63 protein-coding genes, 4 tRNA genes and 2 pseudogenes (1 of these 69 running past the window's edge) are annotated in these 56060 nt (G+C 44.0%); 54 read left to right on the top strand and 15 right to left on the bottom strand.

What is annotated here, in order from left to right; all coding sequences use genetic code 11:
* From FTU91_RS01470 to FTU91_RS01440, 7 genes are all read left to right on the top strand, one after another.
* Positions 1–1645, top strand: partial view of a DEAD/DEAH box helicase gene (locus tag FTU91_RS01470; RefSeq protein ID WP_180080507.1) — the 3' portion only. It extends 218 nt beyond the left edge of the window; only the last 1645 of its 1863 coding nucleotides appear in the window; its start codon lies beyond the left edge, outside the window; its stop codon occupies positions 1643–1645.
* Between the two features lie 388 nt (positions 1646–2033).
* Positions 2034–2852, top strand: coding sequence for an ABC transporter ATP-binding protein (locus FTU91_RS01465; protein WP_086195794.1), 819 nt, complete (start codon positions 2034–2036; stop codon positions 2850–2852).
* Positions 2849–3628, top strand: coding sequence for a lipid asymmetry maintenance ABC transporter permease subunit MlaE (gene mlaE, locus FTU91_RS01460; RefSeq protein ID WP_166168689.1), 780 nt, complete (start codon positions 2849–2851; stop codon positions 3626–3628). The genes FTU91_RS01465 and mlaE overlap by 4 nt, the downstream gene beginning before the upstream one ends.
* The gene (locus FTU91_RS01455) at positions 3628–4299 is read left to right on the top strand and encodes an outer membrane lipid asymmetry maintenance protein MlaD (RefSeq protein ID WP_086195792.1); all 672 of its coding nucleotides are present in this window, start codon (positions 3628–3630) and stop codon (positions 4297–4299) included. The genes mlaE and FTU91_RS01455 overlap by 1 nt, the downstream gene beginning before the upstream one ends.
* A gap of 18 nt (positions 4300–4317) precedes the next feature.
* Positions 4318–4944 (top strand): phospholipid-binding protein MlaC, encoded by a 627-nt coding sequence (locus tag FTU91_RS01450; protein WP_086195791.1) that lies wholly within the window; start codon positions 4318–4320, stop codon positions 4942–4944.
* 16 nt (positions 4945–4960) lie between these two features.
* Complete coding sequence (locus FTU91_RS01445; protein ID WP_086195790.1) at positions 4961–5251, top strand: lipid asymmetry maintenance protein MlaB; 291 nt, start codon at positions 4961–4963, stop codon at positions 5249–5251.
* Between the two features lie 117 nt (positions 5252–5368).
* Positions 5369–6549 (top strand): IS3 family transposase gene (locus FTU91_RS01440; RefSeq protein ID WP_180080614.1). Its coding sequence is split into 2 segments (ribosomal slippage): positions 5369–5624 and positions 5624–6549, totalling 1182 coding nucleotides; the frame shifts between segments, so codons are not numbered across the junction.
* Between the two features lie 191 nt (positions 6550–6740).
* Here FTU91_RS01440 and FTU91_RS01435 read toward each other — a convergent pair.
* The gene (locus FTU91_RS01435) at positions 6741–7754 is read right to left on the bottom strand and encodes a CorA family divalent cation transporter (protein ID WP_086195789.1); all 1014 of its coding nucleotides are present in this window, start codon (positions 7752–7754) and stop codon (positions 6741–6743) included.
* A 149-nt stretch (positions 7755–7903) separates the two neighbouring features.
* Here FTU91_RS01435 and FTU91_RS01430 point away from each other — a divergent pair, with 149 nt between their 5' ends.
* Positions 7904–8503, top strand: a complete 600-nt coding sequence (locus tag FTU91_RS01430) for a TIGR00730 family Rossman fold protein (RefSeq protein WP_166168693.1) — start codon at positions 7904–7906, stop codon at positions 8501–8503.
* Entirely contained in the window at positions 8500–8907 is a 408-nt protein-coding gene (locus FTU91_RS01425; RefSeq protein WP_180080504.1) for an NUDIX domain-containing protein, read from the top strand. The genes FTU91_RS01430 and FTU91_RS01425 overlap by 4 nt, the downstream gene beginning before the upstream one ends.
* An 82-nt stretch (positions 8908–8989) precedes the next feature.
* On the opposite strand, the gene FTU91_RS01420 is transcribed toward FTU91_RS01425, so the two are convergent.
* Both FTU91_RS01420 and recG read right to left on the bottom strand, forming a co-directional pair.
* Positions 8990–9622, bottom strand: coding sequence for a ComF family protein (locus tag FTU91_RS01420; protein ID WP_180080501.1), 633 nt, complete (start codon positions 9620–9622; stop codon positions 8990–8992).
* A 134-nt stretch (positions 9623–9756) separates the two neighbouring features.
* Positions 9757–11802: an ATP-dependent DNA helicase RecG gene (gene recG, locus FTU91_RS01415; protein ID WP_180080498.1), complete on the bottom strand. Its 2046-nt coding sequence runs from the start codon at positions 11800–11802 to the stop codon at positions 9757–9759.
* Positions 11803–11837: 35 nt separating this feature from the next.
* Between recG and FTU91_RS01410 the strand changes: the two genes are divergently transcribed.
* Positions 11838–12644, top strand: coding sequence for a sugar nucleotide-binding protein (locus FTU91_RS01410; RefSeq protein ID WP_180080495.1), 807 nt, complete (start codon positions 11838–11840; stop codon positions 12642–12644).
* 168 nt (positions 12645–12812) lie between these two features.
* Here the strand turns inward: FTU91_RS01410 and plsB are convergent, their stop codons facing one another.
* Positions 12813–15389, bottom strand: a complete 2577-nt coding sequence (plsB, locus tag FTU91_RS01405) for a glycerol-3-phosphate 1-O-acyltransferase PlsB (RefSeq protein ID WP_180080492.1) — start codon at positions 15387–15389, stop codon at positions 12813–12815.
* Between the two features lie 292 nt (positions 15390–15681).
* On the opposite strand from plsB, the gene FTU91_RS01400 reads away from it, so the two are divergent.
* Together FTU91_RS01400 and FTU91_RS01395 are read left to right on the top strand one after the other, a co-directional pair.
* Positions 15682–16554, top strand: a complete 873-nt coding sequence (locus FTU91_RS01400; protein ID WP_086195783.1) for an acyl-CoA thioesterase II — start codon at positions 15682–15684, stop codon at positions 16552–16554.
* 389 nt (positions 16555–16943) lie between these two features.
* Entirely contained in the window at positions 16944–18179 is a 1236-nt protein-coding gene (locus FTU91_RS01395) for a dicarboxylate/amino acid:cation symporter (RefSeq protein WP_180080478.1), read from the top strand.
* Here the strand turns inward: FTU91_RS01395 and FTU91_RS01390 are convergent.
* From FTU91_RS01390 to FTU91_RS01370, 5 genes are all read right to left on the bottom strand, one after another.
* Complete coding sequence (locus FTU91_RS01390; protein WP_180080475.1) at positions 18176–18595, bottom strand: VOC family protein; 420 nt, start codon at positions 18593–18595, stop codon at positions 18176–18178. The two genes, FTU91_RS01395 and FTU91_RS01390, sit on opposite strands and share 4 nt — an antisense overlap.
* 341 nt (positions 18596–18936) lie before the next feature.
* Positions 18937–19800, bottom strand: a complete 864-nt coding sequence (gene yihA / locus FTU91_RS01385; RefSeq protein WP_086195780.1) for a ribosome biogenesis GTP-binding protein YihA/YsxC — start codon at positions 19798–19800, stop codon at positions 18937–18939.
* 80 nt (positions 19801–19880) lie between these two features.
* Positions 19881–20324, bottom strand: a complete 444-nt coding sequence (locus FTU91_RS01380) for an Rrf2 family transcriptional regulator (RefSeq protein ID WP_180080472.1) — start codon at positions 20322–20324, stop codon at positions 19881–19883.
* A 92-nt stretch (positions 20325–20416) separates the two neighbouring features.
* Positions 20417–21625: an NO-inducible flavohemoprotein gene (gene hmpA, locus FTU91_RS01375; protein WP_180080469.1), complete on the bottom strand. Its 1209-nt coding sequence runs from the start codon at positions 21623–21625 to the stop codon at positions 20417–20419.
* Positions 21626–22371: 746 nt separating this feature from the next.
* Positions 22372–23577 carry a PLP-dependent transferase gene (locus FTU91_RS01370; protein ID WP_180080466.1) on the bottom strand — a complete coding sequence of 402 codons (1206 nt, stop codon included), beginning with the start codon at positions 23575–23577 and terminating at the stop codon, positions 22372–22374.
* 159 nt (positions 23578–23736) lie between these two features.
* Here FTU91_RS01370 and FTU91_RS01365 point away from each other — a divergent pair, with 159 nt between their 5' ends.
* From FTU91_RS01365 to FTU91_RS01220, 30 genes and pseudogenes are all read left to right on the top strand, one after another.
* Positions 23737–24474: a type 1 glutamine amidotransferase gene (locus tag FTU91_RS01365; RefSeq protein WP_180080462.1), complete on the top strand. Its 738-nt coding sequence runs from the start codon at positions 23737–23739 to the stop codon at positions 24472–24474.
* A 268-nt stretch (positions 24475–24742) separates the two neighbouring features.
* Positions 24743–25054, top strand: a complete 312-nt coding sequence (gene rpsJ, locus FTU91_RS01360) for a 30S ribosomal protein S10 (protein WP_000070912.1) — start codon at positions 24743–24745, stop codon at positions 25052–25054.
* Between the two features lie 59 nt (positions 25055–25113).
* Positions 25114–25752 carry a 50S ribosomal protein L3 gene (gene rplC, locus FTU91_RS01355; RefSeq protein ID WP_086195775.1) on the top strand — a complete coding sequence of 213 codons (639 nt, stop codon included), beginning with the start codon at positions 25114–25116 and terminating at the stop codon, positions 25750–25752.
* Between the two features lie 11 nt (positions 25753–25763).
* A complete protein-coding gene (rplD, locus tag FTU91_RS01350) occupies positions 25764–26366 on the top strand; it encodes a 50S ribosomal protein L4 (protein WP_086195774.1) in 603 nt (200 codons plus the stop codon).
* Complete coding sequence (rplW, locus tag FTU91_RS01345; protein WP_086195773.1) at positions 26363–26683, top strand: 50S ribosomal protein L23; 321 nt, start codon at positions 26363–26365, stop codon at positions 26681–26683. Before rplD ends, rplW begins: the two co-directional genes overlap by 4 nt.
* Before the next feature lie 11 nt (positions 26684–26694).
* Entirely contained in the window at positions 26695–27519 is an 825-nt protein-coding gene (rplB, locus tag FTU91_RS01340) for a 50S ribosomal protein L2 (protein WP_086195772.1), read from the top strand.
* Between the two features lie 19 nt (positions 27520–27538).
* Positions 27539–27814, top strand: coding sequence for a 30S ribosomal protein S19 (gene rpsS, locus FTU91_RS01335; RefSeq protein WP_004869548.1), 276 nt, complete (start codon positions 27539–27541; stop codon positions 27812–27814).
* A 9-nt stretch (positions 27815–27823) separates the two neighbouring features.
* Entirely contained in the window at positions 27824–28153 is a 330-nt protein-coding gene (gene rplV / locus FTU91_RS01330; RefSeq protein ID WP_086195771.1) for a 50S ribosomal protein L22, read from the top strand.
* Position 28154: 1 nt separating this feature from the next.
* Positions 28155–28971 (top strand): annotated as a pseudogene (rpsC, locus tag FTU91_RS01325) (30S ribosomal protein S3).
* Positions 28911–29324, top strand: coding sequence for a 50S ribosomal protein L16 (gene rplP, locus FTU91_RS01320; RefSeq protein WP_067669331.1), 414 nt, complete (start codon positions 28911–28913; stop codon positions 29322–29324). The pseudogene rpsC and the gene rplP overlap by 61 nt, the downstream one beginning before the upstream one ends.
* Positions 29324–29521 carry a 50S ribosomal protein L29 gene (gene rpmC, locus FTU91_RS01315; protein WP_004650482.1) on the top strand — a complete coding sequence of 66 codons (198 nt, stop codon included), beginning with the start codon at positions 29324–29326 and terminating at the stop codon, positions 29519–29521. Before rplP ends, rpmC begins: the two co-directional genes overlap by 1 nt.
* Positions 29518–29775 (top strand): 30S ribosomal protein S17, encoded by a 258-nt coding sequence (rpsQ, locus tag FTU91_RS01310; protein ID WP_086195769.1) that lies wholly within the window; start codon positions 29518–29520, stop codon positions 29773–29775. Before rpmC ends, rpsQ begins: the two co-directional genes overlap by 4 nt.
* A 91-nt stretch (positions 29776–29866) precedes the next feature.
* On the top strand, positions 29867–30235 hold the full coding sequence (rplN, locus tag FTU91_RS01305; protein WP_004657680.1) for a 50S ribosomal protein L14: 369 nt from the start codon (positions 29867–29869) through the stop codon (positions 30233–30235).
* 9 nt (positions 30236–30244) lie between these two features.
* Entirely contained in the window at positions 30245–30562 is a 318-nt protein-coding gene (gene rplX / locus FTU91_RS01300; RefSeq protein ID WP_086195768.1) for a 50S ribosomal protein L24, read from the top strand.
* 16 nt (positions 30563–30578) lie between these two features.
* The gene (rplE, locus tag FTU91_RS01295; RefSeq protein ID WP_086195767.1) at positions 30579–31115 is read left to right on the top strand and encodes a 50S ribosomal protein L5; all 537 of its coding nucleotides are present in this window, start codon (positions 30579–30581) and stop codon (positions 31113–31115) included.
* Positions 31116–31124: 9 nt separating this feature from the next.
* On the top strand, positions 31125–31430 hold the full coding sequence (gene rpsN, locus FTU91_RS01290; RefSeq protein ID WP_086174452.1) for a 30S ribosomal protein S14: 306 nt from the start codon (positions 31125–31127) through the stop codon (positions 31428–31430).
* Between the two features lie 12 nt (positions 31431–31442).
* Positions 31443–31838 carry a 30S ribosomal protein S8 gene (rpsH, locus tag FTU91_RS01285; protein WP_086195766.1) on the top strand — a complete coding sequence of 132 codons (396 nt, stop codon included), beginning with the start codon at positions 31443–31445 and terminating at the stop codon, positions 31836–31838.
* A gap of 13 nt (positions 31839–31851) precedes the next feature.
* Positions 31852–32385 carry a 50S ribosomal protein L6 gene (rplF, locus tag FTU91_RS01280; protein WP_086195765.1) on the top strand — a complete coding sequence of 178 codons (534 nt, stop codon included), beginning with the start codon at positions 31852–31854 and terminating at the stop codon, positions 32383–32385.
* A 14-nt stretch (positions 32386–32399) separates the two neighbouring features.
* On the top strand, positions 32400–32750 hold the full coding sequence (rplR, locus tag FTU91_RS01275; RefSeq protein ID WP_086195764.1) for a 50S ribosomal protein L18: 351 nt from the start codon (positions 32400–32402) through the stop codon (positions 32748–32750).
* 2 nt (positions 32751–32752) lie between these two features.
* Entirely contained in the window at positions 32753–33250 is a 498-nt protein-coding gene (gene rpsE, locus FTU91_RS01270; RefSeq protein ID WP_086195763.1) for a 30S ribosomal protein S5, read from the top strand.
* A gap of 6 nt (positions 33251–33256) precedes the next feature.
* On the top strand, positions 33257–33433 hold the full coding sequence (gene rpmD, locus FTU91_RS01265) for a 50S ribosomal protein L30 (protein WP_067762901.1): 177 nt from the start codon (positions 33257–33259) through the stop codon (positions 33431–33433).
* 3 nt (positions 33434–33436) lie between these two features.
* Positions 33437–33877: a 50S ribosomal protein L15 gene (rplO, locus tag FTU91_RS01260; protein WP_086195762.1), complete on the top strand. Its 441-nt coding sequence runs from the start codon at positions 33437–33439 to the stop codon at positions 33875–33877.
* Between the two features lie 45 nt (positions 33878–33922).
* Entirely contained in the window at positions 33923–35242 is a 1320-nt protein-coding gene (secY, locus tag FTU91_RS01255; RefSeq protein WP_171263179.1) for a preprotein translocase subunit SecY, read from the top strand.
* A gap of 19 nt (positions 35243–35261) precedes the next feature.
* Entirely contained in the window at positions 35262–35378 is a 117-nt protein-coding gene (rpmJ, locus tag FTU91_RS01250; RefSeq protein ID WP_000867907.1) for a 50S ribosomal protein L36, read from the top strand.
* Positions 35379–35484: 106 nt separating this feature from the next.
* On the top strand, positions 35485–35841 hold the full coding sequence (gene rpsM, locus FTU91_RS01245; protein ID WP_086174447.1) for a 30S ribosomal protein S13: 357 nt from the start codon (positions 35485–35487) through the stop codon (positions 35839–35841).
* A 19-nt stretch (positions 35842–35860) separates the two neighbouring features.
* Positions 35861–36247: a 30S ribosomal protein S11 gene (gene rpsK, locus FTU91_RS01240; RefSeq protein ID WP_001040166.1), complete on the top strand. Its 387-nt coding sequence runs from the start codon at positions 35861–35863 to the stop codon at positions 36245–36247.
* A 12-nt stretch (positions 36248–36259) separates the two neighbouring features.
* On the top strand, positions 36260–36886 hold the full coding sequence (gene rpsD, locus FTU91_RS01235) for a 30S ribosomal protein S4 (protein ID WP_086195760.1): 627 nt from the start codon (positions 36260–36262) through the stop codon (positions 36884–36886).
* Positions 36887–36903: 17 nt separating this feature from the next.
* Positions 36904–37911, top strand: a complete 1008-nt coding sequence (gene rpoA, locus FTU91_RS01230; RefSeq protein WP_004869497.1) for a DNA-directed RNA polymerase subunit alpha — start codon at positions 36904–36906, stop codon at positions 37909–37911.
* 18 nt (positions 37912–37929) lie between these two features.
* Entirely contained in the window at positions 37930–38295 is a 366-nt protein-coding gene (rplQ, locus tag FTU91_RS01225) for a 50S ribosomal protein L17 (RefSeq protein WP_004281488.1), read from the top strand.
* A 203-nt stretch (positions 38296–38498) separates the two neighbouring features.
* Entirely contained in the window at positions 38499–39995 is a 1497-nt protein-coding gene (locus FTU91_RS01220) for an NAD(P)/FAD-dependent oxidoreductase (RefSeq protein WP_180080459.1), read from the top strand.
* 149 nt (positions 39996–40144) lie between these two features.
* Here FTU91_RS01220 and FTU91_RS01215 read toward each other — a convergent pair whose 3' ends face one another.
* Positions 40145–41317 (bottom strand): acyl-CoA dehydrogenase family protein, encoded by a 1173-nt coding sequence (locus FTU91_RS01215; RefSeq protein ID WP_180080455.1) that lies wholly within the window; start codon positions 41315–41317, stop codon positions 40145–40147.
* A gap of 189 nt (positions 41318–41506) precedes the next feature.
* On the opposite strand from FTU91_RS01215, the gene FTU91_RS01210 reads away from it, so the two are divergent.
* The 5 genes from FTU91_RS01210 (at position 41507) to FTU91_RS01190 (ending at position 46758) form a co-directional block, all read left to right on the top strand.
* On the top strand, positions 41507–41764 hold the full coding sequence (locus FTU91_RS01210; RefSeq protein ID WP_218944703.1) for a succinate dehydrogenase assembly factor 2: 258 nt from the start codon (positions 41507–41509) through the stop codon (positions 41762–41764).
* A complete protein-coding gene (locus tag FTU91_RS01205; RefSeq protein WP_180080452.1) occupies positions 41757–42143 on the top strand; it encodes a hypothetical protein in 387 nt (128 codons plus the stop codon). The genes FTU91_RS01210 and FTU91_RS01205 overlap by 8 nt, the downstream gene beginning before the upstream one ends.
* A gap of 516 nt (positions 42144–42659) precedes the next feature.
* The gene (locus FTU91_RS01200) at positions 42660–43715 is read left to right on the top strand and encodes a hypothetical protein (RefSeq protein ID WP_180042098.1); all 1056 of its coding nucleotides are present in this window, start codon (positions 42660–42662) and stop codon (positions 43713–43715) included.
* A gap of 90 nt (positions 43716–43805) precedes the next feature.
* The gene (gene rrtA, locus FTU91_RS01195; RefSeq protein WP_086195754.1) at positions 43806–44375 is read left to right on the top strand and encodes a rhombosortase; all 570 of its coding nucleotides are present in this window, start codon (positions 43806–43808) and stop codon (positions 44373–44375) included.
* Positions 44376–44559: 184 nt separating this feature from the next.
* Positions 44560–46758 carry a TRAP transporter large permease subunit gene (locus FTU91_RS01190; protein WP_180042093.1) on the top strand — a complete coding sequence of 733 codons (2199 nt, stop codon included), beginning with the start codon at positions 44560–44562 and terminating at the stop codon, positions 46756–46758.
* Between the two features lie 64 nt (positions 46759–46822).
* Here the strand turns inward: FTU91_RS01190 and FTU91_RS01185 are convergent, their stop codons facing one another.
* The 5 genes from FTU91_RS01185 to rnr all read right to left on the bottom strand — a co-directional run bounded on the left by FTU91_RS01185 (position 46823) and on the right by rnr (position 53032).
* Entirely contained in the window at positions 46823–47695 is an 873-nt protein-coding gene (locus tag FTU91_RS01185) for a DMT family transporter (RefSeq protein ID WP_180042091.1), read from the bottom strand.
* Positions 47696–47751: 56 nt separating this feature from the next.
* Positions 47752–48159, bottom strand: coding sequence for a hypothetical protein (locus FTU91_RS01180; RefSeq protein WP_180042089.1), 408 nt, complete (start codon positions 48157–48159; stop codon positions 47752–47754).
* Between the two features lie 13 nt (positions 48160–48172).
* A complete protein-coding gene (locus FTU91_RS01175; protein WP_171263178.1) occupies positions 48173–48382 on the bottom strand; it encodes a YheV family putative zinc ribbon protein in 210 nt (69 codons plus the stop codon).
* A gap of 41 nt (positions 48383–48423) precedes the next feature.
* Positions 48424–50463, bottom strand: a complete 2040-nt coding sequence (locus FTU91_RS01170; protein WP_180042087.1) for a M3 family metallopeptidase — start codon at positions 50461–50463, stop codon at positions 48424–48426.
* Positions 50464–50611: 148 nt separating this feature from the next.
* Positions 50612–53032: a ribonuclease R gene (gene rnr, locus FTU91_RS01165; protein ID WP_180042160.1), complete on the bottom strand. Its 2421-nt coding sequence runs from the start codon at positions 53030–53032 to the stop codon at positions 50612–50614.
* A 264-nt stretch (positions 53033–53296) separates the two neighbouring features.
* Between rnr and FTU91_RS01160 the strand changes: the two genes are divergently transcribed.
* The 7 genes and pseudogenes from FTU91_RS01160 to FTU91_RS01130 form a co-directional block, all read left to right on the top strand.
* Positions 53297–53388, top strand: a tRNA-Ser gene (locus FTU91_RS01160).
* 15 nt (positions 53389–53403) lie between these two features.
* Positions 53404–53480: transfer RNA gene (locus FTU91_RS01155), tRNA-Arg, on the top strand.
* Positions 53481–53528: 48 nt separating this feature from the next.
* Positions 53529–53605, top strand: a tRNA-Arg gene (locus FTU91_RS01150).
* Between the two features lie 360 nt (positions 53606–53965).
* Positions 53966–54042, top strand: a tRNA-Arg gene (locus tag FTU91_RS01145).
* A 389-nt stretch (positions 54043–54431) separates the two neighbouring features.
* Positions 54432–54929, top strand: coding sequence for a YcxB family protein (locus tag FTU91_RS01140; protein WP_180080449.1), 498 nt, complete (start codon positions 54432–54434; stop codon positions 54927–54929).
* Positions 54930–54967: 38 nt separating this feature from the next.
* Positions 54968–55606 carry a fumarylacetoacetate hydrolase family protein gene (locus tag FTU91_RS01135; protein ID WP_180080446.1) on the top strand — a complete coding sequence of 213 codons (639 nt, stop codon included), beginning with the start codon at positions 54968–54970 and terminating at the stop codon, positions 55604–55606.
* A gap of 291 nt (positions 55607–55897) precedes the next feature.
* A pseudogene (locus FTU91_RS01130) lies at positions 55898–56060 on the top strand (IS701 family transposase); the annotation flags it as partial.

The raw sequence follows: 56060 nt of genomic DNA, 5'->3' as shown, positions 1-56060 counted from the left end.
GTTTAAAGAACGTATGAAAGCAATTACTCAACCATCTATTTTGGTAATTTCTCCGACTCGTGAGCTTGCACAGCAAGTATGTCAGGATGCGATTGCCTTGGTTCGCCATATGAAAGGCGTACGTGTAGCTGCAATCATGGGTGGTATGCCTTTTGGTAAACAAATCCAGCAGTTAAAAGGCGCACAGGTTGTTGTAGCGACTCCAGGTCGTTTACTTGACTTGGTTAACCGTCGTCAAATTAAACTCGACAAAGTTGATTCATTAATTGTTGATGAAGCTGACCGTATGCTGGATCTTGGGTTCTCTGAAGATCTAGAAGCCATTGGTGATTTGGCTGCAAACCGTAAGCAAACACTTATGTTCTCTGCGACTTTTGCACCACGTATCATTACACTTGCAGAACGCATGATGAATGATCCGATGCGTATTTCGATTGAAACTGGTCACTCTACAAATACTGATATTACTCAGACTTTGCATTGGACTGACGGTTTCGAACATAAGAAAAAACTTCTTACTCACTGGTTGAACGAAGAAGACGTTGATCAAGCAGTCGTATTTGCTTCTACTCAAGAAGACACAGATATGTTGGCTGAAGAACTTGCTGAAGCAGGTTTATCCGTTGTAGCACTTCATGGTGCGATGCCACAAACTGTTCGTAACCGTCGTTTACGTAGCATCCGTGAAGGCCGTGCTAAGATTCTGGTTGCAACTGACGTTGCTGCACGTGGTCTTGACGTACCAACCATTTCTCACGTAATTAACTTCGGTCTCCCAATGAAGAACGAAGACTATGTACACCGTATTGGTCGTACTGGCCGTGCCGGTCGTACTGGTAAAGCAATTACTTTAGCGACTTACCGTGAACGCGGTAAAATTCGTGCGCTAGAAGACTTCCTTGAAGCACGTTTGAACGTATCTGAAATTGAAGGTCTTGAGCCATCTCCACCTCCTGCACGCGGTAGTCGTGATGGCGGCGGTCGTGGTCGTGGCGGTCGTGATGGCGGTGGTCGTGGTCGTGGTGGTTTTGGCGGTCGTGATGGCGGTGGTCGTGCACGTTTTGAAGGCGAAAGTAACTTCAAACGTCGTGAAGGCGGTGATGATCGTCCACGTCGCAGCTACGATGACAAACCACGTGGCGAACGTCCAGCATTCGGTGGAGAAGACCGTCCACGTCGTGAATTCAATAGCGACCGTCCACGTCGTGAAGGTGGTTTCGGTGATCGTCCACAACGCAGCTTTGGCGGTGAAGATCGTCCACGTCGCGAATATAATGGCGACCGTCCACAACGTAGCTTTGGCGGTGAAGATCGTCCACGTCGTGAAGGTGGTTTTGGCGACCGTCCACAACGTTCTTTTGATGACCGTCCGAAGCGTGATTTCGGTGATCGTCCAGCTCCACGTCGTGAAGGTGGTTTTGGCGACCGTCCTCGTTCTAACGATGACAACCGTGGTAACCGCGTAGACTATAAACCAGCAGGTGATCGTCCACGTCGCGAATTCAATGGCGACCGTCCACAACGTAGCTTTGGTGATCGTCCACAACGTTCGTTTGGTGATGATCGTCCTAAGCGTTCTTTCAGTGAAGATCGTCCTAAACGCAGTTTTGGTGAAGATCGCCCACGTCGCAAATTTAACGACTAATAACGTTAGATTTGGGTAGTAAAAAACCGGTGGAAACACCGGTTTTTTTATGGGATTAATCTTTGATCTTGTTGAGTAGAAATGTATACTGGATCATAGTTTGTCTTGATTCTGTTAAATATGAATAATGAATCTAATTATTATGTTTGGAATTTTAATCAAGAGGTGATTATGCCTTATATTGGTTTAATTTTATTACTCATCAATATTGCATACTATATCTATAATAGCTTTCTGTAACACAGTATCCTGTTTGTTAAAATAATTGCACCACAATTAAATAATTAAAAAATTATGGTAAATCGGTTGCTTTTTACCTAAAGGTAACATTTTAAACCCGAATCCTTTATAGTATGCATGCTGAAAAAATGCAGGAAAACCCTCAGCTATGAATAATCAAATACCTCAGCAAGCTCAATCTTGGATTGAAGTCCATGATTTGAGTTTTAAACGAGGGAAACGTGTCATTTTCGATAATGTCAGTTTAAAAATTCGGCGTGGCCAGATTACCGCGATTATGGGGCCTTCAGGTACGGGAAAAACCACTTTGCTGCGTCTGATTGGTGGTCAGTTGACGCCTGAGCACGGTGAAATTCTCTTGGACGGCAAAAGTATTGCAGATATGTCACGTCAGGAATTATTTGCTGCACGTGCACGTATGGGTATGCTATTCCAAAGCGGTGCACTGTTTACCGATATGAGCGTCTATGAAAACGTGGCTTTTCCGTTACGTGCACATACGCAACTTTCGGAACATCTGATTGCCGAGCTGGTGGCACTCAAACTGGAAGCGGTAGGCTTGCGGGGTACTGAAAAGCTGATGCCTTCAGAGCTGTCAGGCGGGATGAACCGTCGTGTGGCCTTGGCTCGCGCCATTGCACTGGATCCGGAGCTGATCATGTACGATGAACCTTTTGCCGGCCAAGATCCGATTGTAAAAGGGGTTCTCGCCCGTTTAATTCGTACCTTGCGTGAAGCACTGGATTTAACCACGATTATTGTGTCGCACGATGTGGGAGAAACCCTATCTATTGCCGATTACATCTATATTATCGCGGAAGGGATTATTCAGGGTGAAGGCACGCCGGCTGAATTAATGCAGCATGAATCGGCATTTGTTCGTCAGTTCTTAACCGGTGCTGCTGAAGGTCCTGTCGATTATCAGTTTAGCCATACGGCTTATTTAAGTGATGAGGTGCGTTCATGAATGCTATTGCCTCATTAGGTAGACGCGTTATTGAACGCGTTCAGGGGATAGGGGTGGCAACCCAGATGTTGCTGCAAATCCTGTTTTCCATGCCGACCTGGCTCGGGGTTAAGCTGTTTATTTACCAAATGTACCGTATTGGTGTGATGTCTTTATTGATTATTGCCGTATCGGGTTTATTTATTGGTTTGGTACTGGGCTTACAAGGCTATTCCATTTTGGTCAATATCGGCTCAGAAGCCATGCTGGGCACCATGGTGTCTTTAACCTTATTAAGAGAGCTAGCTCCTGTAGTGGCGGCATTGCTGTTTGCAGGGCGTGCCGGCTCGGCTTTAACGGCTGAAATTGGCCTGATGAAAGCCACAGAGCAGCTGGCCAGTATGGAAATGATTGGGGTCGATCCGCTAAAGCGTATTGTTTCCCCGCGTTTATGGGCCGGTATTGTCAGTCTGCCGATGTTATCGATTATTTTTGGTGCCATCGGCATCATGGGCGGTAAAATGGTCGGCGTCGATTTCTTAGGGGTAGATGAAGGTTCTTTCTGGAGTGGCATGCAAAATAGCGTGCAGTTCTATAAAGATATTTTCAATGGCACCATTATTAAAAGCCTGGTTTTTGCATTGCTTTGTACCTGGATTGCGGTCTATCAAGGCTATGCCTGTGTGCCAACGTCAGAAGGAATTGCAACATCAACTACGCGAACAGTAGTGTATTCCTCATTGTGTGTTTTGGGTTCTGATTTTGTGTTGACTGCGGTCATGTTTGGAGGTGTTTAATGAAATCACGTGCAAGTGAGTTGGCCGTAGGTATTTTTGTCATTCTTACCGGTATTGCGTTATTTTTCTTGGCCATGAAAGTCAGTGGCCTGATGGGAACCAACCTGCGTGACAGCTATAACATGACTGCAAGTTTTGATAATGTGAACGGTCTGAAACCGCGTGCCAAAGTGACCATGAGTGGTGTCACCATTGGTCGTGTTACCGATATTACCCTTGATCCGGTATCGCGTTTGGCAACGGTGTATTTCGAGCTGGATGGCAAGTTAACGTCTTTCAACAAAGAGCAGCTGAAAAAGGTTCAAGCCAATGCTTTGGAAGAATTGCGCTATAGCACAGAATACAGTGAAGCGGACCCTGCGAAACAAAAAGAAATGGAAAAGCAACTAGTTGTTAACATGAACTCCATCACCAGTATTGATGAAGATGCTTATATTATGGTGGCCACCAATGGCTTATTGGGTGAAAAATATTTGAAAGTGGTACCAGGTGGCGGCCTAAACTATATCAAACGTGGTGAAAGCATTGCCAATACCCAAGGCACCATGGATCTTGAAGATCTGATCAGCAAGTTCATTACTGGCGGTGCGGGCAAGTCATCAGCGAAAGCGGCGGAAGAAAAAACATCAACTGAATCAACAGAAGATGCGCAAACTTCATTTGTTGAATAATTTGGAGAGGAGAATTTAGTGAATACCTTACTTAAACATACACTTGGCATAAGTGTTTTATCAACAATGATGGCGAGTGCTGCTTTTGCACAACCAGCTGAAACTCCACCAGCTTTTGTAAAAAAAGTGGCGGATGGTCTGATTAGCCGTTTAAAAGCGGATCAGGCAAAATTGCAAAACAATCCTGCTGCAGTGAAAGCGATTGTGCGTCAAAACCTGGATCCTTATATTGATTCACAAGCCTTTACCCGTCTGGTGATGGGAACTTATGCGACCAATCAGTATAGTACGGCTGCTCAGCGTGCCAAGTTTGAACACAATTTTCGTGAAACTTTAATCGAAAATTACGGTACAGCGTTTGCTAAATATACCAACCAGACTTATAGCCTGCGTCCATATAAAGAAACCAATAGCAAAAATCCTGTGGTCACGATTGATTTTAACAACAAAGGTGAAAAAACTCCGGTATCTTTCCAGTTGGTGGATAAAGGCAATCAATGGAAAGTGCGTAATATCAATGTAGCGGGTATTGATTTAGGTTTACAGTTCCGTAATCAGTTTGCTGCAACGGTAAAACGTAATGGTGGCAATATCGATAAAGCTATTGCGAACTTCCAACCAGATGCATCTGTAAATAAAAAATAACTGGGAAGGGTGTTCAGTGATTCAATTCATTCATCAGGAATTGCAGGTTTCCGGCAAAATAGATTATGCCAATGCAGAGGACTATTACCAGCAAGGTTTGAAACTGATTCAATCGCAACATCAGTTTCCGGTGGTAGTCAATCTGGCAGAGCTGGAACAGGGCAGTACGCTGGCACTGGCAGTACTGGTGCGCTGGTTGCGTCAGACCCCGAAAGCTCAGGGTCTGCAATTTAAAGCAGTCCCTGAGAAAATGATGAAAATCATTCAGGCCTGTCATTTGCAAGATGATCTGCAACTGATTGGCTAAACCAATAAAAAAGCACCGGAAGGTGCTTTTTTATTGAGCTGAGCTTGTAAGAGATGATCCTAGCCAAAATAATGGACAGCATTTCCCTCTAAAGATAACGTAACGTTAACTTTGGAGATACACGCAGGCTATCTTGCGCAGCAGTGCTGCTCAAGTCCTGAATTTAAACAGCAAGCAATTGATTATGCACTTTCAAACTCACACGAATCTGTAGCTGCAATCGCCCAGAAATTAGGTGTTGGTTATTCAACATTGGATAAATGGATTCGTGAAACCAATCCGGCGGGTTCAAGCAAACGCCAACTTTCACCAGAACAACAGCGGATTTTAGAATTAGAGAAAGAAGTCAAACAGCTCAGGGAAGCCAATGACATCTTAAAAAAAGCGCATGTGTACTTTCTGACAGATCATGCCAAGAAAAGTACACGGTAATTCAAGATCTGGCTGTGAATGGAGTTACTGTATCTTCTGCCTGTAAATGCCTGCGTGTCAGCACTTCAGGCTATTATGCCTGGCGAAAACGCAAGGCCAATACAGCGCAGAAATATAATGACTTAAAAGCCGTATATTGGCAGCATCATGCACGATTGGGTGCACCTTCATTGGTACATGACATGCATGATTTAGGTTACAGCATGAGCGAACGAACCGTTGGAAGAATGCTGAAAAAGCTTGGTTTACGTAGCAGGATTTCGCGTAAATACAGGCATACGACAGATTCAAATCATCGTTTGCCTACAGCACCAAATCTGTTAGATCGCCAATTTACAGTCATTGAGCCTAATAAGGTTTGGACAACGGATATTACCTATATCCGTACCAAGCAAGGTTGGCTGTATTTATGTGTGATGCTGGATCTATTTAGTCGTCGTATTGTGGGTTGGCAAACCAGCCATCGAATAGACCGTCAATTGGTGTGTGATGCGTTTAACTATGCCATGGCTCGTCAGGGTTATCCAACGGGTGTCATGGTACATTCGGATCAAGGCTCACAGTACTGTAGTCGTGATTTTAGAGCGCTATTATTGACGAACCAGTGTATTCAAAGTATGTCACGCAGAGGGAACTGTTGGGATAATGCAGTAACCGAAAGCTTCTTTCATACATTGAAAGGTCATGTGATACATGGCAGTGTGTTTGCCACTCGAAAAGAGGCTAATGCTATATTGTTTGACTATATTGAGATTTATTACAATCGGGTCAGAAGGCATTCTGCAAACGGCTGGTTAAGTCCAGAAGCCTTTGAGCAGAAATATTGTAAGAATTTAGAGGGACTTGTTGTCCACGATACTGTCTAGGATCAAGATGAATATTGAGCAGTCCTCTCTCCCTCAGGGAGAGAGTTAGAGAGAGGGGATAAAATTAGAATTCTAGATTTCTTCCTGTAGCTAGATTGGCGAGTAAAGCAGCTTAGATAAGTAATGAAATTGATGGGATTTAAAATACCTCCCTCTAACTCCCTCCTAAAAGGAGGGAGAATATAAACCCATCAAATCCATTTCTTCCAGCGGAAATAGGCCAGCGGTCCAATAAAGAAAGCCGCTAAAATAATACTGACCATAATGAAGCTGGTGGTTCCTCGTGCAAAGGGCAGTACATCAGTATTCATGCCATACACACTGGCAACCAGCATGGGTGGTGCGAGCATGCTTGGCAAGATCGAGAAGCGACGGATGGTATCGTTCTGTTCGGTATTAATGAATCCCGAGGTGGTGTCCAGCAAGAACCGAACCTTCTGGAACAGGAAGGCATCATGTTCGACCAGAGATCGAACATCTTCGCTCAGTTCCCGAATATCGGCATCATAAATATGACTGCCCAACGCACGTGGACGGGACAAGAAAGTCAGGACACGGCGCAAATCGATTAAACACAATTGTGCTTTTCCAAGTATGTCTTCCAATTGTGCCAGACGGGTAATCATGTCATCCAGATCGAGAATCTGTTCACGATGACGGTTGTTGAGCACTTCGGTAGAGTACTTTTCCAGATCCTTGTGGATATCTTCCAGGATATCCGCAAGTTCATCCAGTTTGGCTTCCAGCAAGCCAAGCAAGACCCAGGTCGGGTCTTTATAGTCAATCTCATAGTCATTGCGGCGGGCACGGGCACGGAAAGCGCGAAAGGCCACCAGTTTTTCACCGCGCAGGGTAAACAGGTGTTGTTTATGCAAAATAAAGGCTACCGTTTGCACGGTTGCCAAAATACTCGAGTTGTCATCAGTTTCGCCATCGACCTGAAAATTTTTATTTTTTGTCAAAAAGTAGGTGCTGATATGTAAAATACCATCATCATCACGGTAAAATCGTGCCGATGAAGAAATATCTTCCAAGGATTTTAGCGTCGGTAAATTTTGCTCATAAGCATCTAAGACCCATTGTTGTTCTTCTTGTGATGGGGCAATGAGATCGATCCACACTAAATCCGGGTGGAGATCAAAACCACCATTGATGGTGGCATCTTCCAAACTACCGCGCTCTGTGGCGTAAAAGGCTTCAAGCATGCTGTCTTTTCCCTGCGCAGTATAGGTGAATTGATGGGTGTATTTTAGACAAGGAATTGAATAAAAACACTGATTCAATCGCTTTTTTATTAAAAAATCTCCTGAAAATTTACTTTATTAATATGACATCTGCAAAACAGGCTGAAACAATGACGAAATCGATCGCAATTTTTTGTGGCTCAGCTTTAGGTACCGATTCGATTTTTTTAGATACTGCACAAAAAGTGGGACAAACCCTTGCCCGGCAAGGTAAAACGCTGGTCTATGGCGGTGGCCGTTCTGGCTTGATGGGTATGGTGGCCGATAGTGCTTTACAGGCAGGCGGCAAAGTCATTGGGGTAATTCCAAGGGTGTTGGTGGATCATGAGCTGGCTCATCCGCATTTAACCGAATTGCATGTGGTGGCCAATATGCATGAACGTAAAACCAGGATGTCGGAACTTTCTGATGCCTTTATTGCCTTGCCGGGTGGTGCAGGTACGCTGGAAGAGATTTTTGAGCAATGGACCTGGTCACAGCTCGGTATTCATTTAAAGCCCTGTGCATTTTTAAATGTGGCCGGATTTTACGATGATTTGCTGAAATTTATTCAGTTGACCACAGTAAAAGGTTTTACCCAGCCACGTTTTTCAGACAGTATGATTGCTTCGGATTCCATTGAAGAGATTTTGCAACAATTTGATGCTTTTCGAGCGCCACAACCGAAATGGGGTATGGCTGATCAAGAAATTTTGGTGAAACATGCATGAATATCATTACTGTGGCGGCGGCCATTATTTTAAATGATCAACAGCAACTGTTAGTGGTGCGTAAACGTAACACGTCCTGCTTTATGCAGGTGGGTGGCAAGCTTGAACCCCATGAGCCACCCGAAATCACAATGCTGCGTGAAATTCAGGAAGAAATAGGCTGTCGGGCCTCGATTGAGCAATTCATCGGTCGTTTTGAAACTGCCACTGCCAACGAGCCGGATCATCAGCTGGTGAGTTATTTGTATTATGTGACTTTAGATCACGCACCGAAAATTGCCGCAGAAATTGCCGAAATGAAGTGGGTCGATCTGGAGGCTCAAACTACCCCATTAGCACCTTTAACCCGTGAAATTGTCATGCCGTGGGTGAAGCGGTTTTTAACAGAAAGCATGATGTCCTGACTGGTAAAAGGATTTTTCCCTCAAGGATGAGCCGACACTTCTCAAGGAGATAAGGGGGAAATCAGTATGTCCTTTCCAAAGATTAAATCTCTGCACTGGCAATACAGGCTGCATAAACTTTTTGACAGCCTAATGCTTCAAGTTTCTGTTTTAAAGCATGTAGCGAACTGCCGGTCGTGACTACATCATCCAGCATCAGCACTTTGCGGTAACGCACACGGGTCTTTGTGGCAATCACAAACTGCTGGTCAATCTGATCCAGCCGTTCGATCCGGCTCAAGCCTTTTTGCGAATGTTGGGCCAGTCGTGCAACCGGTTGCCAGACTGGAATATTCAGCTGTTTTGCCAGGAGTTTCGCAAGCACCAAAGACTGGTTATACCCCCGTTCTGCCAAACGCTGATGGGAAATGGGCATCGGGACAATGGCTTGGATTTTGGGAAGTTTGAGACCGATAAGTGAGCCAGTAAGCAGATTTTGAAAGTGCAGCTGTTGTTCATATTTGAATTTTTGAATAATACGGTCCATCGGATAGGCATAATGACAGGCCACCTGAATCTCCATTTCCTGTCGTCGGATGGTCTGTTTCAACCAGGGCAATTGTTGCCAGCAATCTGTACAGACTGAATGATGACGTTGCTGGTCTATGCCACAAAGTACACAGGGGAAAAGGCTCTGCATGGCTTTGTGCAGTAAGGGGTGAATCAATTGCAGCATGTTTTCTTCTTCTTTTTATTTAACTTTATTTTGCACAGTTTATTGGTGGTTTCAAGATCGGCAGCATCCATGCCACTTATACGATAATAAATAACCGATTCAGCCGGTTATTTTATAGGTGTCTTACATTATTTTTATACATAGGCATAGCGAGGGGCTTCAGGTAACCAGCGTTTTAACAGGGCTTCTGCATTGTCTGGATAGTCTTTTAAGATTTGCTGCGCGACATAATGTGCCTGATTCAGCAAATGATCATCACGTTCTAACTTGGCGACCCGAAAGCCCATGTCCCCGGTTTGTTTTGTGCCGAGCAATTCACCCGGCCCGCGAATTTCCAGATCCTTTTCGGCAATGATAAAACCGTCATTGGTTTCACGCATAATGCGCAGCCGTTCCTGTCCATTTTGCGAAAGCGGATTTTTATATAGCAAGGCACAGAAACTGGCAGTCGCACCACGACCGACCCGACCGCGTAACTGATGTAACTGTGAAAGTCCCAAACGTTCGGCATTTTCAATTACCATGATGGAGGCGTTTGGTACATCCACGCCAACCTCAATGACCGTAGTGGCAATCAAGAGTTGCAGCTGATTGTCTTTAAACTGTTGCATTACGGATTGTTTTTCATCGGCTTTCATTTTGCCATGCACCAGACCAATGTTGAGCTGAGGAAAACGTTCCTTAATTTCCTGATAAGTCGCTTCAGCAGCCTGTGCATCCAGCGTTTCCGACTGTTCTACCAACGTGCAGACCCAGTAAGCCTGTTTGCCTTCAGCACAATTGCTAGCAATACGCTGTAGCACTTCTTCACGGCGGTCTAAAGGAATGGTGACGGTCTGAATCGGGGTACGGCCGGGCGGCAGTTCGTCAATCACCGAGGTATCCAGGTCACCATAAGCAGACATGGCGAGTGTGCGGGGAATCGGGGTGGCGGTCATCACCAGTTGATGCGGGGTTGTATTGTTGACGCCTTTATTACGAAGAGCCAGTCGCTGATCGACCCCAAAGCGATGCTGCTCATCAATAATTACCAGGCCGAGTTTGGCAAATTCGACATTTTCCTGAAACAGGGCATGAGTACCTACCACCAGATTGGCCGTGCCTTGTTTAATGGTTTGCTCAGCTGCTGCACGAGCTTTGCCTTTCTGTTTGCCTGAAAGCCAGGATACATTCAGACCTAAAGGCTCAAACCATTTTTTAAAGTTCAGATAATGCTGTTCCGCCAGGATTTCCGTTGGTGCCATCAGTGCCACTTGCCAGCCTTCTTCCAGCGCATGACAGGCAGCAACGCCAGCCACCAGTGTTTTACCAGCACCCACATCACCCTGAACCAGACGTAGCATCGGCTTGTTTTGTTTTAAGTCCTGCATAATTTCTTTGGAGACCCGTTTTTGTGCACCGGTCATTTCAAAAGGCAAGCCAGCCAATAACTGCTTGGCAAAATTTTTACTTGGGCTAAAAGAGGGGGCGGCAATCTGCTGGATATAGGCACGCCGTGAGAGCAGACTGATCTGATGGGCCACCAGCTCTTCAAAAATCAGCCGCTGCTGGGCCGGATGAGAACCTTGCGCCAGCTGTAGCATATTGGCATCCAGTGGCGGTTCATGAATATATTGCAGTGCCTGTTTTAGCGCATAACCATTGGTGAATTTTTCCGGCAATAATTCGGGCAGCTCATCACTATGCTGTTTTAGTGCCTGTTTAACATATTCACGCAGCTTGGGCTGGGTTAAACCTTCTGTTGCTGGATAAATGGCAGTAAGCTGGGTTTTCGGTAGGGGCGTATGTTCGGTAATCAGCTGAATTTCAGGATGATACAGTTCCAGACCACGTGCACCGACACGAACTTCACCAAAAATGCGCAAGCGGTTGCCGACTTTGGCCCGATCGGTCAGGGCTTTATAGACATGGTAAAAACGCAAGGTGACTTTGCCAAAGTCATCCTGGAGCTGTATGGCCATGGATTTACGTTTTCCGGGTGGAAAATCAACCCCTTTCACAATACCTTCCAGCAAATAACTGCGCCCCACGACCAATTGGTTCATGGAGATGATCGTGCTACGATCTTCATAATCACGCGGTAGATGAAACAGCAAATCATCTGTCGTAAAAATATTCAGTTTTTCCAGTAGTGCAGCAGAGGCAGTTCCTACCCCTTGCAATTGATGGACTGCAGCCATTCGCCCTCAACTTGAGTTAAATCATCAGGTGCTTAATGCATATATTATTTATAGGTTATGGTCAAACATCTACCCGGGTTGCTAAACAATTATTTCAGCAAGGGCACCAAATTACCACAATCAGCCAAAGTCCGAAAACTGATGTTTATGCAAATCATCTAATTCAGGATGTGCATCAGCTTTATTTGACTCATCTTGAACCTGTGGATTGGGTCTATGTTTTATTGTCGCCGTCACAAAGTTCTGTGGAAGGCTATCAGCAGACTTATGTCGATTCAGTGGCTCCGATTGTTCAAGCCTTAAAGTCCCATCCAGTGCAAAAAATTGTGGTGGTGTCGTCAACTCGGGTTTATGGTGAAAATGCGGGCGAGCGGATTGATGATGAATCTGCTCTTCAGCCTGTGGATGAGCAGGGCAAGTTACTCTGGAAAATGGAGCAACTCTATCAACAGGCATTCACTGAACGCTGTGTGGTGATCCGTCCTACAGGAATTTATGGCACGTCCGTGGCAAGGATGATCAAGCTGGCTGCAACGACCCAAAACTATCCTCAAATTCACTGGTCTAACCGGATTCATATCGATGATCTGGCGCGATTCCTGGCGCAACTGATTCACGTGGAACATCCAGAACCGTCCTATATTGTCACCAATAATCAGCCTGTACCTTTACATGAAGTGATTCAGTGGTTTCAATGGCAATTGGATTTAGCTGAACTGGCCTTAGAAAGTCAAAAAGAAACGGGGAAACGGATTTATGCGATGCGCATGGTGGAAACTGGATTTCAGCTAGAGCATGAGGATTGTTTTGGGGATTATGCAGAATTATTAAAGACGGAGTGAATGTCACCTTGATATTTGAAATTCCTCCTCCCTATGGGAGGAGTTTAGGAGGAGTGTTCTTTAATTAACCTCTCCCTAGCCCTCACTTACGCTTTATAATAGCTTAGAAGTGTATTAATAGACCTCTCCCTAACCCTCTCCTTTCAGGAGAGGGAATACTTAAGACTCTTATTTCTTCTTCCGTTTCAAACGGCGTTTCGCTTGCTGCGCCGCAACGGCATCCAAAGCTTCTTTTAACTCTTCATCGCTGAAGGCAGTAATGTGCTGAAGCATCTGCAAGGTCACATCATCCAGTACCAGATTGGCGTACTGAGCCACGTTTTGGAAGTTCTCGTCAAACACAATGGCGTTATCTTCATTGTTACGGATATAGCCCTGCTGAGTCAGCACTTTAATGAAACTCTGGAACAGCGATTTATCAAAGAACTCCGGTGAGTTGAATTCATACAATACCGACAGACGTTGACCAACCAGATGACTGAGCTCTTCCACCTGACGGGTAGAGATGTTGCCTGAACCACGCTGGGTGATTAAAGTCAGGGTCATATAGTAACGCTCCAGACTTTGCATCACAGGTGCAGCAAGCACTACCAGCTGATTGTGATCTTCTGAATTTGGTGCAGGGGAAAGCAGGTTGCCCTCGCTATCTTCAGCAATCAGTTTCGCCTGAATCAGCGCTTCTGCATAAGCACAGATCTGATCTTTCAGCTCTTCATCTTGCCATTTCAGGAACAGTTCCGCTTTTAGGAATGGATAAAGGGTGCGGATGACATTGATCAAATCGCCACGGCGAATCGAACCATTATGTTCAACCAGCGCAGCAATCAGTGACGGCAACACGAAGGCATGCAGAATGTTGTTACGGAAATAAGTCAGCAATACTGCCTGATTGTCTTCAATGGCAATGATATCACCTAGGACATGCTTCACACGTTTAATCAGTTTCAATTTTAAACCGTATGCAATAATTTCCTTGCCTGAAAGCGGTGTTACCTGAGTACGTGCATCATAAGGCAATGCAGTCAATAGCTTACGGTAGGCATCCAGTTGCTTGATGCAGATTTCTTCATCCAGCGTATGTTTAGGCGTAGCCAATAGAATTAGCGAAAGCAGCGATACCGGATTGATCACCACAGCACGGTTAATGTTTTCCAGAATCGCATGCGCAGCACTGTTTACTGTATCAGACACTTCTTGCGGAATCGGATCATCATTCTTGGCAATTTTAATATTTTCCGCACCATGCTGTTTCAGCATGTCATCGAGGAATACCGGCTCACCAAAGTTCACATGCACCTGGCCAAAGATACGTTCGATTTTGCGCAGGGTTTTTAAAATGCCCATGATTGATTCGGATTCTTTGTCTTTACCATTCATTTCGCCGACATAGGTGGCACCTTCCATCAGGCGTTCGTAGCCAATATAGGTCGGTACAAACACGATCGGTTTGGAACGGCCACGCAAATGCCCGTGAACCGTCATGGCCAGCATACCGGTTTTTGCTGGCAGCAAACGTCCCGTGCGTGAACGACCGCCTTCAATAAAGTATTCCAGTGGGGTGTTACGGGAAAGAATGTTGAATAGATATTCTTTAAATACTGTGGTGTACAGACCATTACCACGGAAAGTACGGCGAATAAAGAAGGCACCGCCACCACGCAATAATTGTCCGACAAAAGGCATGTTCAAGTTATCGCCGGCAGCAATGTAGGGCACCATCATGCCGCGTTTATAAATCACATAAGACAGTAATAAATAGTCAATATGACTGCGGTGACAAGGGGTATAAATAATCTCGTAGTCTTTGGCCAGTTCCCGCACGGTACTGAAATTATGCACTTCAACGCCATCATAGAGCTGGGTCCATAAACGGGTTAGCGCCATATCGGCAAAACGTACGGCCGAATGTGAATAGTCCGATACAATCTCGTTTAAATAGCCAATAGCACGACGTTCAGCTTCAATCATGCTGATTTTGCCACGGATGCTTTCACGACGGATGGCATCCTGCACATCAGTAGATTTGATTAGTGAATGCATCACATTGCGGCGATCTGAAAGATCCGGGCCGAGCACGACTTCACGCTGACCATCTAAATAGTTGTTTAGTTTGTTAAGAATATACGTTGCAGGTGACAGGTTTGGATGGGTCTGTTTGGCAAATTCGATCAGCTGGCGTAAAGACTGGCCCTGATGGAATTCCAGATAGGATTGGCGACCATGCAGGCCAATATTCACCAGCTGTTTAACGGTACCTGGTGTTGCCCAGGTGTCGGTAAATAGCAGTTTCAGCCAGGAATCTTCTTTGTCTGGTGAACGTCCCCATAATACGGTAACCGGAATCAGTTCAATATCAACCTGAGGATGATGTTCCAGAATGTCGATCAGGCGCAATAAGCGTGGCGGAAAGGCATGCAGTGGCGGATTGAGTAAATTGTTTTCATCATGATGCTGCAAGAACAGTACTGATGCTTTTTCTTTATGATCACCCACCACCAGCGGATCTAATGCCGGTGACAGTTTCAGACGGCGGGTTTCGCCATCGACAATCAGTGCATTGCTACGTGAATAATTTTGTAATACATAGCACACCACTTTTTGCTGAACGGGATGCTCTGTCCGGGAATTTACTTCTGTAGCTGTCGGTTCAGTAGGAACCTCACCAAGAACATGTGGGGTTACCACCAGGTCAAGCAGCTTACTGGAAAGCTGACGATAGATTTGACCAAAGCCACTCTTGGACATACATACTCCTACTTAAATGACCGAAACCACAGATTTTCTGAGGGGAAATAGTTTTGTAGTATTGTAATTGAAAACAATATGTCATTTTCTGACAAAATGCATATTGAGTGTTAAATTTTATCGTTAAAAATCGTATTTTTAGCGAATATTCAGCACAAATCGCGTGACAGACCAGTCAGTTGAACTGTAGGGCTTTAGTCGGGATTTGTGGCAGAATAGCAATTATAGCTTAGCTGATTGATTGAAATTTTTCGCCTAGATTTTAGGTATCCCACATTAAAACAGGTTGCTTATGAATGCCTTAACCCAAGAGCTGGTTGAATTACTAAGTCTTGAAAAAATTGAAGAAAATATTTACCGGGGGCAAAGCCGTAATCTGGTCGGTAAGCGGGTCTTTGGTGGGCAGGTGTTGGGGCAGGCCTTACGCGCGGCATCCTATACCGCAGATCGTCCGGCACATTCATTACATGCCTATTTTTTATATGGCGGAGATGTCAACGCACCGATTATTTATGAAGTGGACCGATTGCGTGATGGCAAGAGTTTTGTCAGTCGTCAGGTGCGTGCCATTCAGCATGGGCGGACGATTTTTACCGCCATGATTTCATTTGCCAGCCCGGAAGAAGGCTTGAATTATCAAATCTCCGAGCCGGAATATCCTGCGGTTGAAGACCTGAAAAGTGAAGCAGAGCTCAAAGCACAGCTGGTCGAATTTGTGCCGGAAAATGTGCGTGCCAGTTTTATGCGTGACCGTCATGTGGACATTCGTCCGGTCAATCCACAAAATCCATTCCAGCCACAGCCTGAAGCCCCATCATACGCTCACTATATCCGCACCCATGGTCAGATTTCCCAGAAGGTCGATGAAATTTCATTGCATCAGGCTATTGCGGCTTTCTACTCGGACTTTACCTTAATGACTACGGCTTTACGTCCACATGGTTTAAGTTATATTTCTCCGAGTCTGCAATGTGCCAGCATTGACCATGCCATGTACTTCCATAAGCCATTTCGTGTTGATGAGTGGATGCTCTATGATATGGAGGCCACCATTAGTGCCAGTTCGCGCGGACTGAATTTTGGCCGTATGTGGCAAAATGGCGAGCTAGTGTGCAGCACCACTCAGGAAGGTTTGATCCGCTTGCGTGAAATTGAAACCCAATAAGGCTCAAAATGGCATAAAAAACCGGAGCTGCTGTCCGGTTTTTTATGCTTGTCTTGATCATTGTGATTTAGTGGCAGCGAGGGATATCCTCGGAGATGTCTTTATGGCAGCCATGGTTTGGATGGGCAAATGCCAAGGGAATATGCAGAAGTAGCACGGTCATAAGCATGATTTTTTTCATATTGATTCTCTTTTAATTATTGGCTGAATGCGTATTTATTCATAAGCAGATTTTATGCCATCAGTTTAACGAAGTGTTGATGATTCAGACTAAGTGAGCCGCTGGCTTTTATTCATTTATGCTGAGCTTGTGACAAAAAATTCCTCGATTCTAAAAATAGGCCATGGCATAGTGCCTGACAGGACTTAATGATAAAAAGCATGTCGTGATGAGCTTAAATACACAAATATTGATTGCTGCGATTTTAGGGGTGGCATTCGGGTTTCTGTTAAACTTGTTTCCAAATACCCAGTTTTTCGATATCAGTCTCTATGGTTTGGGTCTGGCCAGCAGCATTTTTATTGGTTTATTAAAAATGCTGCTGATTCCCCTGATTTTCAGTTCGATTGTGGTCGGCGTTTCGAACTTGCAGGCCGGTGGACAGTTGGGGCGAGTCTGGAAAATCACTCTACTGTGCTGTGTGACCACCACCACCTTGGCGCTCATTTTAGGCTTAAGCTGTGCCCATTTGTTTAATGTGGGCAAGGGTGTGGATATCGTGATGTTTCAGGATGCCATGAACAGTCATCAAACGCCCGATACCTTAACGCCATCGTCCTTCTTCACCAATTTTATTCAAAATACCCTGATTAATCCCTTTAAAGCCTTTGCTGAAGGCAATGTGCTGGCGGTAGTAGTATTTGCCCTGTTTATTGGCGTGGCTCTGGTCAAAGGCGGAGATAATTTCCGCAGTGTACGCAAGTTAAGCCTGCAATTTTTTGACATCATGATGCTGATGATTAGCTGGGTGATGAAGCTGGCACCGCTTGGTATTTTTGCCTTACTGGCAAAACTGATTTCAACTGAAGACATTTCCGTATTAAGCCGTCTGGCCGAGTTTGCTGCCGTGGTGACCGGAACGACCATTTTCCATGGTGCAGTAGTATTGCCTTTGTTGCTATGGATTTTTGGCAAGATGAGTCCGATCACTTTCTTTAAAGGTACACGCGCTGCGCTGATTACCGCATTTGCCACCAGTTCCAGTTCGGCTACCATGCCACTGTCGATGAAATGCGCGCAGGAAAATTTAAAGGTACGTCCACAAACCGCAGGCTTTGTCATTCCTTTGGGCACTCAGCTGAACATGGATGGCACGGCGCTGTATGAAGCTGCGGCAGCACTTTTTATTGCCAACCTGATGGGGCTGGACTTAAGTTTGGGCCAGCAACTGGTGGTCTGTGCAACCGCCATGATTGCCTCGCTGGGTGCGCCGGGTATTCCAAGTGCCGGTATGGTGACCATGATTATGGTGCTGCAATCAGTCGGTTTACCGGCAGAAGCCATTGCCATCTTACTGCCGATTGACCGTTTGCTGGATACCGTGCGTACCGTGGTCAATGTTCAGGGCGACATGATGATCAGTGTCGTGGTCGATCGTTATAGCCGTGAAGCGCAAGTTGATTAGTCTAGTTCCAAGCTGGGATTAAATACAATTTCCCAGACATGACCATCGGGATCTTGGAAATAACCCGCATAGCCGCCGTAAAAGGTAGCTTGTGCGGGTTTAATGATTCTGGCACCGGCATGTGCTGCTTGAGCCATGACCTGATCAACTTCCAGTGGGCTATAGACATTTTGCCCTAAGGTCATTTGCGTGGCACACATCGGCGTCAGTTCCAGTCCGGTATCCTGTTGAATGCTGCTTTGTGGCCATAAAGCGAGTTTCAGGCCTGACTGTAGTTCAATAAAGGCCACCGCACCATATTCAAATTCCTGACCCGTGATTCCTTCACAGTGTAGACCCAAACCTTCACGATAAAACTGTAATGATTTTTCCAGATCGCGTACCCCAAGAGTAATGACTGAAATCCGTGCTTGCATAGGGTTGTCCTTATTGTTGTTTTCCTGGACTTTTATCTTAGAACAAATCAAAAGCAGGACATAAAGCCCGACTGTGTGGAAATTGTATACAGAAATTTTAGTGTTATATGGATGATAAAAAGGACTAGGTCACTTTGGGCAGATGAATAGGATTGCTCATGAATCAGCTGAGTTTGATGTTCCTTAAACGGGAGAGAAGTTTCATCATACTGTCCTTATTATTTTTCTGTGCAGTACTGTACTTGAGCTTAAGGTCAGTATGAAAAAATGTCCCGCATTGTGATGAGCAATACAGGACACTGCAATATCAATGGATGAGGATTTTTGTCAGACAGACCCGATCAATCCGCTTGTCGGCTCTGATCAGTGGCATCTTCGGCAATTTCAGTCTCGCATTCTTCCTCTGCCAGTTCTAAAGATTCGAGTGGTTCATCCAGATCATCAAGACTGGCTGCAGGGATGCTGTCTAGATCAAATTGGCTTGATTGCTCAAGGGTGAAGTTCAAACGGCCACCCATCACACTGGCCAGCTCTTCGAGGCCTTGCTTGTTGAGAGATGAAAACAATTGAATGGAGAAATCCAGCTTCATTTTTTTCAATGCCGCTTTCACTTCTTGCAATGCTTTGGATGCCGGTCCACGATTCAGTTTGTCTGATTTGGTCAGCAAGACATGCACGAACAATTTACGTGAGTAGGCCCATTCCAGCATCATCACGTCAAAATGTTGCAGCGGATGACGGATATCCATCAGCAGCACCAGACCTTGCAAACTCTGACGATGAATCAGGTAGTTTTCCAATTCTTTTTGCCAGACAATTTTCATTGCTTCAGGTACAGCTGCATAGCCATAACCCGGCAAATCGACCAGACGCTGCTCTGGATTGCCAAGGCTGAAGAAGTTAATCATTTGGGTACGGCCCGGCTTTTTAGAGGCACGTGCCAGCTGTTTCTGGTTGGTTAAGGCATTAATCGCACTTGACTTGCCGGCATTGGAACGTCCGGCAAAAGCAACTTCATAACCGGTATCTTCAACGCAAAGGCTCAGCTTTGGCGCGCTCATCAAAAATTCGGCTTTACGCAACCAGTTCAATGCGCGAACAGAGTACTCAGTAATGGCAGGATCAACTTTTTTCTCATAGCTGATCTTTTGCTTAGGCGCATGGGCTGTCTTACTGTTTTTCGATTTTCCTCTGCTGTGATGCATAACTCAACTTCAATAAATGATCTACAAGCGAACATTATAAAGGAAGTCGTTCGGGCAAGCGAACTTTGCAAGCGCAGGAATTAGAGATTGATCATCTGGATTGGAGATTGAGTGGTGTATTTGGCTGCCGGAGAGTTATTTAAAACCTGAGCCAGGGTGTATTGATCTAGGCTTAGATAAAACTGTTCCACTGCCTGATCGAGAAAGCCTTTTAGTCCGCACTGAGAACGCAGTACGCAGGGTGGGGTATTGCATTCGACAATCTGGTTTTCACCTTGCAGGATGCGTACGACTTGACCCAGGTTCAATTCAAGAGCCTCAGGGTTGAGTCCAATCCCGCCGCCTTTGCCTCGCGTGGTAATCAGCCAGTTCTGTTTGCTCATAAAATGCACAATTTTCACTAAATGGTTTTTAGACACATGCAAGTCTTGGGCAATTTCTGCAATGGTATAAGGCATATCCCGTGGCTGGGCAATATACATTAAGATACGCAAAGCATAGTCGGTGAATTTATTTAATTGCATGATCGTGCTGATATTTTTCAAAAAATGAATAGATAAGGGCTAGTCTAGCATAACTAGACCAGCCCCTCTTTATTTTATGCTGACCCAGCAGGCTAGTGTTTTACGCCACCTGTGCCAAAGGCTTCACTGTGAATGTTTTCAGCAGGGATGCCGCGAGCAACCAGCACCTTTTGCTGTTCAGCCATAAATGGCATTGGACCACACAGATAGTAGTCGGCATTGACAGGTAACAATGCGCTATCTAGGGTGCTTAAGTCCAGGCGACCGGCAACATCATAATCTTCACCTAATTTATCGCCTGAATGTGGGAACTCATAAGCGGTAAATGTGCTAAGACGAGGATATTTTGCTTTCAACTCCTGAATATGTTGATGCATTGCATGCACTTGTTTGCTACGGCAGGCATGGATAAAGGTCACAGGCTGTGGCATATCCAGAGTCACCAGCTGATTCAGCATGGCAATCATTGGCGTTAAACCTACACCGCCACTGATGAACACATTACGTTTATTTGGGTCGATCAGGTAGAAATTACCTGTTGGTGCAGAAACTTCAATTTCTGAACCTTCTGGCAAGCTATGTAGGGTGTTCGACACCCAACCTGGAACCATATCGCCTTTTTGATCTTCACGTTTTACCGAGATACGTAAATAATCCGCTTGTGGGCAAGTGGAAAGCGTATATTGACGAGGCTGTTTCAAGCCAAGTTCTTCAACGAAAACACGTACTGAAATATATTGGCCGGCTTCGTATTTCGGCAATGCGCCGCCATCGACAGGTTGAAGATAGAAAGAGGTGATTTCATCGCTTTCAACGACTTTATTGGCAATCTTGAAGTTACGCCAGCCTAACCAACTACCTTTGGTTTGTTGATGCTGATCGTAAATGGCTTTTTCAGTGCTGATGAACAGGTCTGCCAGTTGACCATAAGCTGCTGCCCAAGCGCCAATGAGTGGATCGTCCATTGAAATGCTTAGAACTTCACTGATGGAATGAAGCAGGTTTTCACCAACAATATTATAGTCAGGGGCTTGAATGTTCAGGCTAACGTGTTTGTGTGCGATTAACTCAACTACAGGCAAAAGCACAGAAGGATCTTCAATGTTTTCAGCATAAGCCAACACGGCGCCTGCAAGAGCTTGTGCCTGTGCACCACTGCGCTGGTGCCCCATATTAAATGTTTCTTTTAGATCTGGATTATTGCCCAACATACGGTTATAAAAATAACCAGTTAATGCTACGCCATTTTCACGGAGTACAGGAACAGTGGCTTTTACTAGGTCAATTTGCTGCGGAGTCATGTTTGATCTCTCATGGCTGTTATTTATAAGATGTATTCAAAATACATGTTATAAAATCTTTTTACAACACCTATTTTTGGTTAAACCATAAAAAAATTATGGAATATAAGAATATCCGATGGTTTGATTGCTTTTGATTTGTAAACCAGATTATTTTCTGCCATTAGTAAATCTTCTAAATAGCGGACTATTTTGCCCGGTCGAGCCTCCTAAGTTGCTTGTAGCACGGGTGGCAAAAGTATAGGCAGTATCTTGAATCAGCTTTTTATACTGTTGTGCGGGGCGTGCAGCATGTTTTTTCTGCTCTAGTGTTAGGTGCTGTTATTGGCGCAGCTGTTGTGTGGACAGAACTTCTGCTTCGCTGGGTTACTGTTTTCTAAAGCGGTTTTTCTTTTTTGTTTGATGCACTTGCTGCTACTTGGTTTTGTAACTTTTCAATAGACATTCAAAATCCAGACTTTGTTTATCCATGCTGGTAATTACGCTATGGCTGATCGGTAGGTTACATTTTTCAGGCTGCATTGAATTAATTGGATTAAAGGAAGAGTAGGCGGGTATTCGGCCGCAGCCAAAAATACCAGCCTCCCCATAGGTAAATTTTTCTGTCAAACACGAGGATCATCTTTTTACCAGTTCCGACTGCCCCGGCAATCAAACCGTGGTGCCGGAAAAAATTGTGAATGTAAAACAATTTTTGGGTGTGTACTGGTAGCATTTTCCTGACGCTGATGATAGGTAGATCCTTTTTATTCTTTAATTTTTTGCTGGTTTAACTGCTGTAATGCCTGTTTGATATCCTGGATTAAATCTTGAGAATGTTCGAGTCCGATACAAAAACGGACTAAAAGTCCTTCTTTTAAGTGGGAATGTTCCAGTACACGCATATCTTTCAGGTTGTACAGCATGACCAGACTGATCGGTCCGCCCCAGCTAAAGCCCAGTTTAAACAGTTCTAGTGCATCGCAGAAGCGACGGATATCTTCTAGGGTATATTCGGGCTTAAAAATCACACTGACCAGACCGGCACTGTGTTCTTCCTTACAAATTTCTTTCCAGTATTGATGTCCTGCTGATTCGGTATTGGCAGGATGTAGCACTTGGACAAATTCTGATTGCTGTTTGAGCCAGTCCAGTAGTGTTAGACAGCTTTCAGACTGGTGTTGATAGCGCACCTGCATTGAAGCCAGACTACGTTGTACCTGTGCTACATCATCACCCGACACACTAATCCCCTGAATGGCATGCATCCGGAATAATTGATGATGCAGTTTCTGGTCACAGGTCACTACTGAACCCATCAAGATGTCACCGCCACCACTTGGATATTTGGTCAATGCATGTACAGTCACATCTACACTTAAATGCTCATCGCCAAAATCGAAGGCATTAAAAGCCAGCCCTGCACCCCAGGTATTATCCAGTGCTGTCAGTATGTTATGCGCTTTGGCTTTTTTCACCAGATTGATCAGGTCGGGAAATTCCAGGGTCACGGAACCTGCTGCTTCTAACCAGATGAGTTTGGCTTTATCGGTAGGCTGGAAAGCCTCTGCATCAATCGGATTATATACTTTAATGCTAATACCATAACGCGTTTGCAGGTTACGCAGGTGTTCCATGTTTGGGCCATAAATGTTGTCTGCCACCCAGACTTCATCCCCCTGGGTAAGAAAACATGAATTCACTAAATTAATAGCCGACAAGCCACTTGGTGCCAGCAGGCAATATTTTCCGCCTTCGATCTGGGCAATGTTGTCGCCTAAAGTAAAGGTTGTAGGTGTGCCGTGGGTGCCATAACTATAATCATAATCATCGCTCCAGTGGCGATTAAACAGTGCATCGGTGTTCTCAAAAATAATCGTCGATGCACGAAACACGGGAGGTTGAACGGTAGAAATATATTGTGGGGCTTTTCGTGGTGCGTGAATGAGGGCTGTTTGTGAGTTTTTTTTCAAGGTGATGCTCTAAGTCGTACCAAAATTAGTCTTAGCTTAAGAGAAACACGCGGATTAGGCTATATAAATGCCGAAATGTATAGAAACCTTAATTTACGCCTAAAGTTGGCTTCATTCTTGCTAAAACTATGGCAGAGCTAAAACAATAGGCGGAGGCGCATGAAGTCGCATTTAAGAGTACATTATTTTCAGCATATTGCTGGTGAAGGGTTCGGCAGTTGTTATCAATTCTTAAAACAGCATCACGCTAAAATTACCGCAACGGAATTTTTTGCCTTACCTGTAGATCGACCACTTGATATCGAGGCTTTGCCGCAAGTGGAAGATGTAGATTTGCTCATCATTATGGGTGGAGCAATGAGTGTTAATGATGAAGCAAATTATCCCTGGTTAAAAGTAGAAAAGCGCTGGATCAGGCGTTATTTATCTATGGGTAAACCGGCCCTTGGTTTGTGTCTGGGCGGGCAATTGATTGCCAATGCTTTGGGGGCGGCGGTCAGGCGCAATGAACAGCAGGAGTTAGGTTTGACAGAGGTACGTAGGGTGAAGCATGTGTCTGAAGAGTGTTTTGAGTTGCCAGAACAGTTTAAGGTCATGCAATGGCACAGTGAAACCTTTGAAATCCCGAAAGGCGCTATTCATCTGGCGGAAAATGATGCCTGCCGCAATCAAATGTATCAAATTGGAAAAAATGTCTTGGGATTTCAATTTCATCCTGAAATAACCCCGGAGGTACTGCAACTGTTTTTAGAAAATGATGAAGAGTTAGAGAGCTTTTCCGGTCAATATGTGCAAACGGAACGTCAATTAAAAAGTATGTCAAAAAGTGACTTTATTAAAGGAAATCAAATACTAAACCAGGCAATAGAGTACGTTTTACAAAAAACAGCATGCTGAGTTATTTTTAAACAAAATACTAAAAGGATAAACAGAAAAAAAGAGGAAAAAGTTAAAAAGGGATTTGCTTAAGCGTTAAACAATCGCTATAATGGGCGACCCTTTGATGAAAGGGGGTTGGCTACGAATAAAGTAGTTAACATCGTGACAGTCGTGGCATCGATCATGACCTTAGTGATAATTCACTGCTCTTGACACTTGCCCACATAAAGTGGGGTGAGATGCGTCAAGAGTGATTCTTTATATATTTGGCTTGGAGTTAACTGGTATGTCTAACCAGAGAATTCGTATCCGTCTTAAGTCTTTTGATCACCGTTTAATTGATCAATCAGCTCAAGAGATCGTAGAAACAGCAAAACGTACTGGCGCACAAGTGTGTGGTCCAATCCCGATGCCTACTCGCATCGAACGTTTCAACGTTTTAACATCACCACACGTTAACAAAGATGCGCGTGACCAATACGAGATCCGCACTTACAAACGTTTGATCGACATCGTTCAACCTACAGATAAAACTGTTGATGCATTGATGAAGTTGGATCTTGCAGCTGGTGTTGATGTTCAGATCGCTTTGGGTTAAGGCTTTCGGTTAATTAACGCTCTAAGTTAATTAGGCCGCTTTTTTAGAGGTTTATGCACATGGCTATTGGTTTAGTCGGTCGCAAGTGCGGTATGACTCGTATCTTTACAGATGCTGGTGTTTCTGTACCTGTAACAGTGATTGAGGTTGATCCTAACCGCATCACTCAAATCAAAACGCTTGAAACTGATGGTTATCAAGCGATTCAAATCACTACTGGTGAACGTCGCGAATCTCGCGTAACTAACGCTCAGAAAGGTCACTTCGCTAAAGCGGGTGTTGCTGCTGGTCGTCTGGTTCAAGAATTCCGCGTATCAGAAGCTGAGCTTGAAGGTCGTGAAGTTGGCGCTACTATCGGTGTAGATCTGTTCACAGTAGGTCAAATTGTTGACGTAACTGGCCAGTCTAAAGGTAAAGGCTTCCAAGGTGGTGTTAAGCGTTGGAACTTCCGTACTCAAGACGCTACTCACGGTAACTCTGTTTCTCACCGTGTTCTGGGTTCTACAGGTCAAAACCAGACTCCTGGTCGCGTGTTCAAAGGCAAAAAAATGGCTGGCCATTTAGGTGCTGAACGCGTAACTACACAGGGTCTTGAAATCGTTGCTATCGACGCTGAACGTTCAGTTCTGGTTGTTAAAGGCGCGGTTCCTGGTGCTACTGGTGGCGACGTAACTGTTCGTCCTACGATCAAGGCCTGAGGGGAAATAACGTGAATTTAAATACTGTTTCCGGCTCTGCTGTTGAATTATCTGAAGTTGCTTTCGGTCGTGAATTTAACGAAGCTCTTGTACACCAAGTTGTTACAGCTTACTTAGCTGGTGGTCGTCAAGGTTCGAAAGCTCAGAAATCACGTGCTGACGTATCTGGCGGTGGTAAAAAGCCATTCCGTCAAAAAGGTACTGGCCGTGCGCGTGCTGGTTCTATTCGTAGCCCGATCTGGGTAGGTGGTGGTAAAACTTTTGCTGCTCGTCCACAAGATTGGTCTCAAAAAGTTAACCGTAAAATGTACCGCGGTGCTATGCAATGCATCCTGGCTGAACTTGTTCGTCAAGATCGCTTGGTTTTAGTTGAAGAGTTTGCTGTTGCTGCTCCAAAAACTAAAGAGTTGCTTGCAAAACTTAACGACTTGAATGCTACTCGTGCATTAATCGTTACTGATGCTGTTGATGAGAACTTGTATCTTGCTGCACGTAACATTCCACACGTTGATGTGGTTGATGCTGCTGCAATTGATCCTGTTAGCTTGATCGCGTTCGACAAAGTTGTTATGTCTGTAGCTGCTGCTAAGAAAATTGAGGTAGAACTCGGATGAACAACGAACGTATCTATCAAGTCCTGCAAGGACCTGTATTCTCAGAAAAAGCACAAGTTTTAGGTGAAACTGCTGGTGTTCAAGTTTTTAAAGTTGCATTAAATGCAAACAAACTTGAAATCAAAAAAGCAGTGGAACAACTCTTTGGTGTTCAAGTTGTTAAAGTTAACACAACGATCACTAAAGGTAAGACTAAACGCTTTGGTAAAACATTAGGACGTCGTTCTGATGTTAAAAAAGCATACGTCACCCTGAAAGCTGGCCAAGATGTTGAAATGGCTGACTTGGGCGATACCGCTGAAAGCGCAGCGGAATAAGGACGAGAATTATGCCTATTCAAAAATGTAAGCCAACGTCACCAGGACGTCGCTTTGTAGAGAAAGTCGTTCACGACCATCTTCACAAAGGCGCGCCTTATGCTCCGTTGGTTGAAGCTAAAAAACGTACTGGTGGTCGTAATAACAACGGTCACATTACAACTCGTCACGTTGGTGGTGGTCATAAACAACACTACCGTATCGTTGACTTCAAACGTAACAAAGACGGCATTCCAGCTGTAGTTGAACGTATTGAATACGATCCTAACCGTACAGCTCATATTGCTTTATTAAAATATGCTGACGGTGAACGTCGTTACATCATTGCGCCTAAAGGTTTGCGTGCTGGTGATAAAGTACAATCTGGTAACGATGCTCCAATTCGTCCAGGTAACTGCTTGCCACTTCGCAACATGCCTATCGGTTCTACTCTTCACAACATCGAACTTAAAATCGGTAAAGGCGCGCAATTAGCTCGTTCAGCTGGTACTTCTGTTCAGTTGTTGGGTCGTGACGGTTCTTACGCTATCGTTCGTTTACGTTCTGGTGAAATGCGTAAAATTCACGTTGAATGCCGTGCTGTTTTGGGTGAAGTTTCTAACTCAGAAAGCAACCTTCGTTCACTAGGTAAAGCTGGTGCATCACGCTGGCGTGGTGTTCGTCCTACCGTTCGTGGTATGGCGATGAACCCAGTTGACCATCCACACGGTGGTGGTGAAGGGCGTAACAAAGGTATTCAACCTGTAAGCCCATGGGGTCAAAAAGCTAAAGGGTACAAGACACGTACCAACAAGCGTACGACTAAGATGATTATTCGCGACCGTCGCGTTAAGTAACAAGTAAAGGAATCTGACAATGCCTCGTTCTCTGAAAAAAGGCCCATTCGTCGATGCGCACTTGTTCGCTAAGGTTGAAGCGGCTGTAGCGAGTAACTCTCGCAAGCCGATCAAAACTTGGTCGCGTCGTTCGATGATTCTCCCAGATTTTGTTGGTCTAACAATTTCTGTTCATAATGGTCGTAACCATGTTCCAGTGATTGTATCTGAACACATGGTTGGTCATAAACTCGGTGAATTCGCGCCAACTCGTACCTATCGTGGTCACGGTGTTGACAAGAAATCTAAACGTTAAGGTGCGATGATGGAAGTTACTGCTAAATTACGCGGTGCCGCTATCTCGGCACAAAAAGCACGTTTGGTTGCAGATCTGATCCGTGGCAAATCTGTTGCTCACGCTTTAAATATCTTGAACTTCAGCAACAAAAAAGCTGCAGTTTTAGTTAAAAAAGCGTTGGAATCTGCGATTGCAAACGCTGAACATAATAACAGTTTAGATGTAGACGACCTTACAGTATCTACGATTTACGTTGACGAAGGCATCAGCCTTAAACGTATTATGCCACGTGCTAAAGGCCGTGCAGATCGTATTACTAAGCGTACTTGTCACATCACCGTTAAGGTAGGGGTTTGATATGGGTCAGAAGGTTCATCCAATCGGTATCCGCCTAGGTGTTGTGAAACGTCATAACGCTAACTGGTATGCGAATCCGAAACAATACGCTGAATACTTGCTTAAAGATTTGCAAGTTCGTGAGTTTTTAATTAAAAAACTTAAGAATGCAATGATCAGCAATATTCTTATCGAACGTCCTACAGGCGCTGCTAAAATTACTATTAGCACTGCTCGTCCTGGTATCGTTATCGGTAAAAAAGGCGAAGACATTGAAAAATTACAACGCGAATTAACATCTATTATGGGTGTTCCTGCGCAAGTAAGCATCAACGAAATCGATCGCCCAGACTTAGACGCTCGTTTAGTTGCTGAAGCGATCGCTTCTCAATTAGAGAAACGTGTAATGTTCCGTCGTGCTATGAAGCGTGCGGTTCAGAACACGATGCGTGCTGGTGCTAAAGGTATCAAAGTTGAAGTTTCTGGTCGTTTAGGTGGTGCTGAGATTGCTCGTACTGAGTGGTATCGTGAAGGTCGTGTACCTTTGCATACGCTTCGTGCAGACATCGACTACGCTACTATGCGTGCTGAAACGACTTACGGTACGATTGGTGTTAAAGTTTGGATTTTCCGTGGTGAGATTTTAGGTGGCATGAAACAAGTCATGAACCCTGCTCCTGCTGAAGAACGTCCAGCTAAACGCGGTCGCGGTCGTGGTGAAGGTCAAGAGCGTCGTGGTCGTCGCAATGATCGTTCTGCTGAAAAAGGAGAATAATCCATGTTGCAACCTAAACGTACTAAATTCCGCAAAGTGCAAAAAGGCCGTAACACTGGTCTAGCACACCGTGGTAGCACAGTATCTTTCGGTACTATCGCACTTAAATCTATTGAACGTGGTCAAATGACTGCGCGTCAAATTGAAGCTGCGCGTCGTACAATTAGCCGTCGTATTAAACGTGGTGGTAAGATCTTTATCCGTGTTTTCCCGGACAAGCCAATTACTGAAAAACCATTAGAAGTTCGTATGGGTAAAGGTAAAGGTTCTGTGGAATACTGGGTTTGCCAAATCAAACCAGGTAAAGTCTTGTACGAAATTGATGGTGTTAACGAAGAATTGGCTCGTGAAGCATTTACGCTTGCAGCTGCTAAACTTCCGTTTAAAACCACTATCGTGACTCGGACGGTAATGTAATGAAAACTAAAGATCTACGTGAAAAATCGGTAGAAGAGTTGACAGCTTTGCTTGATGAGCAACAGCTTAACCAATTCCGTCTTCGTATGGCTAAGGCAACTGGTCAATTGGGTAAATCGCATGAAGTTGCGCTTACTCGTAAGACTATTGCTCGTATCAAGACACTCCTTACCGAAAAACAGGGGAACGGACAATGAGTGAACAAACAGTTCGCACGTTAACCGGTAAAGTTGTAAGCGACAAAATGGACAAGTCTATTGTTGTGCTTATTGAACGCCGCGTTCAACACCCGTTGTATGGCAAATCAATCCGCCGTTCAACTAAATTACACGCTCATGATGAGAACAATGTTGCTAAAACTGGCGACGTAGTGACCATTAAAGAAAGCCGCCCAATTTCTAAAACTAAGTCTTGGACTTTAGTTGAAGTGATTGAAGCAGCTGCTGAGTAATTAGACGTTCTTGTTGCATCATCGGTTAATTTCGAGTACTCTTTGAGCCTTTCGAAATGTGACCGGTGATGCTCGGTTTTGGAGTAGGGCAATGATTCAAACCGAAAGTATGCTCGACGTAGCAGACAACAGTGGTGCTCGCCGCGTACAATGTATTAAAGTACTTGGTGGTTCACATCGTCGTTATGCTTCTGTTGGCGACATTATTAAAGTTACTGTAAAAGAAGCTATTCCACGCGCACGTGTTAAAAAAGGTGACGTGATGAATGCTGTAGTTGTACGTACAAAATTTGGTATCCGTCGTCCAGACGGTTCAGTGATTCGTTTCGACGATAACGCTGCTGTAATTTTGAACAACAACAAAGCGCCGATTGCAACTCGTATTTTCGGACCAGTGACTCGTGAACTTCGTACTGAACAGTTCATGAAAATCATTTCATTGGCTCCTGAAGTTCTATAAGAGGCACTCATGGCTAAGATTAAAAAAGGCGATCAAGTAATTGTGATCGCAGGTAAAGAAAAAGGCAAACAGGGTACTGTGTTGTCAGTTTCTAATGACCGCGTTAAGGTTGAAGGCCTTAACTTGGTGAAGAAGCATCAAAAGCCTAACCGAGCTACTGGCGCTGAAGGCGGCATCGTAACTCAAGAAGCTGAGCTTCATATCTCAAACGTGGCAATTTTTAATGCTACAACCCAAAAGGCTGACCGTGTTGGTTACCAAACGATTGAAGGCGTGAAAACTCGCGTTTATAAATCTAACGGTGAATCAGTGGCGGTAGCGAAGTAATAGGTTGAAATAGGCAATGGCCAGACTTAAAACACGTTACAACGACGTACTTAAAGCTCAGTTACAAGAGCAATTGGGCGTTAAAAATGTGATGGAGATTCCTCGCATCACTAAAATCACCATTAACATGGGTGTTGGTGCGGCATCAGCTGACAAGAAATTGTTAGATGGCGCTCTTTCTGATATGCAAGCGATTGCTGGTCAAAAACCAGTTCTTACTCTAGCTCGCAAATCAATCGCTGGTTTCAAAATCCGTGATGGTTGGCCGATTGGTTGTAAAGTTACTTTACGCGGCGAACAAATGTACGAATTCTTAGACCGTTTGATCTCTATCGCGATCCCTCGTATTCGTGACTTCCGCGGTTTTTCTGCGAAATCATTTGATGGTCGTGGTAACTATTCGATGGGTTTGAAGGAACAAATCATGTTCCCTGAAATCGATTTCGATAAGATTGATCGTATTCGTGGTATGGACATTACCATTACTACGACTGCTCGCACCGATGACGAAGGCCGTGCGCTTATGCGTGCATTCGGCTTCCCGTTCAAATAAGAGGTCGATATGGCTAAGAAAGGTATGATTAATCGCGAATTGAAACGCGAAAAAACAGTTGCTAAATTTGCTGCAAAACGTGCTGAATTAAAAGCTACGATTGCAAATGTAAATGCGAGCGACGAAGAACGTTTCGATGCGATGATGAAGTTACAGGCATTACCACGTAATGCGTCTCCAGTACGTCTACGTAACCGTTGTGGTTTAACTGGTCGTCCTCATGGTTACTTCCGTAAGTTCGGTTTAAGCCGTAACAAATTACGCGATACAGTAATGCAAGGTGATGTACCGGGCGTTGTTAAGGCAAGCTGGTAAGGAGCACTATAAATGAGTATGCAAGATACCGTTGCCGACATGTTAACCCGTGTTCGTAACGCACAAATGGCAAAGAAACAAACTGTTTCTATGCCAAATTCTAAGTTGAAGGTTGCAATTGCAAACGTACTTCAACAAGAAGGTTATATTTCAAACGTAGAAGTTGCAGATGCTGAAGGCAAACCAACTTTAACACTTACGTTAAAATATTTTGAAGGCAAACCAGTTATCGAAACTGTGAAACGTGTAAGCCGTCCAGGTCTACGTCAGTATCGCGGTAAAGATGCACTTCCTAGCGTTAAGCAAGGTTTGGGTATTGCAATTGTTTCTACAAGCAAAGGCATCATGACTGATCGCGCTGCACGTGCTGCGGGCATCGGTGGTGAAGTTATTGCTTTTGTTTCTTAATAGGTGATTCCTCATGTCTCGTGTGGCTAAAGCCCCAGTAACTGTACCTAACGGTGTAACAGTTACTCAGAACGGCCGGCAGGTCGAAGTGAAAGGCAGCAAAGGTACATTGTCTTTCAACCTGCATGCGCTGGTCGAGCTAAAACAGGAAGAAGGTCAACTTCAAATTGCTCCTAAAGCTGAGTCGAAAGACGCTTGGATGCAAGCTGGTACTGCTCGCGCTGTGTTAAACAACCTTGTAAAAGGTGTTAGCGAAGGTTTCGAACGCAAGTTACAACTTATCGGTGTTGGGTATAAAGCTGCGGTTAAAGGTAACGTTGTTAACCTTAACCTTGGTTTCTCTCACCCGATTGATTACAACCTTCCAGAAGGTGTAACTGCTGAAACTCCTACAGCGACTGAAATCATTCTTAAATCTGCTGATAAAGCAGCTTTAGGTCAAGTTGCTGCAGATATCCGTGGTTACCGTCCACCAGAGCCTTATAAAGGTAAAGGTGTTCGTTATTCTGACGAAGTTGTACTTCGTAAAGAAGCTAAGAAGAAATAAGGCGCGAGGTTCTTATGAACGAAAAGAAACAATCCCGTTTGCGTCGTGCGAAAAGCACACGCTTGCACATTCGTGCATTGGGTGCGACTCGCTTGTGTGTAAACCGCACACCGCGTCACATCTATGCTCAAGTTATCTCAGCAGATGGTGGCAAAGTTTTAGCTCAAGCTTCAACTTTAGATGCTACTTTACGTGCTGGTACAACTGGTAACGTTGATGCGGCTCAAAAAGTGGGTGCTTTAATTGCAGAACGTGCGAAAGCAGCTGGCGTAACTAAAGTTGCATTTGACCGTTCTGGTTTCAAATATCATGGTCGTATCAAAGCCTTGGCTGATGCTGCTCGTGAAAACGGCTTGGAGTTCTAATCATGGCTAAAGTTGAACAAAACGAAGGTCTTGTTGAAAAGCTGGTTGCCGTTGATCGTGTAGCCAAAGTTGTTAAGGGTGGTCGTATCTTCTCTTTCACAGCATTAACTGTTGTGGGTGATGGTAATGGTCGCGTAGGTTTTGGTCGTGGTAAAGCACGTGAAGTTCCAGCTGCTATTTCTAAAGCACTTGAAGCTGCACGTCGTAACATGATTACTGTTGAGCTTGTTAACGGTACTGTACAACACCCTATTAATGCTCGTCATGGTGCAAGCCGCGTTTACATGCAACCTGCTTCTGAAGGTACTGGTGTAATTGCTGGTGGTGCTATGCGTGCAGTTCTAGAAGCTGTTGGCGTACATAATGTATTGACAAAATGCTATGGTTCTACAAACGCTGCTAACGTAGTGAACGCAACTTTTAAAGGTTTGCGTGACATGACTTCTCCTGAGAAAGTCGCTGCGAAACGTGGTCTTTCAGTAGAACAAATTCAAGGGTAATCAATCATGAAAACGATTAAAGTTACCCAGACTAAATCTTCTGCGCACCGCTTGAAAAATCACAAGCTTAGCCTTAAAGGTTTAGGTCTGCGTCGTATTGGTCATACTGTAGAAGTGCAAGATACGCCTTCTAACCGCGGTATGATCAACCAAGTCTACTATATGGTTAGTGTAGAGGAATAAGCCATGACTCTGCGTTTAAATACTATTGCACCTGCAGAAGGTGCTAAACGTGAAAACCTTCGTTTAGGCCGTGGTATCGGTTCTGGCGTTGGTAAGACTGGTGGCCGTGGTGTCAAAGGTCAAAAATCACGTAAGAGCGGTGGCGTACGTCCAGGTTTCGAAGGTGGTCAAACTGCGTTATATCGTCGTTTACCTAAATTCGGCTTCACTAGCCAACTTGCTTTAAAAACTGCTGAAGTACGTTTATCAGAGCTTGCTAAAGTTGAAGGTGATATCATTTCACTTGAAACTTTAAAAGCTGCCAATGTTGTACGTAAAGATATGACTCGTGCTCGTATCGTACTTTCTGGTGATATTACTCGTGCATTCACTGTACAAGGTGTTGCTTTGACTAAAGGCGCTAAAGCTGCTGTTGAAGCTGCTGGCGGTAAAGTCGAGGAGTAATCGCTAGTGTCTATGTCTCCTAGTTCTTCAGGTCATGTCAACATGATGAAAGGCCAGCCATTTCATGTGAAATATCGTGAAATTATTCGTCGATTAATGTTTTTGATTGGCGCATTACTGGTCTTTCGACTAGGAGCACATATTCCGCTGCCGGGTATTGATAATGTCGCTTTAGAACGTTTTTTCAAAGCTAATGAAGGTACTTTCTTAGGTTTGTTTAATATGTTCTCTGGCGGAGCATTAGAGCGAATGTCAATTCTTGCGTTGGGAATCATGCCATATATCTCTGCATCGATTATCGTGCAGTTGATGTCAACAGTCGTTCCTTCGCTGGAAGCGTTAAAGAAAGAAGGCGAGCAGGGTAAGCGTAAGATTAATCAATATACGCGTTACGGCACGTTATTACTTGCATTGGTACAAGGTGTTGGTATGTGTGCTGGTCTGATTAGCCAAGGAATTACCTTGACCTCAGGACTGGCTTTTTACATTCCTGCTGTAACTTCATTGGTTGCAGGCACTATGTTCTTAATGTGGTTAGGAGAGCAAATTACCGAACGTGGTGTTGGTAATGGGATCTCCATGATCATTTTTGCAGGTATCGTTGCTGGTTTGCCAAATATTGTAATTCAAGCATTCACTTCGGTGGATAATGGTCAATCGAGCTTAATTGGTCTGGCTGTATTTGCATTACTTTCAGTTGCGGTTCTTGCTGCGATTGTATTTATTGAAAAGGCACAACGTCGTATACCGGTTAACTATGCTCAAAAGCAACAAGGGCGTCGCGTATTTACTGCACAGCAGACACATTTGCCATTGAAATTAAATATGGCGGGGGTTATTCCAGCAATTTTTGCGAGTTCATTATTGCTGTTCCCTGCAAGTTTAGGTCAATGGTTGGGTAGTTCTGATCCAAATGCAGGAATCGTAAAGCGTAGCCTACAAGATTTGGCATTGGTATTATCGCCTGGACAACCTTTGTATTTGGTGCTCTTCGGTGCGTTAATTATCTTTTTCTGTTATTTCTATACTGCACTTGTGTTCAGTCCTAAAGAAGTATCAGAGAACTTGAAACGCAGCGGAGCTTATGTACCTGGTATTCGCCCAGGTGAGCAAACTGCTCGTTACTTAGATCATATTCTTAATCGTTTGACATTCATTGGTGCAATTTATATTACGGTCATCTGTTTGATGCCAATGATTCTGCAAAGTTCTTTTGGTATTCCATTCCATTTAGGTGGTACATCCTTGCTGATCGTAGTGGTTGTTGTGATGGACTTTATGGCTCAGCTACAAGCCCATCTCACTTCGCACCAGTATGACAATCAAACGTTAATGAGAAAAACGACTGCTCATCCTAAGGGATAAGCGCACTTGAGGTTTCATCATGAAAGTACAAGCTTCTGTTAAAAAAATTTGTGGTAGCTGTAAAGTTATCCGTCGTAATGGGGTTATCCGCGTTATTTGTAGCGCTGAACCTCGTCATAAGCAGCGTCAAGGTTAATCTGATCAAGACCTGTTGATTTCAGTAGGCTAATTAGGTTATTATCCGCCCCTCAAGATATTTGTGGGGCGGTTGATTATCTCTACTGCCTTTTTGGAGAAAGTGAATGGCTCGTATTGCCGGTGTAAACATTCCGGATAACAAGCATGCTGTTATCTCCCTCACGTATATTTTTGGTATCGGTCGCCACACTGCTAAGAACATCTTAGCTGCTGCTGGTATTGCACCAACTACTAAGATCCGTGAATTGGATGATGCTCAGCTTGATGCGATTCGTGCAGAAATTACCAAGGTTCCGACCGAAGGTGATTTACGTCGCGAAATTTCCATGAACATTAAACGTTTAATGGATTTAGGCTGCTACCGCGGTCTTCGTCATCGTCGCAGCTTGCCTGTCCGTGGACAACGCACCAAAACTAACGCACGTACCCGTAAAGGTCCGCGCAAACCTATTAAGAAATAAGATTTCTGGAAGCTAAAAGATGGCTAAAGATACTCGCACACGCAAGAAGGTCACTCGTACCGTCTCTGAAGGTGTTGCACACATTCACGCTTCTTTTAATAACACCATTGTGACTATTACCGATCGTCAAGGTAATGCACTGGCTTGGGCCACTTCAGGTGGACAAGGCTTCCGTGGATCACGTAAATCAACTCCGTTTGCTGCTCAGGTAGCTGCTGAAGTTGCTGGTAAAGCAGCTTTGGATTACGGTTTGAAAAACTTGGATGTCCTTGTAAAAGGTCCTGGTCCTGGTCGTGAGTCTGCGGTTCGTGCTTTAGGTGCAGTGGGTTATAAAATTAACAGCATTACCGATGTGACGCCAATCCCGCACAACGGTTGTCGTCCACCTAAAAAACGTCGTGTGTAAGGAGAATCATTCATGGCTCGTTATATTGGTCCAAAATGCAAACTCTCTCGCCGCGAAGGGACAGACCTGCAATTAAAATCTGGCGTTAAACCATTTGACGTTAAGACAAAAAAACATGCTAAAGCACCTGGCCAACATGGCGGGGCTCGTGGCAGCAAACAATCTGAGTACTCACTACAATTACGTGAAAAACAAAAAGTACGTCGTATGTACGGTGTGTTAGAACGTCAATTTAGTAACTACTATAAAGAAGCTGCTCGTGTTAAAGGCGCAACAGGTGAAAACTTGTTGAAACTGCTTGAAAGCCGCCTTGATAACGTAGTTTATCGCATGGGTTTTGGTTCTACACGTGCAGAAGCTCGTCAGCTTGTATCTCACCGTAGCATTACTTTGAATGGTCGTCGTGTTAACATCGCGTCTATCCAAGTTAAAGCTGGCGATGTAATCGCAGTTCACGAAGGTGCTAAACAACAATTGCGTATTAAAGGCGCAATTGAATTGGCTGCTCAACGTGGTATTCCTTCTTGGATGGAAGTTGACCATTCAAAACTAGAAGGTACGTTTAAAGCTGCACCGGATCGTTCTGATTTACCTGCTGAAATCAACGAAAGCTTGATTGTAGAATTGTATTCTAAATAATCCTTGAGGTAGCAATAATGACGCGTACTGCAAATGAGTTTCTAACTCCGCAAGCGATCAAGGTCGAAGCGGCTAGCGGGACCTCGGCAAAAGTGATTCTGGAACCATTAGAGCGTGGCTTTGGTCATACTCTTGGTAATGCTTTACGTCGTATCCTTCTTTCTTCTTTACCTGGCGCTGCTGTGGTTGAAGTTGAAATAGAAGGGGTTGAGCACGAGTACAGTACCTTGGAAGGCTTGCAGCAGGACATCGTCGAGCTCTTGCTGAACCTAAAAGGATTGTCGATTAAGCTGTTCGATCAAAACGAAGCATATTTGACATTAGAAAAACAAGGTCCAGGCGATGTAACAGCCGCTGATCTTCGTTTACCTCATAATGTTGAAGTGGTAAACCCTGAGCATTTGATCGGCACTTTAAGTGCTTCAGGCAATTTAAAAATGCGCCTGAAAGTTTCTCAAGGTCGTGGTTATGAAACTTCTGACTCACGTTTCCCAGAAGGCGAGACTCGCCCTGTGGGTCGCTTACAGTTAGATGCTTCTTATAGCCCAATCAAACGTGTGTCTTATACAGTAGAAAATGCTCGTGTAGAACAACGTACTGACCTTGATAAACTGATCATTGATCTTGAAACAAACGGTACAGTTGATCCTGAAGAAGCAATCCGTAAAGCGGCAACAATCTTGCAACAACAAATTGCAATTTTTGTTGATCTTCAGAAAGATCAAGCTCCTGTTGCTCAAGAGCCTCGCGAAGAAGTGGATCCAATCTTGCTTCGTCCAGTAGATGATCTAGAGCTTACTGTTCGTTCTGCTAACTGTTTGAAAGCAGAAAATATTTACTACATCGGTGATTTGGTTCAACGTACTGAAGTGGAGTTGTTAAAAACTCCTAACCTCGGTAAAAAATCGTTAACTGAAATCAAAGATGTTCTGGCTTCTAAAGGCTTACAACTCGGCATGCGTTTAGAGAACTGGCCACCAGCTAGTCTCCGTATGGACGACCGTTTTGCCTATCGTAGCCGTTAATTAAGTAGGACTATCACCATGCGTCATCGTAATAGTGGTGTGAAATTAGGCCGTACAAGCAGTCATCGTAAAGCGATGTTCCAAAACATGGCTAACTCTTTGTTCGAGCACGAGTTGATTAAAACAACTGTGCCTAAAGCTAAAGAGTTACGTCGTGTAGCTGAGCCTTTAATCACTTTAGCTAAAAACGATACTGTTGCAAACCGTCGTTTGGCGTTTGCTCGTACTCGTTCAGCAGCAACTGTTGGTAAATTATTTACCGTTCTTGGCCCTCGTTACAAAGAACGTAACGGCGGTTATCTACGTGTTCTTAAAGCGGGCTTCCGTGCAGGTGATGCTGCACCGATGGCTTACGTTGAGCTAGTAGATCGCGAAGTTAACTAATTTCGCAAGAAGAGCTTCAGTTGTTCTAAAAAAGACCGGTGTTTCACCGGTCTTTTTTATGCCTGATGATTTTTAATTCTCTGATAATTTAAACTTTTGTCCTGAACTGACATATTTTTTATGACTTTCATACAAACTTGACATTGAGTATTGTCAATTTTATGGTTTAATAAAATAAAGCTTAAACAGGTTATAAAAAGAACATGGAAAAACATATTGATGTGTTGATTGTCGGTGCCGGTATTTCGGGTATTGGTCTGGCTGTTCATCTTTCGAAAAATTGCCCACAACGCCAGTTTGAAATTATTGAACGTCGTGAAAGTTTTGGTGGAACTTGGGATTTATTCAAATATCCGGGAATCCGCTCCGATTCAGATATGTCGACCTTTGGTTTTAATTTTAAGCCGTGGCAAAAAGACAGCGTCTTGGCGGATGGTCCATCCATCAAAAATTATTTATCTGAAGTGATTGACGAGTATCAGCTTAAAAATAAAATCCATTTTCAGCATCGGGTTTTTGCGGCGAATTATGATTCGATCACTAAAAAGTGGGTGGTTGAAATTGAAGATACTGCTCAAAAAAAGCAAACCTGGGTGGCCAATTTTGTTTTAGGTTGTACTGGTTATTATAATTACGATCAGGGATTCCAACCTGAATTTCCAAATCAGTCTGCATTTAAAGGCGAGTTTATTCATCCGCAACATTGGCCTGAGCAGCTAGATTATTCTGGTAAAAAGGTCGTAATTATTGGTAGTGGAGCCACAGCGATTACCTTGGTGCCAGCCATGGCGAAAGGTGGTGCAGGGCATGTCACCATGCTGCAACGCTCCCCAACCTATATCGCCTCTGTGCCGTCAATTGATCTGGTCTATGACAAAATGCGTAAGATCTTACCAGAAGATCTGGCCTATAAATTAACGCGCGCGCGTAATATTGGCATGCAACGTGGTATTTATGCCCTGGCGCAGAAACAGCCGAAACTGCTCAAGAAGCTTTTGCTGAATGCGGTGAAATTCCAGCTCAAGGATAAAGTTGACATGAAGCATTTTACTCCAAACTATGAGCCTTGGGATCAGCGTCTGTGTGTGGTACCGGATGGTGACCTGTTTAAGATTCTGCGTGAAGGCCGTGCTTCAGTTGAAACGGATCAAATTGAAAAATTTACTGAAACGGGTATTCAGTTAAAGTCCGGTAAACATTTGGATGCGGATATTGTCGTTTCTGCAACCGGATTGAATATTCAGATTTTAGGCGGTATTCAGGCCACGATTGATGGCAAGCTGATGAATACCTCTCAACATATGCTGTATCAGGGCATCATGGTCAGTGATGTGCCAAATATGGCCATGATTATTGGCTATATCAATGCTTCCTGGACACTGAAAGTGGATATTGCGGCGGATTATATTTGCCGTCTGATCAACTATATGGATAAAAATGGCTATGATGAAGTGATTCCACAAGGTGACGCGACCGAGTTAATGCAAGATACCGTGATGGGCAGTCTGAGTTCAGGTTATATTGCCCGTGCTGCTGATGTGATGCCGAAACAGGGCAAGCATGCACCTTGGAGTGTCTCCAATAATTATCTGGCTGACCGTAAACAATTAAAGCATGCACGCTTTGATGATGGTGTGCTTAAATTTCATAAACGTGAGCAACAAGATAAGAAAAGTGCAACACCACGTTTAGTCTCATAATTGAATTTCATTATTTTTTGAAGAGAGAGCAGTAATGCTCCCTCTTTTATACCTATTGAATTATGGGTTCAAGTTGTCAGCTTTTATTCTGCTGCAAGCTGCTACAGATAGAGTACCAAGCATTGAACCGGTATAGAAATAAATGTTGATTATAGCGAACGTGAAATCAGTTCTTTCATGATTTCATTGGTACCAGCATAAATGCGATTGGCACGGTTATCAATATAGGCACGTGCAATCGGGTATTCCATCATGTAACCATAACCGCCATGCAGCTGTAGGCATTCATCCACGACTTTAGAAAACATTTCGGAAATTTTGTATTTCGCTGCTGCCGCTGCATCAATACCCAATTTTTCTTCAAGCTGTAATTCCATACAACGGTCTAAATAAGCACGACAGAAATCAATTTCAGTGCGTAATTCTGCCAGTTTAAAGCGGGTATTTTGAAAAGCACTGATCGGCTTGCCGAAAGCTTGTCGCTGTTTGGTATATTGCACGGTATGCGCGAATGCTGCTTCGGCTCCCGCCTGACAAATGATCGCGACCAGCATGCGTTCCCAAGCCAGTTCTTTCATCAGCATCATAAAACCCATGCCTTCCATACCGAGTAAGTTTTCTTTAGGCACACGGACATTGTCAAAGAACAACTCGCAGGTATCTTGTCCTTTCATACCAATTTTATTTAAAGGTTTGCTTTTACTGAAACCGGCACGGTCAGCTTCGACCATAATTAAAGACAGATTAGCTGAACCTTTATCACTGCTGCCCGTTTTGCAGACCACAATCGCCATGTCACACAGGTAGCCATTGGTGATAAAAATTTTGGAACCATTGATGACATAATCACTGCCATCCAAAACAGCAGAGGTACGTACTGCTTGTAAGTCAGATCCTGTTCCCGGTTCGGTCATGGCAATGGCAGTAACGACTTCACCTGTAGCCATTTTTGGTAGCCAGTGCTGCTTTTGTTGCTCATTGCTGAAATTGCAGATGTAATTGGCCACAATATCCGAATGTAACGAAAAGCCAGTTGCTGAATCCATGGCATAGGCCTGTTCTTCAATCAGGATCATGCTGTAAAGACGGTCTACCCCCGAGCCTCCGTATTGTTCCGGCATGGTGGCACAAAGTAAGCCCAGTGCACCCGCCTTGTTCCACAAATCCCGGTCGACATGCTGTTGCTGTTCATATCTGGCAGTATTGGGAACCACTTCCTTTTCATAAAATTTGCGTACCGTTTCACGGAAAGCTTCATGTTCGGCATTAAACAAATGACGGGGCAGCATATTGGCTAAAGGTCGAATCGCAGCTGATTGCATTATTATTGTGTCCATCTAGAAATATGTTGTTTGATAAAAATTAAAAGATTGAGGCATAAGCGACAATGAGATGAATGCTCAAATGTACAGATAAAATGATGAATTTGGTCAATTCGGGCAAATGGCTCGAAATAGAGGGGATGGATAGGGTAAACTAGCAAAAAATTTCACACTGTTGGGGAGCTAGCTATGAGCGAAGAAATCAGCTTGGAAGAACGCAAAGTCATTTATCGTGCTCGTCGCGGTTTAAAAGAGATTGATGTTTATTTTGACCCTTATGTAAAAAATTATTATCTACAGGCAGATGCAGCAGAGAAAGAAACTTTTGCTGAGTTGGTCGCGCAAGAGGACCCAGATCTGTTAGATTGGTTTATGGAAGTGTCTGAACCGCCACGTCCGGAAATGAGAGCCTTGATTGCCAAGTTGAAAAATTACGTTCATGGCTAACCGTTGTTTTCAGCTGAAACGCAGCCGTCTGGCCTGCATATTTCAGCTGAGCATTTTTACTCTGTTGATTGTGCTTTTGCAGCAACTCTTGCCCGTATGGCTATGGTTGCTGTGTATTGTGCTAGGTGTAATGACCTATGCCTATGGCTTGAAAGTCCCTCAACTGATCTGTTTGGAACATTTGCATGCACGTGAATGGTCACTGTCGCATTTAAAATCGCAACAGGTTAAACGTGTGTCGGTTAGTCATTTGATTGATCATCAGCTTTATATTGTGGTGTATTTCCAGCATTTTCAGGAGAAGCCACTCTTGATTTGGGTTGATCAATTGCCTTTTAAGCAATGGAAAGCACTGAAAAAACTGGCTAAATTAAGCTAATTGTTAGACAGTTGTATAAAATTTATTTTAATTAAATTATTTATAATCAAATATATAGTTATATTTTTTGTTCTTTGTAAGACAGTTTGATGAGAAAAATCACAAATGTTGCAATTGTCAGACAATTTTTCCAGTGAATTATTTCAGCTAAATGTAAATTAAAACCACCAACAGCAACTGAGGAAATCATCATGGTGATTCCAACTTGGATGTTTCTGGTGATAGCAATTGTTTTGGCGATTGTTATTGGGCGACTAGGAACAGTGCTGAAGGATCGATTTGCACAACCTGAAAGCCGTTAGGCTTTGACCCCTTGATAAGTAGCATGTGCCGAACCGTCGCAATGCTACTTTTTTTTGCCCAAAATTTTTAACTTGATGGAATACAGTCAATTTTCCGTACATCATTTCGTGGCACAGTAGCAAACCAAATTAGAGTGAATACTCTTTTATTCAAATTTTGCATCTGCTATGTTTAGGTGCTATGGACATAAACACAATTATAGAGGACAGGAAAATGTCGCAAGTCCAAAAAATATGCCAAGGTATGGCAGCCATCATCGTTACAAGTTCTTTATTATCAGGTTGTTCTCAAGTGGTTAAATCAGGGGCAAACATTGCCCTAGGTTTTAGTGAGAAACATATTGTACCGCCTATCTTGGCCATGGATGATGCTGATATGGCATGCAATTCAGGCAATGCCTTAACGCCTGCTATTATGTCCACCAAAGATATGGGGGCAGACCCAACCCGTATTGCGGTTCTTTTATATGCTTCATCAGGAGTTTGTGCTGAAAATCAGGCCTTGGAAGCAGAATTGCATTATTTACGCGCTTCTAAAGCGGGGCAAGTTTCAGAAGCACAAGATGCCCGTATCCAGCAAAAACGCTGGGCTGCCATTGCCGCACAGCGTCAGTATGCAGGCTACCAGCTATTAGAAAAGCGTTGGGCGACAAAATATAACAAGGCCCTAGGTGATGGGTGCCCAAAAATGAAAAGTGACCTCGATCAAACGGTATATTTAATGGGAATGATCAGTGGCTTACAGGCCATGACCAATGACATTAATTCTGGCGGTGCCGTCAATGTACCGAAAGATATTGCGGCAGTGGTGGAACGCGGCATGGTGTGCCTAGATAATTCCAAATTCTGGGGTGCGCCAGAAGCTGCACGTGCAGTCATTTGGACCTTGTTGCCGGGTGCGGGAGATGGTAAGCCCGACCCTTATCAGACTTTAAAACAGTCGGTGCAACTGGGTGAACAAAAAGGTGTACGCTTGTCACATGCCCTGTATGCGGTCGCAGCTCAAGCCAGTGGCGATGATGCCAAGATTCGTGATGCACTGAAAGCATTTGCCACAGCCCGCTCTGAAGAAAAACCGGTTAATCCGCAGTTCAGACTGGTAGACAGTATGGCGCAAAATATGGTGCAGGGGATTTCAGACCGTTACTGGACTGAACATACCGGCATCCGCTCCAGTGATGATGGGATGCAACGTTTCTGGGATGATCAGGATAATTCTGCAGAACTGGATGATTTATTTACTGAAAATGAGAGTGCTGCATCCTCTTAAGTTGAATGGGATGAAAAAAATATAAGAAAAATATGGGTTGGGATGATGTTTTATTTTTAATCCATTATTTCTAAACTGGGGGGCATGCCAATGAAAAACCCGTTTCTGATGCAAAAGATTATTTTTATTGCATTTGTAATGTCTTTTTCGGCATGCCTTCAAGTTTTTGCAGACTCGTTTATTTATTGGCAAGCTGATTTATTTAAAGAATTCTGGCGTTTATGGACTGCCCATTGGGTACATGTGGGATGGATTCATTATCTGCTCAATATGCTGGCTTTTGCCTGTTTACCTTTCATCTTTCCACGCGTCAAAATCTGGCATTTCGTTGCTTTACTTTTATTACTTCCGCCATTTATCAGTCTGTGTTTTTATTATTTTTTTCCGGATATAGAAGCTTATGCCGGCCTGTCTGGAGTCTTGCACGGGGCGTATGTCACCGTTGCCTGTGTGCATCTGTTGTATAGAAAAGAGCGCAATTTTGCTGCCTTGGTGTTGTGCCTGATTCTGGGAAAATTGCTTTGGGAAAATACGGTAGGCAGTGTCGGTACAGCGGAACTGATTGGCAGTCCAGTCTTGGTTGAAGCACATTTGTTAGGTGTTATTGGAGGAGTCGTCATCGCTTTGGCTTATGTTTTATGGGAATATTTTGTTGAATAGTGGCAAGATTGACATTTAAAACAGAAAAGAAAATACATATTGTCATTTTCATTGATATCGAGTTAATGCAAATTTGTTGATAAGAATAAATAGATTGAATAGAGAAAGGATGTTTTCTATTCAGAAAAGGAAAGTGGCATTGCTGAAGTTGTAGCAATGATTAAAAGAAAAAATAGGAATGCACATGCAAAATGATGAAAACAGCAGATCAGGATTAGGTCTGTTACGTTATATATGGACAGAGTGGATCTCGACTTTTGTCATTCTATTACTACTTTTACTCACACTCATCATCGGTACTGGTGAGATGATTCATGGTCAGCTATTACGTGTAGGTGAACGTTTGTATGGCAATGAAGATATTGGCATGCAATATTCTTTTTTACGTGCAGAACCCACCAAGCCAAGCTGTGACTTACATCCGGATATTGATGCGCAAGTACAAAAACAAATGAAAGCCAATGCCAATGATGAGTTCGCTGATATTTTCGGGACTACATCGGAAGCAGATGTACGGGCTTCGGTTCTGGCAGGGCAGCAACAGTGCCAGGAAAAGTATCAATTCTATGACAAAGCCATTCAATATATGGATGATCATCCAACGATAAGAACTTACCGTACCCTGGAAACCTCATTCTTTGGTGTTTTTAAATTTGGTACTGAAAACCGTGTCATTATTTTATTGTTGATGGTTGTGGTTGCTGCAATCACCGCTTCAGTCAAGTTTCATCATATTGGCTTACGTGCTCCAACCACCAAGCTGGATTATCGTGTTTATGCCCTGTTTATGGCATTGGGTAATGGTCTGCTGACAGCATCGGTACTCAGCCAATACCATTCCATTATCAACTCAGGCGTGACTTCCACGTATGAAACACTGACGGTTTACTGGTTGTGGATTTTCCTATTTATTAGCTTAACCCTGATCAGTCTGTTACAACTCTTTAAACCACCTATGGCTAAACAGGAAGCTAAGGGTAATCTGGGACTGGCTTTACTGAGTGTACCTTTATATGCCTACATGGCATTAGTGACCGGGATTGTTTTTACCTTTGTCATGGATTATCCAATGGGGCAAGGGATTTACCTCGGAATTCTGGTGGAATTCTCTGGCATTTTCTTAAACCTGGCACTGTTTATCTGGGTGGGTATGCTATTGACCCAAACTCGGGTGATGGATTTATTCCTCGGTATTTTACGTCCGTGGAATTTGGCCCCTGAAACCCTGACCTGGCTGATTTTGATTGCCGCTGCGATTCCAACGGCCTATACCGGTGCTTCCGGGATTTTTGTTGTGGCAGCAGGTGCGATCATTTATAAGGAAGTATGGAATTCGGGTTCACGCCGTCAATATGCCCTGGCTGTTTCCGCCATGTCTGGCTCGCTGGGGGTGGTGATTCGTCCCTGCTTGCTGGTGATTCTGATTTCCATGCTCGATAGCCGACATGTAACTTCAGATGAGCTGTTTGATCATGGTATTTATGTCTTCTGGTTGACCGCTTTGATTTTCCTGGGGGTATCACTTTATCTTGCGGAAACACGTTTCCGTGTGAACTCGCCTAAAGTGGCGGTACCGGGCATGTTAAAAGCCATTGTGCCGGTGATTCCTTATATCGTGATTACTGTTGTTGTCATTTTAATGTATACGATGGGTCTGGATACTCAAATGGATGAATTCACTGCTCCGGTGATTCTGCCGATAATCCTGATTGCTTACATTATGTTTGATAAATGGTGGGGTGACCGTTTTGTGACACCACCAGACCGTCATGCAGCTTTAACCCTGGAACATGAAAAACAGTCGACCTTTATGCGCGAACATACACCGCATGGGGGAGAAAAATCACGCGGCTTTGCCCATTCCATGTGGTTTGCTTCAGCAGAAACCGTTGGACATATTGGTGCACTGATTATCCTGATGGCTTTGTCTGCAAGTGTAGGCGGTCTGATTGAACGTAGTGAAGTGGTTGAATTATTGCCAACGCATCTTGGCAATATCTATATTTCACTGGCCTTTATTGCACTGTTGCTGGCAATTGTCGGTATGACGACAGATCCGTTTGGCGCGGTCATTCTGGTGGCTGCCACCATTGCACCGGTAGCTTATGAAAATGGTATTCATCCCATCCATTTCTGGATGATTGTACTGGTTGCATTTGAATTGGGCTATGTCTCTCCGCCTGTGGCGCTGAATCATCTGCTGACCCGAATGTCGGTAGGTGATGATGAGGTTCGTGCTGCCGATGCGGAAGCAAAGGTCAAATACACCAAGTTTTATTACCGTTATGAACGTTGGTTGCTACCGATTATGGTGCTGTTCCCGTCTTTACTGATTGTGACCTATGCGCCGTATATTTTTAAACTGTTCGGTTGGTATCATTAATTGATCATGCTAAAAAAAGCACCTTCGGGTGCTTTTTTTATGATTGGAAAAACTGGCTGAATGATTAGATTGAACGTTTTTTCACCAAGGGACTACACAGGATAATGGCAGTTAAAATGAGTCCGAAACCCATTAAACTATAATAATCCGGTATTTCTTGCCAGAATATAAAGCCCCAGATTCCGGCAAAAATAATGGCAATATAATTTACCGGGCCAATTTGTCCGGCAGGTGCGAGTTTATAGGCATTGGACATGAAAATCTGGCTGATGTTGGCCAGCAGTCCCGCACCAATCAGAAAACCCAGTTCAGTCCAGCTATAGGGACGCCATAGCCAGAACATCGGAATCATGGAAATGAGGGTGCCGATAAAACAGAAATAAAAAACGATTTTTTCTGGCGATTCGGTACTGGTAAGCGCACGAACCGTCACAAATGCCATGGCAGCCAGGAAGCTTGCCCCTAGTCCAATGATCGACATCTGGTTAAACATGCCGGCATCCGGCTTGGCGACAAAGATCACACCGATTAAACCAATCGCTGCAGCAAGAAACATGGCGTTGGTGATTTTTTCTTTCAGAAATAGCCAGGCAATCAGGGGAATAAAAATCGGGGAAGAATAGGTAAACACCATGGCATTGGACAGCTTTAAATGGGCAATCGCATAAAAGAAGCCATACATGGCGACCAGCCCGATCACGGCACGCCAGCTATGCATCCAGATTTTTTCGGTTTTAAAAAATCCAATTCCTTTACGGTAAATAAACGGCAGAAAAATAAACAAGCCGACAAAGTTGCGAAAAAATACAATAGTGGGATTATCTAGCGTGTGTGAGGCATAGCGAATACAGACGCCCATCAGAGAAAATAAAAAGGCAGAGCAGGTCAGTAAGGCAAGTGCTGTAAACAGGTTCCGATTGCTGGTCGGTAGGGACATGAAAGAAATCAGCTAAAACATGTGCTGATATTTTAGCTGAATATTCAACTATAAAATTATTGTTTTTGAGCCAATTGAGCTTCGAGTAATTTAATCTGTTCTTCTTTCAGGGCAATCAGCTCATCTGCATCGGCGTGTTGGGCTTTTAGCATGGTTTCCTGTTCATTTAACTGGCTTTGAATATCATCCAGTTTAGCCACTTCTTCTTTGGCGAGTGATTCATTTTCTGGAACAGCTTGTTTCAGAATTTTTTCATCCACCAGCTGAATGGTTTTCTGCTCGGCTTGAGCAAGCGGTTCAGCTGGTTTTGCAGGAGCCGTTAAACTAGCTCCTTCATGTTCAGGCAATGTTTCGTTTGAAGTTGCAAAAAACCATTGATAGGCTAAAAAAAGCGCAATGATTGCAACCAATCCCCCCATAATGCCCAATAAAAGTTTTGGGCTATTTCTTTGATCTAATGTCATATTGAACCTGTTTTTATTTAGGCTGACGTGGTTTGAACTGAATGACACCAATCTCATCCGGCAGTTCCGGCATTTGTGGTTCTTCGACATGTGTTGGCCGGTTTTCGCTATAGCCACAGTCAATACATTCAATCCATTCATCGTCGCCAGAAGTTAGCATGACAACCCGATCCAGTGCTTCACATTTTGGACATTTAGCACCTGCAATGAAACGACGTTTGATAGTCATCATCCTAACCTTCCGAACAATCTTAGACAGTTAGTTTAAGCGTTTTTAGAGGGCTTCGTCCAACCTTGATGACGTAATAATGCATCTATTTTTGGCTCGCGTCCGCGGAAATTGATAAACGCGTCAAGTGCTGTATCTTTTCCGCCAACTGCTAGAATAAATTGACGAAATTCTTTTCCGGTCTGCACATTAAAGATTCCTTCTTTTTCGAAACGGTCGAAGGCATCACTGGCCAAAACTTCGGCCCACTTATAAGAGTAATAACCCGCAGCATAGCCTCCGGCAAAAATATGGCTAAAGCTATGCTGGAAACGGTTATAACTGGCTGTCGGTGCGACCGCATATTTTTGGCGAATTTCGTCCAGCGTCGCTTGTACCTGTTCGGCATTTAAAGCAGAACTGTGTTTGTGAATCGACAGGTCAAACAGGGCAAATTCGATTTGACGCAAGGTTTGCATACCAGACTGGAAGAAACGGGCATCCAGCAAGGATTTAAGCAAATCTTCTGGCAAATGCTGCCGGGTTTCGATGTGTTCGCTGAGCAGGTCGAGGCTGTCAGTATCCCAGGTCCAGAACTCCATAAACTGGCTTGGTAGCTCGACTGCATCCCAATCTACGCCGTGTGTACCTGCCACGGCAATATGGTCGACTTCGGTCAATAGATGATGCAGCCCATGGCCAAATTCGTGGAACAGGGTATTCACTTCATCGTGAGTGAGCAGCGCAGGTTGATCGCCTACAGCAGGGGTGAAGTTGCAGACCATGTAGCAAATCGGTTTTTGCAGGCCTTGTCGGGTTTGCATGCGCGAGCGGAAACCACTCATCCAGGCACCACCGCGTTTGCCGCTACGTGCATACAGATCGAAATAAAAACCGCCGACTACCTTGCCTTGATCTTCCAGTTCAAAATAGCGTGCATCTGGATGCCAGACGGGCGCTTCACGTTCCACAATGTTGATGCCGTAAAGACGATTTACAATACTGAACAAGCCTTGCAAAATCTTGGGTGCAGGGAAATACGGTTTCAGTGATTCCTGCGATAAATTGAACTGTTGCTGTTTCAGTTTTTCCGAATAATAACCTGTATCCCACGGCTGTAATTCGAGAATGCCATCCTGAATGGCGATGGTTTTTAATTCGGCAATTTCTTTACTTGCAGGTGTTCGGGCATGTTCAGCCAGGTCGACCAGGAACTTATCTACGGTTTCGACATCCGGCGCCATTTTGCTGGCCAGCGATAACTCGGCATAGTTGTTGAAACCTAATAACTGTGCCATTTCATGACGTAGACTCAGGATTTCTTCCATCACCTGGGTATTGTCAAATTCAGGATGCTCAGATAGGTCGGAAGCACGTGTGGTATAGGCTTTGTATAACTCTTCACGTAAGCCACGGTCATCGGCATAGGTCATGATGGCCAGATAAGCCGGAATGTCCAATGTCGCAACTGACTGATCAAGTTCGCGTTGCTGACCATATTGTTTGAGCAGATCGATGCTGCTTTGTGGTAAACCTTTGAGTTGTTCTTCAGTTAGAGGCTTGAAGTAGATTTGTGTGGCATCGAGGACATGGTTAGAAAAGTCAGATGACAGCTGTGACAAACGTGCAGAAATTTCTGCATAGCGTTTTTTCGCTTCACCTTCTAAAGCCACGCCTGAAAGTTTGAAATCGCGCAGTGCCAGTTTAATGGCACTTTGATGGGCTGCAGGGAGGGTGCTAAATACGGATGAGTCATGTACATGTTGATAGCTTTGATAGAGCACCGTATGTTGACCCAGCTGGGTGTAGTATTCACTTAATGCTGGAAGCAGGGATTGATAAAGTTCACGCGTTTCTGTGTTATTCATCACGGCATTGAGATGTGATAGCACACCCCAAGCTTCGCTCATGTTGTTTTCCAGCGTATCGACCTGTTCCAGAACATTGAGCTGTGCTTGAGCGTTCTCTGGAACTGCAGTTAAATCTTTTAAAAAACTTTGTCCTTGTTGAATTGCTTGTTCAATCTGTTGTTTTAAATCAGCCAGTTGAATCTGGTCAAATTGTGGAACGGGCAAGGTCGCCTTTTCTAAAGTCATTTCTAATACGCCATATCATTTATAAAGTTAATAGTAGATGTAAGGCTTAGAGAAGGTTAAATCAAGGGCTATTATTTTTCAGTCGGTAAATACTTTCTAGATTAGACTCAATAAAAAGCCCTACCGAAGTAGGGCTTTTATCAGAAAATTAGTCTAGCTTAGCTTTCGCATTCGACTTTTTCTTTTTCGGTTTGGATTTTTTCTTCAGCTTGTCTTTGGCTTTTGCATCCGATTTGGCTGAAGATTTTTTATCTGACTTTTTAGCTGGTGCAGCAGATTTGGTTTTAGGCTTTTTCTTGCGAATCGGTTGTTCACCATCTTCACTGACCACGGCTTTCGCACGCGGGCTAAATACTTCTTCTGTTGTTGTCTTGGCCACACGTGGCGCGCGGCTACGAATAGCACGGCCGGCATGGGTTATTTGTTGCAACAGTTCAAAGTCAATTTTGCGATCGTCCAGATTTACCGCAGCCACCTTAATTTTGACTTCATCGCCCAGACTAAAGGTTTGACCACGTGCCTGACCGATTAAGCTTTGGCTTGGCTGGTCATAGACAAAATAGTCATCGCCCAGTTGGCTGACGTGGATCATACCATCAACATAGAGGTCTTTTAATGTTACAAACAGGCCAAATTCAGCCACTGCACTGATCACACCGACAAATTCTTCAGCTAAATGCTGCTTCATATAATGACATTTCAACCAGGTGGTGACGGAACGGGAAGCTTCATCGGCACGGCGTTCGGTTTGAGAGAAATGTTCTCCGGCATCATCCAGAGCGGCACCGGAAAGCAGGAAAGGCTTTTGTTTTAAATGGGCTTTGATGGCACGGTGCAATAACAAGTCCGGGTAACGGCGGATCGGAGAGGTGAAATGGGTATAGGCCTCATACGCCAAACCAAAATGCCCGGCATTATTTGCACCGTAATAGGCTTGCATCATCGAGCGTAACAGCACCGCATGAATGCTTGGAGCATCAATACGGTCTTTGGTGGCTTCAATCACCGCCTGATAATCTTTTTGCGTTGGTTGTTCCGGGAAAGGCAGGCCGAGCAATTTCACATATTCACGCACTTTCTGGATGCGTGAAAATTCAGGTGGCTCATGTACACGGTATAACATCGGAATGTCATTTTCCAGGGCATATTCTGCGGCTGCGACGTTTGCCAATAACATACATTCTTCAATCAGCTTATGCGCTTCGTTACGTGTACGTGGCAGAATTTCATTAATGCCACCTAACTCATCAAAGGTCATGTAGGTTTCGACTGTTTCGAATTCCATGGCATGACGCTCTGCACGTAAACCTTTCAGGATCTGATACAGCTGGAACAAGGTATTCAGCGATTTGCGTACATCACGATCTTCAGGAACTGCTTTGCTGTCGCCATCAAAATACTGTGCCACCTGAGTATAGGTGAGACGCGCTTTGGAATGCATGACTGATGGATAGAATTCAAAACCAGTGACGCGACCGGCACGTGACAGTTTTAGATCACAGACCATACAGAGACGATCGACATGCGGATTCAGCGAGCACAAGCCATTGGAAAGTGCTTCCGGCAACATTGGTAAGACAAAATGCGGGAAATAGACTGAAGTGCCACGTTCTTTGGCTTCGTCATCTAGCGGTTTGTCGTTGCGGACATAATGGCTTACGTCAGCGATGGCTACGACCACACGGTAGCCGCCACCTAGACGTTTTTCGGCATATACGGCATCGTCAAAGTCGCGTGCATCCTCACCATCAATGGTGACCAGAGCCAAATCACGTAAATCGATACGACCTTCACGGTCTTGTGCAGAAGGTTCCTTAAAGTGTTCGGCATCGCGAAGCACTTCTTCCGGGAATTCATAAGGCAAGCCAAATTCTAAAATGGTTTGCGGAATAATGATTTCGGTATCTGCCTTGTCTGCCATAGACTGAACGATATGACCGGTCGCCAGTTCTTCGCGGGTTGGATAGTCATCAATCGCCACACGAACCGAATCACCTACTTTGACCTGGGCATGTTCAATCAGTTCTTTTTCCAGGGTAATCGGCTGATGGGCATTCGGATTGGTCGGCTGAATAAAGTATTCGCCATCGTGAATGGCCACTTTACCAATAATCTGTTTCACCCGATGTTGCACCACTTCGGTAATAAAGCCCCAAGGCTTACCTTTGCGGTCGACCGAGGTTTGACGGACCTTGACCCGGTCGCCATTAAAGACCAGACGCAGCTCGCGTTCAGGCAGTAAAAGGTCTTCATGATCGGCAATCGAGGCACTACCCAGACCTTTGGAATTGATATAGACGGTGGCTTCATGCGTCGGCTGGCTGGCGGCAAGCTGGAACTTATATCCATCTTTCATCAACTGGCCATCGCGAACCATGGCGATCAGGCGATGACTGAGTGCATCAATACTTTTTTGATCTGCAATTTCAAAATGTTCTACTAAATCTGCATGAGATTGTGGTGCTTGTAATTTTTCAATCGTTTCAGAAATCAGAATACGGCTAGGAATAGGATTTTCATAGCGTTCAGCTTCAGCTTTAGCTTCAGGATCGACCCAATTTTTCATAATGTCTTTGGCTTCATGTCAGAAGATAGGATTAGCATAAGTCATGCTGCAACAGACTGCACGTAAATGATTGCAATAATGTGTTTTTCAGTTCAAATTTTGGGGTAAGGCTGAATATTTCACGGTCACCAGCCATAAAACAGATAGAAAAGGGCAGAGCAAAGTCGTAAATTGTTTAAAAAATAGATGATTGATTAAAAATATCAGAATTTTTTCAAATCTGACTTGAAGAAATGAAGTTTAATTTGTATTATGGCGGCTCGTTACGGTGAGGTGGCCGAGTGGCTGAAGGTACTCCCCTGCTAAGGGAGCGTGGGTCTTAAAGCCCACCGAGGGTTCGAATCCCTCTCTCACCGCCACGAATAACTTGAAATGCGCTCATAGCTCAGCTGGATAGAGCACTTGGCTACGAACTAAGGGGTCGGGAGTTCGAATCTCTCTGAGCGCACCAATCAAGTTAAACGTAAATGTAACGAATGCTGAAAGGCAACTCAAGTACGCGCTCATAGCTCAGCTGGATAGAGCACTTGGCTACGAACTAAGGGGTCGGGAGTTCGAATCTCTCTGAGCGCACCAACTTGAACACATCGACAGATGTAAAACTGGAAGAAACCGCACATGTTGCGGTTTTTTTGTGTCTGAAATTTGGTGTAACTTAATCTTGTCAATTTTTCCATGAGTTGGGAAGTTTTTAAAAAGCATCTCATCTTCAATATTTACTTCAGATATCTGAACGAAACCTGGAGTAAAAATGCATCGGTGAAATTTATTATCTTTATCTCAAATCAATCTGTGCAATCATCAAAAAACAAATTTTGTTTAAAAAATAGATGAAAAATCTAATTTTGCCCAATAACTGTTCATTTGATTGCAGATTTGTGAAAAAGCACTTAACAGAATGTTAAAAACGCGTATAATGCACCACATCAAGACGTCGCGCTCATAGCTCAGCTGGATAGAGCACTTGGCTACGAACTAAGGGGTCGGGAGTTCGAATCTCTCTGAGCGCACCAACTTGATCACATCAACAGATGTGAAATTGAAAGAAACCACTTAATTGCGGTTTTTTGCGCCTAGAATAAATTAAATGTATTAAAAAATTATTTCATCTGCTGTTTAATCTTTAATACCATTACGGTATTGCCATCTATTGTTCTAACATGTCGTGATAAGGCACATTTCGCGTTGCTCTCTACTGGCAGCATCAAACAGATTTCCAAGACTGTTAAGATAATCGGAACGCAGCTTAAAATCGAATAGAAGATTGATCACTCCCAATCCGGCTAAAACTTTATATTCTGCATTGCTGCCTGATGTAATTTAGGTGGGCAAAAACAATAAGGAAATGACGGAATCTGGTGTACTATCTAGCACAATTGTTCGAATAATTTGATGATGAATTATGTCAGAGACCAAGCCTGCTGTATCGGTACGTTATTCCTTAAGTCTGGAAGAATCGCAAGACGGTTTTGCCCTGGCGACTTTTGGTAAAAAGCAGATTACCCGTTTTATTACCCCATTGGTCAGTATCGGGATTATTATCTGGGGATTTTATCTCGGCTTTAATGGCGTCGGTCGCTATTATGTTGCGCTCGGTGCTTTCTTTTTAATTTTGCAGCTGATTATGCGTTACTGGTTTTTACCGATGATGTTTAAGCGTCAATTTGTAAAATACCAGTTTGGTAAAAGTGAGCAAGGCATCGAGTTGTTTCAGGATCATGCCGAAATTTATGCCAATGGTCGTAAACAGATTTTTAACTATAGTGAAGTGCAAAACTTTGCTGTGGGCAAGCTGACCTATATGATTGAATTGAAAAATCGTACTGTGGTGATTGTACCGAAACGTGCCTTCGAGCAACCGGCCGATCAAACCGTATTTGAAAACACATTTAAAAAGTAAGCTTGAAATAAAGTAAAAGTGCAATAAAAGGGAAGATCATGAGTACACGTCCATCTAAAATTGTCTGTGTCGGTCGTAGCTATGCAGATCATGCCAAAGAATTAGGCAATGCCATTCCTGATCGTCCGGTTTTATTTATCAAGCCGTCCAGCAGTTTGGTGAGTTTGGAACAAGGCATTAGCTGGAATCCAGCATGGGGCAATTGCCACTATGAATGTGAACTCAGCCTGCGGATTGACCAGACTTTAAAAGCAGAAACCGATCCTGCCAAAGCCTTGCAAGCTGTGGGTGCTGTGACTTTAGGTCTGGATTTAACGCTACGTGATTTACAGGATGACTTGAAAAAGAAAGGTCAGCCTTGGGAACGTGCCAAAGCCTTTGACGGTTCATGTATCTTGGCAGATTGGGTGGACGTGGCTGAAGTCAAGGACTGGAAAGATGTCCATTATACTTTTCAGGTGAATGATGAGCTGCGTCAAAAAGGCGATACGTCTTTGCTGATTTTTGATATTCCAACCTTGCTGGCTGATATCAGTCAGGTGTTTACTTTAGAGCCGGGTGATGTAGTGATGACCGGTACGCCCGCCGGGGTGGCAGCATTGCAATCAGGCGATCAACTGAAAATGACATTGCAGGGTCAAAGCCAGGATTTTGTCTGGAAAACCTTTGTTCAATAAGTGAAAAAGCTGAGTAAAAAGGCTGTTTGATACCACTGCTGTCCCATAGTTGAATCTCAGTGTTAGATTTGTGTGTGGCAAGGATGCCACACATTCCCCATCACGACAGGAAGTCGTGATGGGGAATAAAAACTTTTGCCTACTTTTGGTCTGTCAAAAGTAGGGTTTAGCCTACACAAAGTCACTTCAACTTTTAAAGTAAAGATAAGGCTGTGAAAAATTAAATATAATTATATAGGACTTACGCATTGACGGATTCAAAAAAGTATTAAAATACTTTATAAAGTATCTGTGATCAGACGAATTAAAAATGCTTCTACAGCAACTTGTACTCTACCCATTTATATGGGCTTTCTCATGACAGAACCGAACTCTATTAGCTGCACACAACTTGCCGAGACTTATAACATCTCGCATGATAGTGTAAATCGCTTTCTAGAGCGTGAAGACTACA

Origin of the sequence: Acinetobacter sp. YH12201, from assembly GCF_013418145.1 — a bacterium.
GTDB lineage: Bacteria > Pseudomonadota > Gammaproteobacteria > Pseudomonadales > Moraxellaceae > Acinetobacter.
This window is presented reverse-complemented; position numbering and strand designations above follow the sequence as displayed.

What these genes read in the sequence shown, in the direction of transcription:
- rpsJ (WP_000070912.1), top strand. Translation starts at nt 24,743, where the DNA reads ATGTCTAACCAGAGAATTCGTATCCGTCTTAAGTCTTTTGATCACCGT.
- rpsQ (WP_086195769.1), top strand. Translation starts at nt 29,518, where the DNA reads ATGAGTGAACAAACAGTTCGCACGTTAACCGGTAAAGTTGTAAGCGAC.
- FTU91_RS01210 (WP_218944703.1), top strand. Translation starts at nt 41,507, where the DNA reads ATGAGCGAAGAAATCAGCTTGGAAGAACGCAAAGTCATTTATCGTGCT.
- FTU91_RS01135 (WP_180080446.1), top strand. Translation starts at nt 54,968, where the DNA reads ATGAGTACACGTCCATCTAAAATTGTCTGTGTCGGTCGTAGCTATGCA.
- rpsD (WP_086195760.1), top strand. Translation starts at nt 36,260, where the DNA reads ATGGCTCGTTATATTGGTCCAAAATGCAAACTCTCTCGCCGCGAAGGG.
- FTU91_RS01200 (WP_180042098.1), top strand. Translation starts at nt 42,660, where the DNA reads ATGTCGCAAGTCCAAAAAATATGCCAAGGTATGGCAGCCATCATCGTT.
- rplC (WP_086195775.1), top strand. Translation starts at nt 25,114, where the DNA reads ATGGCTATTGGTTTAGTCGGTCGCAAGTGCGGTATGACTCGTATCTTT.
- FTU91_RS01380 (WP_180080472.1), bottom strand. Translation starts at nt 20,324, where the DNA reads ATGCAATTAAATAAATTCACCGACTATGCTTTGCGTATCTTAATGTAT.
- FTU91_RS01170 (WP_180042087.1), bottom strand. Translation starts at nt 50,463, where the DNA reads ATGACTTTAGAAAAGGCGACCTTGCCCGTTCCACAATTTGACCAGATT.
- rplO (WP_086195762.1), top strand. Translation starts at nt 33,437, where the DNA reads ATGACTCTGCGTTTAAATACTATTGCACCTGCAGAAGGTGCTAAACGT.
- rpsK (WP_001040166.1), top strand. Translation starts at nt 35,861, where the DNA reads ATGGCTAAAGATACTCGCACACGCAAGAAGGTCACTCGTACCGTCTCT.
- rrtA (WP_086195754.1), top strand. Translation starts at nt 43,806, where the DNA reads ATGAAAAACCCGTTTCTGATGCAAAAGATTATTTTTATTGCATTTGTA.
- rpmD (WP_067762901.1), top strand. Translation starts at nt 33,257, where the DNA reads ATGAAAACGATTAAAGTTACCCAGACTAAATCTTCTGCGCACCGCTTG.
- FTU91_RS01185 (WP_180042091.1), bottom strand. Translation starts at nt 47,695, where the DNA reads ATGTCCCTACCGACCAGCAATCGGAACCTGTTTACAGCACTTGCCTTA.
- mlaE (WP_166168689.1), top strand. Translation starts at nt 2,849, where the DNA reads ATGAATGCTATTGCCTCATTAGGTAGACGCGTTATTGAACGCGTTCAG.
- FTU91_RS01220 (WP_180080459.1), top strand. Translation starts at nt 38,499, where the DNA reads ATGGAAAAACATATTGATGTGTTGATTGTCGGTGCCGGTATTTCGGGT.
- FTU91_RS01410 (WP_180080495.1), top strand. Translation starts at nt 11,838, where the DNA reads ATGCATATATTATTTATAGGTTATGGTCAAACATCTACCCGGGTTGCT.
- rplF (WP_086195765.1), top strand. Translation starts at nt 31,852, where the DNA reads ATGTCTCGTGTGGCTAAAGCCCCAGTAACTGTACCTAACGGTGTAACA.
- FTU91_RS01390 (WP_180080475.1), bottom strand. Translation starts at nt 18,595, where the DNA reads ATGCAAGCACGGATTTCAGTCATTACTCTTGGGGTACGCGATCTGGAA.
- FTU91_RS01190 (WP_180042093.1), top strand. Translation starts at nt 44,560, where the DNA reads ATGCAAAATGATGAAAACAGCAGATCAGGATTAGGTCTGTTACGTTAT.
- rpsM (WP_086174447.1), top strand. Translation starts at nt 35,485, where the DNA reads ATGGCTCGTATTGCCGGTGTAAACATTCCGGATAACAAGCATGCTGTT.
- FTU91_RS01395 (WP_180080478.1), top strand. Translation starts at nt 16,944, where the DNA reads ATGAGCTTAAATACACAAATATTGATTGCTGCGATTTTAGGGGTGGCA.
- rpsE (WP_086195763.1), top strand. Translation starts at nt 32,753, where the DNA reads ATGGCTAAAGTTGAACAAAACGAAGGTCTTGTTGAAAAGCTGGTTGCC.
- secY (WP_171263179.1), top strand. Translation starts at nt 33,923, where the DNA reads ATGAAAGGCCAGCCATTTCATGTGAAATATCGTGAAATTATTCGTCGA.
- FTU91_RS01180 (WP_180042089.1), bottom strand. Translation starts at nt 48,159, where the DNA reads ATGACATTAGATCAAAGAAATAGCCCAAAACTTTTATTGGGCATTATG.
- rplQ (WP_004281488.1), top strand. Translation starts at nt 37,930, where the DNA reads ATGCGTCATCGTAATAGTGGTGTGAAATTAGGCCGTACAAGCAGTCAT.
- rpoA (WP_004869497.1), top strand. Translation starts at nt 36,904, where the DNA reads ATGACGCGTACTGCAAATGAGTTTCTAACTCCGCAAGCGATCAAGGTC.
- rplE (WP_086195767.1), top strand. Translation starts at nt 30,579, where the DNA reads ATGGCCAGACTTAAAACACGTTACAACGACGTACTTAAAGCTCAGTTA.
- FTU91_RS01455 (WP_086195792.1), top strand. Translation starts at nt 3,628, where the DNA reads ATGAAATCACGTGCAAGTGAGTTGGCCGTAGGTATTTTTGTCATTCTT.
- rplB (WP_086195772.1), top strand. Translation starts at nt 26,695, where the DNA reads ATGCCTATTCAAAAATGTAAGCCAACGTCACCAGGACGTCGCTTTGTA.
- FTU91_RS01465 (WP_086195794.1), top strand. Translation starts at nt 2,034, where the DNA reads ATGAATAATCAAATACCTCAGCAAGCTCAATCTTGGATTGAAGTCCAT.
- FTU91_RS01365 (WP_180080462.1), top strand. Translation starts at nt 23,737, where the DNA reads ATGAAGTCGCATTTAAGAGTACATTATTTTCAGCATATTGCTGGTGAA.
- FTU91_RS01425 (WP_180080504.1), top strand. Translation starts at nt 8,500, where the DNA reads ATGAATATCATTACTGTGGCGGCGGCCATTATTTTAAATGATCAACAG.
- yihA (WP_086195780.1), bottom strand. Translation starts at nt 19,800, where the DNA reads ATGCATCACAGCAGAGGAAAATCGAAAAACAGTAAGACAGCCCATGCG.
- FTU91_RS01400 (WP_086195783.1), top strand. Translation starts at nt 15,682, where the DNA reads ATGAATGCCTTAACCCAAGAGCTGGTTGAATTACTAAGTCTTGAAAAA.
- rplW (WP_086195773.1), top strand. Translation starts at nt 26,363, where the DNA reads ATGAACAACGAACGTATCTATCAAGTCCTGCAAGGACCTGTATTCTCA.
- FTU91_RS01140 (WP_180080449.1), top strand. Translation starts at nt 54,432, where the DNA reads ATGTCAGAGACCAAGCCTGCTGTATCGGTACGTTATTCCTTAAGTCTG.
- rplR (WP_086195764.1), top strand. Translation starts at nt 32,400, where the DNA reads ATGAACGAAAAGAAACAATCCCGTTTGCGTCGTGCGAAAAGCACACGC.
- plsB (WP_180080492.1), bottom strand. Translation starts at nt 15,389, where the DNA reads ATGTCCAAGAGTGGCTTTGGTCAAATCTATCGTCAGCTTTCCAGTAAG.
- rplP (WP_067669331.1), top strand. Translation starts at nt 28,911, where the DNA reads ATGTTGCAACCTAAACGTACTAAATTCCGCAAAGTGCAAAAAGGCCGT.
- FTU91_RS01430 (WP_166168693.1), top strand. Translation starts at nt 7,904, where the DNA reads ATGACGAAATCGATCGCAATTTTTTGTGGCTCAGCTTTAGGTACCGAT.
- rpmC (WP_004650482.1), top strand. Translation starts at nt 29,324, where the DNA reads ATGAAAACTAAAGATCTACGTGAAAAATCGGTAGAAGAGTTGACAGCT.
- rpsS (WP_004869548.1), top strand. Translation starts at nt 27,539, where the DNA reads ATGCCTCGTTCTCTGAAAAAAGGCCCATTCGTCGATGCGCACTTGTTC.
- recG (WP_180080498.1), bottom strand. Translation starts at nt 11,802, where the DNA reads ATGGCTGCAGTCCATCAATTGCAAGGGGTAGGAACTGCCTCTGCTGCA.
- FTU91_RS01435 (WP_086195789.1), bottom strand. Translation starts at nt 7,754, where the DNA reads ATGCTTGAAGCCTTTTACGCCACAGAGCGCGGTAGTTTGGAAGATGCC.
- rplX (WP_086195768.1), top strand. Translation starts at nt 30,245, where the DNA reads ATGGCTAAGATTAAAAAAGGCGATCAAGTAATTGTGATCGCAGGTAAA.
- FTU91_RS01215 (WP_180080455.1), bottom strand. Translation starts at nt 41,317, where the DNA reads ATGCAATCAGCTGCGATTCGACCTTTAGCCAATATGCTGCCCCGTCAT.
- rpsN (WP_086174452.1), top strand. Translation starts at nt 31,125, where the DNA reads ATGGCTAAGAAAGGTATGATTAATCGCGAATTGAAACGCGAAAAAACA.
- rplV (WP_086195771.1), top strand. Translation starts at nt 27,824, where the DNA reads ATGGAAGTTACTGCTAAATTACGCGGTGCCGCTATCTCGGCACAAAAA.
- rpsH (WP_086195766.1), top strand. Translation starts at nt 31,443, where the DNA reads ATGAGTATGCAAGATACCGTTGCCGACATGTTAACCCGTGTTCGTAAC.
- FTU91_RS01420 (WP_180080501.1), bottom strand. Translation starts at nt 9,622, where the DNA reads ATGCTGCAATTGATTCACCCCTTACTGCACAAAGCCATGCAGAGCCTT.
- FTU91_RS01205 (WP_180080452.1), top strand. Translation starts at nt 41,757, where the DNA reads ATGGCTAACCGTTGTTTTCAGCTGAAACGCAGCCGTCTGGCCTGCATA.
- rplN (WP_004657680.1), top strand. Translation starts at nt 29,867, where the DNA reads ATGATTCAAACCGAAAGTATGCTCGACGTAGCAGACAACAGTGGTGCT.
- rpmJ (WP_000867907.1), top strand. Translation starts at nt 35,262, where the DNA reads ATGAAAGTACAAGCTTCTGTTAAAAAAATTTGTGGTAGCTGTAAAGTT.
- hmpA (WP_180080469.1), bottom strand. Translation starts at nt 21,625, where the DNA reads ATGACTCCGCAGCAAATTGACCTAGTAAAAGCCACTGTTCCTGTACTC.